Genomic DNA, 42,555 nt, shown 5'->3' with positions numbered 1-42,555 from the left:
TGGAGTCCTTGTGAAGATCCAGTCCAACGTACACCGTGCTATCGTTTCGCATGCTGGCCTCCGTGGAGGAAATCGCCGGGGCGCGGACCAGTCCACGCCCGTGCGGCTCTGACAGCAATGCTAACCCGCGTTCAGTTTCCCCACGGTGGGCCAGCCCCTGCCTCACGCAAAGTCATACTGCCTTCCGGTTCAGCCTGAGACCGTGGGACGTCGAGGAGTTGTTACTCGAGCGTGGTGTCGTGTTCACATACGAATCGATCCGTTGCTGGTGCAATAAGTTCGGCGCTGGATTCGCTCAGTGCGCCATAGCGGCGCGGCCAAGCCAGGCAGCACATGGCATTCGGACGAGATATTCGTGACGCTGCACGGCGAGCCGTATCTGTTGTAGCGAGCGGTCGACGAGCGTGCTGCTGAACTCGACGTGCTGGCGCAAATGCGGCGTGACAAGGCCGCGGTAAAGCGCTTCTTCCTGAGGGTGCTGCGTTCAAATCCGGTGCCGCGCAAGATCGTTACCGACCAGCTGCGCAGCTATCCGGCGGCGAAGGCTGACATTCCCGAGCTCGCTCATGTGAAGCACGTTTTCGTCAAAGCGGCTGCACGCGTGAACAATCGTGCCGAGAACAGCCACCAGCCGACCCGCAGGCGCGAACGCCAGATGTGCGGCTTTCGCAATGCGCGTCGCACGCAGGCGTTTCTTTCATGCTTTGGACCAATCCGGCAGCACTTCGCGTTGCCCAGACATCAGATGAGCGCGGCATGTCATCGTGCCGTGCTCAAAGAACGCTTGGTCACATGGCATGATTGGACTGTTACTGGCGCAGTCGAGAAAGGTATCTGAATAGGATTACTACTCTTTAGCTTCGTAGGTAGTCTACGCCCGCCAACTTGACAAAGCCGTTCGGAGTGCCGGGTGAGTGGCTGCGAGAGGTGATCGCTTACCTTGAGGACAGCGTCGAGAAGGTCGGCCCGACCGAATCGCAAGGCAGTATCAACGCCCGCAAGCTGCTCTATTGCGCGCCGCCGCCAGCCGTCGACGGGGAGTCACAGGCCACGTTTGTGGCGCATGCAATGATCCGGTGGTTTCGCGAGAACAATGCCACGCTCGGCGCGGACGACCAGATCACGATCGACGCAGCGCTCGAGCGTTTTCTCGGTGCGCCGGCTCGCCCCGGGCAGCTACACCCTTCGGGCACCGTGAGTTTCGCGCCATCGCCTAGCGCGGCGACTATTGGGGCACCACCCAACGACGGGACAACCCATGACCGCTAGTCTGGGGATTTCCGGCGGCGCGCAAGATTGGCGCGAGTACCTCCCCAACAAAACTTCGAGATGACCTATTTCGTAGTGGCAAGAGACGTAGCATCGGCGGAGACGCGAGCCAGTAAAAGGGCTGGACGTCCCCTCCCCATACCACGGCCTCACGGTGTCGGCTACGGTCGGCGTCGCGGCGCGGGTTGGTCAGCTGGGCGGGATGTGCGAGGACAGCGAGGCGGTCATCGCATCGTAAATCTTGAGGCTGTCTTGGATATTCGCCCGGAATTGGCTGGTCATCATTTTATCGACGGTGACGTAACCCTTCTTACCGCTAAGCCGAATTACGAGCTTGGTGTCCGGATGAATTTTGCGCAGGCCCTCGATATCCGCCGGGGTAGCGATAAAGTTGTAGCGTTCGGTGACTCCGCCAGGTAGCTGGTCATGGTCTACCCGTGCATCCTTAAAATCCCGCTCGAATATCACGTCGCCGTCGGCCATAACGGCGACGTGTTGCATGAATAGCCAGCCATCGGGACCGAAGTAGTACGGTTTCAAAAACAAAATCGGCGTACCCCCGTCTTTCAGAGAAAGATAGGTCTCCAGTGAGGTTGTGGCCTCCAGTTGGATGCCGGGCGTATAAAACCGCAGTTTCCGAAAAGCATCTCGCTTTCCGAACGCCACGAGATGGGTCGCCCCTTTCTCCGAGCCGGGAAGTCCGAAGACACAGAAGAAGTTGGTGACGCCGTCGTGCTCGTCCTTCCGGTCGCTCTCCTTGTACACGGTGCTGAGCGCGCTTGTCCAGTCAGCCATCGTGGGTGGCGGCGCGACCGCGGCGATGGCAATGACTGGCGCCGCCAGCGCCGACGCGGGTGCTGTGGGTTTCGAGCAGGCACCGAGCGCAAGTGCTGTGAGTGCGGCTGCAAACATCAACTTCATCAACCAATCCCCTGTTTTCTATGACCTGGTGGACGTAAGCGCCCCGTTCGTTAGCCGCGATAGAGTATCGCAGGGTTAGTTGCGTGACGAGCGTCGGGTGCTCGGTGCAACACGTAACTGGCCATGTACGTCCAGGACGGCAACACCGTAAGCGACAGACGAAACCGCCCGGGCCTTGACAACAGGGCGTTGTGCGGCCTTGCGCAACCAGCGAAGGGATAACGTCTCACAGGACCGCCGTGGCATCGAGCGGGCGGCATGGGATATGATGGCGTCGTTTCATCGGAAGAATGCGACTCCTATCTGTGACTCTGCCATACCCGCGTCGCCCAGGCCTCTGCCTAGACTAGCAAGCCGGCGCGATTTCCGAGTCCGTCCCAAAAAATCGGAGCAATCGTGCCAGGAGACACGGCGTATATCATAGTGCACGGGTCGGGCCAAGATGGCACCTCCCACCGGGAAAATACTGTCAAGCTTGCAAAGCATTTGCGAGCGATCGGCGAACATGTTTATGAAATCGGTGGCCCCGGAAGCACCGAGCGTGCGCTCAAGCAATACATCGAAGCCGTGGAGGGGCGGATTATCCGCCCCATCGACGAGGTCGGCATTCCGCTAGACCATGCGTTCGAGCTCGGGTTCGGCATGGGCGCTGGAGGGCGACTCGACAATATCGTCAAAGAGGGTGAGCAAGCGATCTACGAATTCCTGAGGAAGGGAATTCGCAAGTTCAAGATCGTAGGCTTCAGTCGTGGGGCCGTTGCGTCGGTGCTGCTCGCGCAGCGACTCCCTATATTTCGCGATATCGTCGATATTCAATCGATCGATCTTTCGCTTGGGCTTCTCGATCCCGTTCCGGGCCCCATATTGGTTCCACAGCATTTGGTGATTCCAGAATACGTCAAGCACACGGTGCTGCTCATCGCCAGGGATGAAGGGCGACCCGGGTTTAGGCACCTGAGTTTGCAGCGCGAGAACCCGCGAACCCGGCTCACGGTGGATATGATCCGCGGCGTGCATGGAGATGTCGGCGGGAGCACACAATCGGGTACGACCGACCTCAGCTTGGACTACTTGGTGCGCAATCTCGAGGTCCCACATCGGCTCTTGTCTTTGCAGGAGCGATTGGACAAGATAGTCGAGACGATGATGAATTCCGATCGGTCGGTCAACCTCGGCATCGCACAACAATACACTCGGCGGGACTACGGATGGGGCGTGCCTACGTCGACGCCTGGCGACATCGTCTTTCCGTCGTACACGCATACGCAACTGTTCAATCAGCATTTTGCTGACGCGGACCTGTTCTTTCCTTTCTCAGCGGAAATACAAGCGCGGTTGAAAGAGGAGCAGTTGAAAGAAGCAGCCCGGTTGAAAGAGGCACGGTTGAAAGAGGCACGGTTAAAACAAGCTCAGTTGAGAGCAGCTCAGTGGGAGTGGCAACAGCAACAGCAACGAGAGGCGCGCGCCGCCGCGATGGAGCGAATGCGTCAAGAAGCTGCGGTTACGCAAAGGCGCATGCGCGAATGGTTGGAGCGTCGCGCACAGCAAGCGGAAGCCGAGCGGCGTCGGATTCGGGTCGTTCGCCCATCCCCGTTTGCGGTGACGGCCAGCGGGCAGATCCTGCACCCGCCTCCCAGCATTCAACTCCTTGACGCCGGCGACGTGGTGAAATTGTTCCGGTATGGCAAGAAGCTCATATTCCGGAAATAATATCTCGAATTTCGAGGCATCGAGTGGCCGCGGCTACGTCAACACGATGTCGCACTGTCGCGAGGTACGTCTCAGACCATACTAACCCGCATCACTGGGTGCTCCACAAGCCCAAGTATGGCGCGGAGTCTACCTTTTCGATGTCTCATCTCGTATCATCCCGAGTCTTGTAAGCGCGCCAAATTTGGGTAGCTATACGTCCTCGGCCGAACGAACGTCCCGTTCGGCACAGTCAAGACCGGCCAGACGTTCGTCCTCGAGAGAGGCAGAGCGCGTGAACTTGCCGCCAGGGTAGACGCAACGACCGCCCTCACGCCTTACCGGCTCGGGTTCGGAATGTTCGCAGAGGAAGCCGTCTCGGTGCGTCGGGCATGGTTCGGACGGCTAGCGGAGCGTGCCACGTACGCTGCGCTGACACTGCGGGCGGCGCGGTAGTCATTGACCCTTGCAGACTCTGCACTGGACTATTCTTCAAGGTGCTGTGCCCTTCCAAGGTGACGAGCGTTGGATGTGACAGGTTCATCGAATGCCGATGTCATAGCAACATCTAATCGACGTCGCGATTGCCGTGCTTTTCGAGTTTAGCCGCCTATAACCGAAGCACGGTTGGGGCTTCCTCGCGCAACTCTTCTTCGGGCGCCAGCGCGTACGATGTACGATCGCAGCCAAGCTGTGAAGCGCCAGATCATTCCCCGTTTGGAAACCGCGCCAGCCTTCATATCCAACGCGGCGATGACGACGTTGCAAGTCTGCGCTTCAGTCGAGTGACCGAACGCGTCAGATATCTCGTCGCAGCAAGTAACCGCCGCCTGATACTTGCCCTGCTCCAACAACAGGTCCGCTTTGCTCCCAAGGGCCAGTGCAGCGATGCGGAGCAGCAGTTCGTCAGGATCTAGAGCATGTCTCCGATAAATCTCGTCGAAGCAGGCTATCGCCTCATCGAGTCTCCCCAGGTCGACCGATATAGCAGCCTTGCCTTGAAGCGCGATCGAAGCCATTCGACGCACCGTAATCTGCTGTGCGTTCTCAAACCGGCGATCTAACTCGCCATATACATCAAGTGCCTCCTCAAACCTGCCTTGCTTGCTAAGAGCCGAAGCCATCTCCCAAAGCGCCTTGGCTACGCACTCACGAATCGTGGGTTCGGGCGCTTTACCGAACCGGTGACAAATCTCCCTCCAGCAAGCAACAGCCTCATCGTGCTTGTCCTGAGCGAATAAAACGGTTGCTTTTTCCAAAAGCGCGGCCGCGACCAGCGGACGGATTTCCGGCTGAGAAGTCTGAGCGTGTCTGCGTTCAATTTCGTCATAGCAACCTAGCGCCAATTCGCGTTGCCCCTGCCCATTCAGTAAGACACCTTTGTCGCCGAGCGCGGTTATAACCTGAACTTGGATCTCCACCTCAGGGGCCTCCGCATACCGGCGATCGACTTCATCGTAGCAAGCAACGGCTTCTCGAAATTTGCTCTGCTGCTTGAGCATGAACGCCTTGTTTCGGATCGCCATTGCAACTTGCTCACGAATCGCTGCTTCAGGCGCCTCGGCGAAGTTCTCGAACATCTCGTCGTAGCAACTTACGGCTTGGTCGTGCTCGTGTTGCTCTCCGAGCAAAGTCGCGGCTCCACGGAATGCGAAGGCGGTTTCAAATCGAAACAGCGAATTTGTCTCAACGAAGAAACTTTGCAATACGGCATTAAAGATCACTATTGCACCGCCTGGATTATCCCTATTGTAGAACCATAGCGCGAGTCGATTAAGGCCTGCTGCGTCCTTGAGATCAAGTAGACACAAGCCGAGATTCAGGGGATCATCCTCGCGACTATTCCGTTCCCCATAATAAAACGCTGCTTCCGGGCCAGCGATAAAGGCGTCTTCAGTTCGAATCGGGTCCGCGTGGCCCGAAGAAAGAATAAAACCAGAGTTTGCTAACTCGTTCAATTGATCCCTGAGTATCGCTGGTTCCCCCGTTGGTCGCTGAAAAACCGTAGCTAGTACGCCCCTAAGACGCAATTGCGTGAGTGGTGTGACTTCGAATTCAGACAAAAGCTGCAGTGCCCGGAAGCAATCTTGGGTTGATGCAGGAAGAGCGGCGAAACGTTCTCGCATAAGAACAAACGCCCCGCGCATGCAGATTGCACCGAGTGTTGGAAATGGATACCTTCCAGATTCGCCTATCGCAACCTTTAGACGCTCTTTGTCAGCGTCGCTTACCGGCCGAAGTACCAATTTAAGCGCCAAAAATTCATAAACTTTTTGCAGTGGGCTCGTTGTGGTGACCCTTAGGTTGGTCAGCTCGCGCCCTTCCCGACATGACGCGACAATCGCGCAAAGAGACGTCACAGAGTTTATCGTGTGATAAAAATCTAATATATTAATCCTTGCATTCTCATAGTCATTGAGATCGTCTAATACAAGCAAGACCTTCTTTTTCTTAAGACTTCGCAAAGAATCTTCAGTAATATCAGCGTGCGGATTCGGTCGAATAATTATGAATTCGCGCAACCGCTTGGCGATTTGAAATAGAGTGCGCGTTTTGCCATCTGTCGGCTGACCGATCAGCAGGAAGCTGACACCATCTTCGAGCTTTGCTGCTAGTTCGAGTTCGCTATAGATTTGTTCCGGTGGTTCGCGAAATCGATCTTGGTAACTAACCGCTTGGCGCTGAATGTAGATGTTTGGGAAATATGGGCGATGTTGTGTGCGTGGATTAAGGACCCGCTTCCCTGTTCCAATGACGCAAAACTTGAAGTCTTCCGGCTTGAGTTCTTCGGAAGTCTTAAACAACACGAATTCTTGTTCGATGCGGTATGAAAGCGAATGATTGCGTGCGACCCAACTCAGCATCCCGAGCATCAATACGGCCACGATGGTGCCACTAAGCACGTGCGTATTTTTGAACAAGTCCGGAGCCTCGTTCGCCAACATGCTAACGCCGCCGGCGAGAACCGCGCCGACGAGTACGTTCAATATCGGCCACATGCGCCTAAGGGGATACCGAATAGACATCGACCGCTCCCGAGGGTAACTGCAAGGCGACCGAAACCACTCTAGCGCCTTGCGAATTTTGAGCACGCTGTTCGGCGAGAGCTTGTGCACGTTTCTTCTGGCCCATTAGGTTCTAACTGTACAAGCTATCGTTCAAGAGAAGGGTTGGCGAACCTCGCTGCTGTCCTGGCCGTTGCCGGTAAGCAGCGCGATGGCGGCTCGCCTGGGCCGTTGACGACGGTGAGCGTGCAACGCAAGACTGGCATCGCCCGCAGTACGCTTCGTGCACTCCGGAAGCCACGCGGTGATGCCGACGCTAACCCGGACCTCGGGACCATCAGCCGTATGGCCGAGGCATTGGGGGTTCCACCTGCCTTCCTGCTCATGCGGCCTCAGGATTGGGCCGAAATGGCGCTCGCGATTGGCGACAGTAGGGACTACCTGACCGCGGCCACCAAGTTACTGCAGGAGGACCGGTTGGCCGAGAAAAACCCGATCGAGAAGGTATTGCGCGAATGCAAGGTCCATCCCGACGCACGGCCCAAAGGTGTGGGTGCTTCACCTGAAGTTAGCCGCGTGAACGCCAGGGATGAATGGCGGCGGCGCAGCTGTCTCAAGCTCGACGCCTTGATGCTCCGTCATGCAAAGGCCTTCCCGGCCCGCGCTGTGCTCACGGCAATAGCCAGCGCAATGGTGAGTCGCGCAACCCCCCATAACCGAACCTTCTAAGATACAAATGGATCTGAATGACAAACAACATCGCGCAGCACAGGTAGAAGCATCGGTCGTTGCCTGCGCACCGTTAATGCGGGTACCACCGTGCTCAGCCAGAACGGCTTCAAACTTTGCCTTCCAGCCACGCTCTGCCTGCTGGCCGTCGGGACGCAGCGCCTCGGGATTATTACGTTTCCTCATCACCACTCCATCATATGAATTCCCAGCATTTGGCATGACGCCATTTGCCGTGCGGGCGCACCGCGCGGGCCTATCGTTCGCGCGCCCACCACGACACGGGTCATGGCGACGGACGTCAGGCAAACGTAAGCACCGTTGGTACCAGTTAACGCCGGATTTGCCGCCCCAGGTCTCGCCTCTGGTCTGGCTTCGCTCTACACGCACCAGCTTGTAGAGCATGGAGAGCCGGTCGCTCCCGCATTTCACATCGTGCAACGGGCTGGAGTGTCTTAAAAACGGACGATTCGATGTGCGATCCCAGTCCTTCTGCTAATCACACATCGCCCCAGCCTTACGGTTGTGGGGTTACCTGCCACTTGAGAAGGCGTAGGCCCTTTAACGGGGAGCCAAGCCGAGCGCGTCCGCGGCCGTGATGGCCGAGGTTCAGTTGGGTGGCGCTGCACCCGGTTGATTGTCCTGCCGCAGCAGGGTAGAGGCCGTGCGATCACCATGGCTGGTGGTCGCCGCGTCGTCGACGCTTTCGGCCTCGGTTGACTCGACGAAATCTCGACTCTGGCAAGCAGGTAAGACGCGATTCTGTTGGGAATTTCGCACTCTCATCCGCTTTCGGTAAGGGTTCTGCCCTACCTCTGTCTTGATTTGTCCTTTAATTGGAACAGCTTCAAAAAAAACGCCGGGCGGCGTTTTTGGACTGAAAAGTTCATGAGTGCCTGGGCAATGGCTTGCCACAGGAGGGAGATCCTGGATGGATCTCGGGGGTGGACCTGAGCGAATTCAGGATCCACTAATGCCGCGACGCGGCGCTGTAAATCTGTTCACACGAGCTGCCTAAATGGCTCAACACGTGCGATGGGCTGAGTAAATCACACGTCTCCGGCGTTTGCAACACCGAAAAGATGCCCGCGCAGCATTACTTTCGGTCGCACGGGGCCCAGCGCAACAGGGAACATAGCAGATTCCGGACATCAGCCTTGGCAGACCCCTGGCAGATCCTTTGCATTAGCCTTGGCAGCCCTGGCAGATCCTTTGCATTAGCCTTGGCAGATCCTTTGCAATAGCCTTGACAGTTCCTTGGCATTAGCCTTGGCAGCCTCGACAGTTCCTTGGCATTAGCCTTGGCAGCCTCGACGATAGTCGTGGTACCTCCAATTGTTAAAACACCGCTCTGCTATGAACGTCAACGAGTATCTGAATCAATTGCCGGCACGACGCGATAGCAAGTTGGCTCCCTACAAAGAGGAACTCCGCGTCCTTTATTTCGGCAAAGCCTCGGCCGCCGCGACCCAAATATTCCTTCGCGACAGGCACGGTCTTATTGTTTCGAGACAGGCAATCTGGGAATTCTGCAAGCGACACTTTTCGAGAGATACGAACACTCCCGGTAGTGGAAGCGGACAGTCATCACCGGAAATCAATTCACCTCCGGATCCGTCGCACGAACAGACTGGAGTGCCGGCACATGCCGGATCGCAAAGTGTCGAAAGCCGAGTCATTCTTCGGAATGACGAATCAAAAGCACCCGCATTTCAGCCAGCCACACACGTGCATCTTCCTAACATTGAGCACTCGAACCCTCGCGCCGGAGACGCTAGCAAACTCATGGCATTCTGGTCCGAGTCGGAAACGCCGCGGCGCTCCAAAACAGAATCGCAAAAACTAGACGAACGATCCGAAGCGCTTAAAGCCGAAGATCGGAAGCAACGACGCGAACAACCTCGCTAGCGCCCAATGGACGCGCGGGAATCAACTAATCATGAGGAAGAAAAAATGTCAGAACCTATTCAGGTCGCCCCAACGCCGGCCGGAAGTACCCAGACGCCGACATCGCCCCCTAAGACCTCTCCTACTGTGCCCTCCCTTCCTCGCAATCCGATTCGCATTCTCCTTCTCGCACAGGTAGGAACGATCGGCAAGAGCACGATTGCTGCGGTTGTGCTGCATCCCCATCTCAAAGGCTCCTTCTATTCGATTGAGTCGTTCAACCAGGACGCCGCGCGGTATGGAGTTCAGGTGGAGCGCTTTCTGGCCGAGCAGGATGATCTAAAAGACTTCCAAAAAGACCTTACAAACGATCCTCGCAACGCTGTCATCGACATCGGACAGTCGGCTCTGGACGTATTCCTCAAGCGGATGGCCGTCGACCGAATGGTGGAAGATTTCGATTACGTCGTCTCGGTGGCCGATACTACAGATCGAGGGCAAGATGAAGCCATCAACGTATGGGAAAAGTTAATGGCTCTCGGTTTTGAGCCCGAACAATACCGTCTCGTTCTAAACCGCTCTCAGCCGAAGAAGTTAATTACGGCACAGTACTCACGGCTTTTCGCGTACAAAGAGGTGCACAAGGAATTCTGGGTGAACGGCGCTTGCATCCTGCCAGAGCTGAACGTCTTCAATGAAATGGCGTCCCAGGGGGTTTCTTGGAACGACGCTCTCAGTCCGGGCGTCGACTTTCTGACGCAGTCGCGCGAGCTACGCCACAACGGCCGTGAAAAGGAGGCGAGGAAAGCCGCTGAACGAGCCTTGCTGCAGAAGTGGGCCAGAGGGGCAGCTGTCTTCACTGAAGCAGCTTTCTATGCGCTTGATATTCCCGTCTAAAACACCATGAACGGACCGTTGCGGTCGGCGCACGATCAGCCTCTTACAGTGGAAGGCGCGAAACTGTATCTCGTGCTGGAAGAGGTGGATCGTATTGTCGTTACCCTCCAGACGCTTAACGATGCCGCCGTTCAAAGGGAGACGGACCGGCAAAACGCCGCCGTCGCAGAACAGCGGACCCACTGGATTGAAGAACAGGCTTTGGCCCACTCCATTGCACAGGCAGTGATCGTCAACATACACGCCGAGATGGATCTCGATAAAGAGCGTGAGATGAACGCTGCTGTGTTATCCGCGCACGCGGCGGAGTTGATGTCAGCCACCACCTGCATCATCAAAGACACTGCCGCGATCATCGCCGACGCGGTCACTGGGATGCCGCCTCTGCCCCCAATGCCACCTGAAGACGCACAGTTCATGGAAAAGGCGAGGATGCACGCGATCAGATACCTGGCTGAAGCGAAGCGGTTTATGGTCGCCGCGACCCATCCTCTCGTCTGGTTCACCTGCTGCGTCGTATTGTACGCTGCGGCACACTCGCTCAAACTCGGATAGTCCTAATGCCGGGTCCCTTAGAGGGGACCCGCGCAACTTGCGCAACATCTTCGCTTGCCCACGCGGGCAACACTCGACCCAGATTCTCGCTCTTCAGTCCTTCAAGTTGTCGCTCAGTGCGAAAAACTTCCATTGATTTATATGGCGTTTTTCGTGCGCTAGCATCCCATTTAGGTAGACAGCAGCAGGGCATACCAGTTGGCCGGCAGTTGATCCCAGCCCGGATGAACGTCACCGAAATCTCCCACATAAAAAACCCCCTAAATTCCCGTCGCATTTGTCCGATAGGTGTGAGTGCAAGGATTCGGACCGCTTCTCATCTCACGCAGCAACGGCTTCCGAATGCCAGTTTGTAATTAACAGTTTTCGATTCTGGGGTGCCGAGATGGAATGGACACCGCCCTCCCTTCGGGGAAGTGGGCTTGATGGAGGGCCTCCAGAACCGAACGGCATCAATGTGCCAAAGTGGAGTTGCGACACAACCACTTGAGGAACGGAGGCCCTAAATGAATGCTACGACATATGGACTGGATGTTGCAAAGCGGGTGTTCCAGATGTACTGGGTCGACGCGCTAACTGGCGAGATAGCCAACCGCCGGTTCGGACGCGACGATTTAATCCCGGATGGTCACTTCAAATTCCCCCACTTATGGTCGCGCAAACTCCTCCACCTAGAAGCAGGACAAAGATAGTTTTTTAGCTCGCTTTCGTTTTGCGCGCAAGGGTTTCCGCAGCTTCCTTCAGGCGGTAGCTGCGGCCGTCGAATTCAAGCGAATGGCAGTGATGCATGAGTCGGTCCAGGATCGTGCTGCTCATGGTGTTGTCGCCGAGGTAGGCGCCCCAGTCTTGAACGACGCGGTTGGACGTGACCATGACGCTGCGGCGCAGTTTGTATCGTTGATGAACAAGGGTTTGCAGCAAAGCGCCGGCGGCGTCCGGAATCGAGCGCGACAGAAACAGATCATCCAGAACCAGGCGCGGCCTGACCGCCAGCGTGCGCGCCAATGCCACCCGCTGCTGCTGGCCGCCCGACAACTCGCGGGGATAACGCACGGCGAAGGCGTCCATGCGCACCATCTCGAGCATGGCGCCAGCTTCGCGAAGGGCATCGCGCCGCGTTGCGCCATTGGCCTCGAGCCCGTAGGCCACGTTGGCCGCAACCGACATGTGCGGAAACAGTGCGTAGTTTTGAAACACAATGCCGACCCCGCGCTGCCGGGGCGCAAGCCCGTCGACACAATCGCCGCCAATCAGCACCCGACCGGCGCTTTGCACCTGCAGCCCGGCAAGAATGCGCAGCAGCGTGCTCTTGCCGCAGCCTGACGGTCCGAGGAGCGCAACGAGTTCGCGGCCATCGATCTTCAGGTCAAGGTCCTTGATGACGGACACATCGCCGAAACGATGTTCGATCCGCTCGAAACACACGTCTACGCTTTCGTACTGATTCATGCCGTGGCCCTGGCCCAGAGTTGCTTTGCCGCGCGGTTGCCGGCTTCTATGACTTGCTGCGCATCGCAGAGCGTGGGACGGCCGTCATCCACGACGATACGGCCGTCCACGATCACCATCTCGACATCGCGGCCCACGCCGGTATGCACGAGCGTGCCGAGCGGATTCGGGTGCGGCGTCAGATGTGCGCGACGGAAGTCGAACACCGCCAGGTCCGCCAGCCAGCCTTCAGCCACGCGTCCCAGACGATCGCCGAGTCCCATTGCGGCGGCGCCGTTGCTGGTCGCCATTGCAAGTGCGTCGGCGGGTTGCCAGTCGCCGGCGACTTCGCCGAGCTGGATGCGCGCAATGGCCAGCGCCCAGCGCATGACTTCGGTCATGTCCGCATGCATGTTGTCCGTGCCAAGCGCGATCCTCGCGCCAGCGGCCCGCAGAGCCGGCGTGGGCGCCATGGTGCCGCCGGTCGCGTTGCCCTTGGGTATATGGGCGACCGTGATACCCGCCCTGCCGACGCGGGCGATATCGGCGGGATCGAGGAACAGGCAATGCGCCGCGACGAGGCGCGAGTCCAGCAGCCCGACGGAATCGAGCAGTTGCGCGGGCGTCTTGCCCGAGCGGCGCAAGACCTGCGCGACTTCCGTACGGCTTTGCGCAAGATGTGCGGTGACGCCGAGGTCGCGCTCATGCGCCACCTTCGCGATCAGCTTGAGAAACGCGTCCGAACAGGTATCCGGCGCATGGACCGCCAGTTGCACGCCTGTGCGTCCGTCGGCGGCACCGTGCCAGCGGTCCGCGAGGCGCAATGCGTCGTCGAGGGTGCGCTCTCCGATCGACGTGTGGTGCTCCCAGCGGCCATCGGCGACGCCCGAGAAGTCGACATCGTGCAGGCGGCCGCAGGCGTACACGCGCAAGCCCAGCTCGGCCATCGCGCCGAGCGTAAGGTCTGCGTGGACATAGCTGTCGTTGATCAGGGTCGAGCCGAACAGCATGGCTTCCATCGCACCGAGGCGCGCGAGCGCAATCGCTTCGTCGGGACGTACGTCGTGGCCGTGAGGAATACCGGGCGTGTAGGCGGGAGCGAAACCGAGGTCTTCGGCAACGCCTCTCACCATGCTGAGGATCGCGTGCGTGTGGACGTTGACATAACCCGGGACGATGACCCGTCCATCAAGGCGCCGGGTCTCGCGCGCCGTAGCTCCAGCGGGCAGATCGGCCGCCCGTCCGACGAACGCGAGCCGGTTGCCCGAGATCGCGATGGTGGCATCGTGGACGATTGGCCGCGCCGGGTCGGCCGTCAGGACGGTCGCACCGGTGATGAGTAGATCGTAAGCAACAGGGTGCATGGGTTCAGGCCTGCAAATGCTGGAGAAAGCGGCGCGTGCGCTGCTCGCGCGGCGCGCCAAAGATCTGGTCCGGCGAACCCGTTTCCACGATGTTGCCGCCGTCCATGAACACAACGCGGTGCGCGACCTGCCGCGCGAACGACATCTCGTGCGTGACAACCAGCATCGTCATGCGAGCGCTGGCGAGGTCGCGCATGACATCGAGCACCTCGCGCACGAGTTCAGGGTCGAGCGCGGATGTGGGTTCGTCGAAGAGCAGCACCTCCGGCTGCATGGCAAGCGCGCGTGCGATCGCCACACGTTGCTGCTGCCCGCCCGATAACTGGCTCGGGCGCTTGTCCGCGTGAGCCGCCAGATGCACCTGCTCAAGCGCAGCGGCGGCGCGTTGCCGGGCTGCATCGCGTGACAGTCCGAGCACCCGATATGGTCCGCAAGACACATTGTCGAGCGCGCTCAGATGCGCGAACAGGTTAAACCTCTGGAACACGAAGCCGAACCGGCGGCGTTGCCGCGCGAGCGTTGGCTCGGACACAGCCGGCTCGCCCGCATTGCTGCCGATCCGTTCGCCGCCTAGATGGATCGTGCCGCCGTCCGGTGTTTCGAGGAAATTGAGGCAGCGCAAAAATGTGGTCTTGCCCGACCCTGACGGCCCGATCAGGACCGCGGTCTCGCCGCGCCGGATGTCGAGAGATACGGCGTCGAGAATCGTCTTGCCGGCGAATTTCTTGTGCAGCCGGTCCACCGCCAGCAACACGGTCGGGTCCACGGAAGCAGGCGCATCAGGATGAGATAAAGGCATGGGGTCTTGAACCAGGTCAGTACTGCGGCAAGCGCCGCTCGAGATAACGCGACAGCCACGCAAGCGCCGAGATCAGCGCGTAGTAGTAGAGCGCGATCAGCAGGAATATCTCAAAGGGCGAAAAGTACGTCGCGATAATCTCCTGGCCCGCATGCGTCAACTCATACACGGAGATCGCGGATAGCATGGCCGATCCCTTGACCAGCGAAATCAACTCGTTGGTGAGCGGCGGCAAGATACGTCGCCAGGCTTGCGGAAACAAGACATGCAGCACGATCTGCCGATGGCGCATGCCGATCGACTTCGCCGCTTCGGTCTGGCCGGCATCGATCGACTGCAGACCGCCACGCATGATTTCGCAAATGAAGCCACCCGCATTCAGTGTCAGTGCGGTGACGCCGGCCCAGTACTCGTTGAAGTTCACGCCGATCACGGGCAACGCGAAGTACACGAGGAAGATCTGGATCAACAGCGGCGTGCCGCGGATGAAATCGACATACGCCCGCACGAAGAATCGCACCGGCGCATGACGGCTCATTGCGCCGAAGCCGAGCACGGCGCCCAGCGCGATGCCCAGCACGATAGCGGCCGCGCAAATCCTGAGCGTCGCCAGCAGGCCGACTGCCAGCAACGGCATCGACATGCCGATCAGAGTCCAGTCCATGTGCGCCCCGTGTCAGGAGAGAGCCGGCACGGCGTCGGGCAGCGCCATCGACAGGCCGAACCACTTCTCCTGCAGCGCGTCGAGCGTGCCGTCATGCCTGAACATGCGCAGTTGCTGGTCGAGATAGGCGATCAGCGCCGTGTCGTCGGGGCGTGCGGCGAGGCCCGCCCAGTTGTCGGCGCCGATTCCCTTGACGATTGCGAACTTGCCGGGTGAGGTCTTCATCGCGAGGCCCAGCGTTGGAAGCGTGTTGAGCACGCCATCCACGCGCCCCTGGGAGAGCGCCATGTAAGCGGCCGGATGATCGTCGAAGTCCTTGACCTGGGCGAAGCCCGTGCCTCCCGCGGCCTTCAGGGCTGCATCGAGCTTGGGCTCGAGCGTCTGGCCGGGCGAGCCGGTCTTGAGCCCGAGGATCTTGCCATTCATCCGGGGCATGCCGGTGATGCTGGACTGATCGGCAGCGCGTATCAGCATGGCCTGCGACGCTTCCACGTAGGGGATCGAGAATGCAACTTTCTTTTCCCGCTCCGCCGTATAGCTCAGGCCACTCATCACCAGATCGAACTTCTTCGCGTAGAGCGCGGGTATGACGCCGGCCCACACGGTATCGACAAATTCGGGCTTGACGCCGAGCGTCTTGCAGAAAGCGTTGGCAAGATCAACGTCATAGCCGGTCAGCACGCCGCCTTCACGAAACGTGAAAGGCGGATACGTGGCTTCGCAGCCGATCCTGAGTACGCCGGCTTTCTTGATGTCGTCGAGCGATAAGCCCGCCGCCGATGCGAGGCGCGGCAAGCCGGCTGACAACAGAAGCGAAGCGGCCGTCAGCCGGCCAACAAACTGGCGGCGCGTCATATGTGAAGTCATGCTTGAACTCATGGCGGATCTCTTGAACTGGTGGAATGAGGTGGACTGGGGTTTAAACGGGCGAAACCGCAAGCTCACGCCCGATACGCAGAGGGCAGCGAGAACCGCTGAAGCACCTTGTGCACACCGATACGCGGCGCAAGCGGATTACGCGGCTTCGCCAGTTGTGGCCGAAGCGCCTCGAGGAACTGCCCTCGCTCCCGCTTCCAGAGCGACGATCCTTCTGCCGGCGATCCCAATGTCCGCTTCGAAGCAGTCGGCGGCGGTGGCGATATCGGCGTGACGGCGGATGACCAGATCGAAGTACACGTCCATCACGAGAGATCCTGGAACAAACGGCCCCACCCTTTGATGCGGGTGGTATCGACACCGGCGAGTCTCAGGGACTTCCACACTACTGTCGAGATCGTGTCGTAGACCGGAATGCCGGTCTCGGCCTCGAGTTCTGCTGCGAGCGGTGCGCCTGCCAGGTTCGTACAGAAGATCGTGATCGCGTCGGGTTTCGTTGCGGCGACCTCGCGCACCATCGCGCGAATCTGCTCGGCGCCGACCTCGGAAAACGAGAAGTTGTCCTGCAGCTTCAAATGCTGTTCGCCGACGCATTCGAAGCCCGCCTTTGCATACGTGGCAGTCACGCGTTCCTGGACATCATCGCGATACGGTGTGACCAGTCCGAATCGGCGCACGCCGGTGCGCTCGAAAATCTCATTGAGCGCAAGCACGGACGTGCATGAAACGATACCGGTGCGTTCAGTGATCCGTTTGCAAAGGCGCTCGTCGGCGTCGAACCCGAGCCAGCCAGAAGACGTTCCGTTCCAGCCGATAACATCGAGCCTCGCATCGGCCAGCAATTCGGCCGCGGCGAGGATCTCGCGGTCGTCAAACTGTGCCAGCGCAGAATCCGACAGCGCGATTTCCGTCACGCGAAAGCGCCCGAAGTGAGCGCTGGCCTCTGGAACACCGGCGAGCATTGCCGCGGTAACGGGTTCGAGCGTTGTGTTGGAAGACGGTGTGAGCATTCCAAGCAAAGTGCGTCGTTTCATGTGCGAGCGTCAGGGGAGTCGGGAAGAGTAACGGACCCCTAATGCAATGACCGTGCCAACATTACTCTGTTAAATTGTATGCAATTATGAATAGCTTAGTACGCAATGAAAGCGGACCTTTCGACGGCCCTGAGCCTGGCACCGTCGCGCTAATCTTTGGCTTGCCATATTCACTTATGCGGTGCAATACAGCACCAGGGCAGCGCGCCGTGCGATCGCAAGGGGCACAAACTTTCAGCCTCCTTCCATCCTATTTCCGCCGGCATCGAGACTTTCCATCTCGGCGCTCTGTCGATAAACTGCGAACAAGGACGAAAACAAACCGTTTTGAAGTTGTATACGATAACAACGAGACCGTCTTTTTATTTTTGCCAGGACGAACCTTGACTGAATCTGCTGTCAAGCCAGACAAGGCTTATACGAATGACGAGATCTATGCGCGGCTGCAAAAGGCCGTGCAGGAGCATCGGCTCACGCCCGGAACGCGGCTGGTAGAGGAGCGCCTGGGCGAACTCGCAGGTGTGAGCCGCACCAAGATCCGTGAGGTGCTGAGCCGTCTTGCGCATGAAGGTCTCGTCACGCTGGTGCCGAACCGTGGTGCGTTCATTGCGAGTCCAAGCGTCGCGCAGGCCCGCGACGTTTTCGTAACCCGTCGCATGATCGAGCCCAATATGGCGAGCATGTTGAGTTCCAGGGCGACACCGGCGCAGATCCGTACGCTACGGCGGCACTCGAAGCAAGAGCAGGAAGCGCGTGCTAAAGACGACCGGCCCACCATCATCCGGCTATCGGGAGAACTCCACGTTCTCATCGCGCAAATGGTCGGCAACGAGATCCTGCTGCGCCTGATGCGCGAACTGACGTCGCTGACCTGCCTGATCATTACCTTGTACGACAAGCCCAATACGCCCGCTTGCCCGCACACGGAACACGCCGACCTGATCGATGCGATCGAGGCGAAGGACGGAGCGCGCGCCGCCAGGTGCATGGCGGACCACCTGATGCATATCGAGCACACTCTGAACTTTGACGTCGCAGACGCTGACCCGCCTGAGATCGAATCGTTATTTGATTGAGCTCCTAATTATCGTTATTTTGGCGATTTCTTAAAGGTGATGGACTTTCCCTTAGCACCTGGGCCATGCCGCCAGCGAGCGTCTTTCGCGGTGTTTGAGTCTTCATCGGCCAGCCAAAGCATATTTGGCTGCCTCGAATGCCACATCTCCCACCTTAATGCGACGAAATGCGTACGCGCAGCTTAGGTGACTATTCGTTCGATCAGTTCCGGGATGAAGGAGCATAGAACGGCTGACGCGGCAGCGTCTGCGCAAGATAATCGCGGTAGAACGCCTTGACGTGTGGAAACACGGCCTTGCCCAGCTCACGCCTCGCCTGCTCCTGTGGGTTGCGTGGCTTCGCCAGCACCTCCTCGATCTCCTTCAGAACGGCGTCGCGGTCCACATGCGCGAAGCGGCCATCCTGGTACACCACATCGCCCGCGATCATCACGGCATCGACCGCATTTGTCTTCCCACGCTGCATGAGCGCATCGAGCATCGGAACGTCGTCGTCCTGGTACGGATACGTCGCGGTCTTCCAGTTCATCAGCACTACGTCTGCCAATCTCCCGGCCTCAAGCCGCCCGATCTGCTTGCCGAACGGCGTCGTGCGGGCGCCATCTTCAGTCGCCATCTTCAGGATCTGCGGGCAGGTCGGCACATCGTCGTCCATGCCAGGCGTGCGATGCACACGCAGTGCAAGACGCATCTCCTGCAGCATGTCGCGGTCTTCGTTGATCCCGGCTTCGTCGAGTCCCATACCGACCGTCACGCCGTATTTCGCAAACGCATTCAGCGGTGCGACACCGCTGCGCAAGCGCAGATTCGAACTGCAATTGTGGCAAATACATGTGCCCGTATGCGCGACCATTTCGATGTCTTCTTCCGTCAGCCACACGCCGTGGCCGAGCGTCAGCGAGGGCCCGAGCAGACCGAGATCGTTCAGGTGCGCAACGGCGGTCTTGCCGGTCCGGCGCCGCGCATACTCCTTCTGGTACGCGGTCTCCAGCAGATGCATGTGCATCGGGACGCCATGCTTGCCGGCATGTTCCTTGATCGCGAGCAGGGCCTCATCGCCACACCAGTGCAGGTTCGCCGGCGCGAGCTGGATCTTCGTGAGCGACTGCCCTTCGTTGCCCTTCGTCAGCATGTCAAACAACTGGAGGTGCTCGGCCAACGGAATCTGCTGCGCCTTCAGGTGGGCCGCGAGTTTCGGCCCGATGTCCGCGGGCAGGCGTTTCACGAAGTCGTCATTGGCCTCATAAACAAGCAGGTTCTGCTCGCGCACAGCGAAGCTGTAGGACGCACGCATGCCGATGTCGCGGTAGGCCTGCAGCACCCGCGAGGCCGCCCCATGAACAGCCGACAACGGCCCCGGACGCCAGCCGTGAATGTGCTGAACCGTGGTGATGCCGGACGCGATCATCTCGAATGCCGAATAGAGCGTGTCGAGATACAGGTCGATCTCACGCGCGCCCATGCGGCTGGCGAACCAGAGTTCAAGCGCATGATCAGGCGAGCCGAGTTGCAGCGGCGTCAAGCCGACATGATGGTGACTATTCACAAAACCCGGCATTAGTACGGTATCCGGCGAGCCGAGGCGCGGCGCGTCAGGATACTTCGCCAGCATTTCCTGCGCATCGCCAATCTCGACGATCACACCGTCGCGTTGATACAGCGCGCCGTCGCGGATAACGTCGGCGCTGTGCCGATCGGCCGCGCCCTTCACAACCCAGCCAGCGACAATCAGTGTTTCGGACATGGTTTCCTACCTGATAGGAGAAGGAGTTCAGAACGATGGGGTGCCGTACAGATCCACTCGACGATGCTTGAAATACGCGAGCTTTGCGCGCGTCGCCGCGATGTCTTCGTGCTCGAGCGTCGCCGTTACGAGGCCCGCACCGTCGGCGCCGCTGCGCCTGGCGAGCACGGTGCCGTCGGCGGCGATCACACAGGATTCGCCGTAGTTGTCGATTCGTACGCCATCGAGGAATTCGTCGCCGCTCTTGTTCGCGCACACGACGGCTAAGCCATTCTCGCGCGCATGCGTGCGCAGCTCGCCGATGAAGAAATCCATGTCGTCGCCACCGCTGCCCGCGACGGGTACGATCACGAGGTCCGCACCGGCTGCCCGCAATGCACGCCAGCACTCGGGAAAACGCCGGTCGTAGCAAACGAGCACGCCAACGCGCCAGACGCCGACCTGCACGACATGGAGTGCGTCGCCGGGCGTGAAATGCGCGGCTTCGTTAAATCCGGGAGGCGGATCGTCGCCAACGGGCAGATGCAGCTTGCGCGCCACGGGCCCCGCACGCAGCGGCTTACCCTCCGCGTCAAAGCCAAGCACGGCGTTGTGATAGAGGCCAGTGGCCGGATCAAATTCGTAGACCGGCACGAACAGTGCTGCGCCACATTGCTTTGCGAGCGCGGCGCAGCGAGCCCCAAGCGGCCCGCTGGCCGATTCCGCCCACGCGCAATATCGTCCGGCGGGAGCACTCGCGAAATACGGCACCATCGAGAGTTCAGGCAATGCGATGAGCTGCGCCCCGGCAGCAGCCGCGGCGCGCACGGCGTCGAATGCAACGGCCTCGTTCGAGGCGAGATCGCTGGTGCATGGCGGTAACTGCAGTGCTGTCACGGTCAACCTGCTCGATGCACTCATCGGACGCGCTCCTGCTCCGCGAACGCACGGTCGACTTCGTCGCGCATCAGGTCGGTCAGGTGATCGGTCAGATCGTGGAACGCCTTGTTGCGGGTATCGCGCGGACGCGGCAGGTCAACCGGAATGATGGTCTTGATGCGTCCAGGACGTGCGGTGAACACCACGATGCGATCCGCAAGCGAGACTGCTTCGTCGATATCGTGCGTGACGAATACCATCGAAACATTGCTTTGCTGCCAGACCTGAGTCAGGAATTCCTGCATCTTCGAGCGGGTCTGGACATCGAGCGCGGCGAACGGCTCGTCGAGCAGCAGGACCTCGGGCTTCAGCGCGAGCGCCCGCCCGACCGCGACGCGCTGGCGCATGCCGCCGGAAAGCTGGTCAGGACGCTTATCGATGGCTTCCGACAAACCGACGCGCTCGAGAATCTCCTGGGCCACCCGGCGCCGGGCTTCTTTCGGCATGTGCTGCATCTTCAGGCCGAAGGTGACGTTCTCGCCGACGCTCAACCACGGAAACAGCGACGTGTCCTGGAACACGAGCCCGCGATCGGTACCGGGCGCGGTCACTTCGGCGCCACCGCACACGATGCGCCCTTCGGAAACCTGCTCAAGACCTGCCATCAGATACAGCAGCGTGCTCTTGCCGCAACCGCTTGGGCCGAGGAACACCACGAACTCGCGGCGCGCAATGTCGAGGTCGATGTCGCGCAACGCGACGAACGGCGCGCCATCCGTCTGCCAGGTCTTCCCTACCCCCGTGCAGGTGGCGAGTGGCGGCTGCATAACCGGTTGTTCAGTCAGGCTCATTTCATTCCTCCCAGGCCGTTATCCGGAACCCAGAACAGCACCTTGCGCTGGATCAGCCGCAATGCGACATCGAAAGCGAAACCGGTGACACCGATCAGAGTCATCGTGAAGAACGAGAGACTCGAGTTGAACGTATTGCGCGCGAGCATCACGACTTGCCCGAGGCCGCTGCCGACTCCCGTCGCTTCCGCCACCAGCACGACCATCCATGCGCCGAACAGGTTCATCCGCAGCACCATGAAAAGCGATGGCAGGATCGCGGGCAGGATCACATGACGGAACGTCTGAGCGCGCGTGGCGCCCATCACGGCGGCAACATGCAGATGGGTACGGCTTACGTTGTCGATCTGACTGATCGTGGAGACCGTCATCACAAAGAACAGCGAGATAAACACCATAAACACGGCCGGCGCATTACCGATCCCGAACAGAAAGATCGCGACCGGCAGCCATGCGATCGGTGAAATCGGCGCAAGCAGCGTGATGGTCGGCAAGGTCAGGTTGCCGAGCAGCCGGAAGTAGCGGATCGCCACGCCCATCGCCACGCTGCATACGAAGCCGAGCACAAGGCCACTCATGACCCGCAACGTCGTCGCCACGACGGTCATCACGAGCGACCTCAGCGCGGTCGTGCTGGAGGTCTCGCCGATCACATCGGTCGGGACGAAATATTGCGCCTGCGAGGCGAAGTTGCGCAGGAAAATGTGCGGCGGCGGCAACAGCAGCGGATCGGCCCACCCTGCGGCCCAGGCGAGCTCCCACACGGAGATGAAGCAGGCCAGCGAGGCGATACCCCAGCCGAGCGGCACGAGCCGCCTGGCGAGACCGCGGCGCGGCTTGCCGGCGATGCCCGGTGTCGTCGCCGCGCCGCGTTGCGCCAGGTAGGCGCTCAGGTTGGCCTTCATGCGGATTTCAACTGGAGTTGGCCGTAGAGCGCAGCGTTTTCGCTGATCACCTCGTTGAGCGGCCCCCAGTCGAAGATGTCTGCGCCCGGCAAGCGCTTGATATAACGCAGGTCCTTCAGGTTCTGGGCGCGATGCAGGATGAAATCCTGGTTGCGACGCTGGTCGATCATCGCCGGCTGCTTGGCGGCGGCATCCAGCGTGGCGTCATAGCTCGTCTTGAAGTACTTGCCAACTGTGTCCTTGACGGCCGACGCCCGGTCTTGCTCTTCCTGGTGCTGCGCGACCATCATCGCCTTGATCAACGCCTTGACCGCGTCGCGATTCTCGTGAAGAAGCTTGCTGCGCACCGCCAGCACACAGTCCGTGTAGTTCGCGCCATACACATCGACGCCGTTCGAAAGCTGCACCGCGCCCGGCCGCGCCTTCAATGCCTGCGTAGCGTATGGCTCGATGTGGCACATCGCGTCGACGTTCCCTCCGATGAACGCCTGCGCCAGTTCCGGCGAGGTGCCGAAATAGCGCACCTTGACGTCGGCGAAGCTCATGCTGGCTTTCTTCAAGTAATCGAGAGGCAGCATTTCGAGCGTATCGGCCTGGAATGTACCGATGGTCTTGCCGCGCAATTGCGCCGCCGACGTGATACCTGGCTGCGCGACGATCACGCAACCCTGCACGCCCGATCCTGCCACGATCTTGATCGGTGCCCCTGCGTCGTAGAGTGTCATGAAGTTTGTGTACGGCACCACCGACACGTCCACTACCCCCGCGCCGAACAATGCCGCGATGTCCGCGTTGGACGGGGTGACCACGAAGTCGAGCGTCACGCCTTGCGCGAGATTGCGCTCCTTGACCAGAAAAAACGGGCAATTGCACAGGCCCGTACCATGCGTCGCCTTGAGTGTCAGCGGACCCGCTGCCATTGCCTGCGGAAGATAAGCGCCGCCGAGCGCCGCCCCCCCCGCCATGCAGGCGCTGCGCACCAGAAAGTCACGTCGTGCGCTGCCAACCTCGGTCAGTTGAAGTCGGTCCTGATCCTGCTGAACGAATTTCTTGAACATCGAAGGTTCCTTATTGAGGTTGAACAACGGATGAGGGCGAGCACGTTTCTGCGAGCGTTTGTGCCAGCAAGTCGAAGCTGAAGATGTCTTCGAGCGCGGCAGTGACATGCATTCGCCCCAGCGCTTCGAGCGATGCAGCGCGCGCGAGGATGCAGCGGCTAAGCGGGCGAATATCAATGACCGGGGGTTGCGCGTCGACGCCTGCCAGCAGTTCGTCGAGCGTGAATTCGGGGTAACGGTGCGCACTTGCGCGCAGTGCTTCGCGCGGATTGTTCCTGATCGCTTGCTGTGCATCGAGCATCGCGCGAAGGGTGGCGGCGACGATCTCGGGATGCGCGTCGAGAAAGCTTTTACGGACGACGAGCAGCGTGTCGGGATACTCGCCTCCCCACGCATGCAAGCCATCACACAGAACGTCATATCCCTGAAGCCGAAGTCGCGAGATCCACGGTTCGATCAAGGTCAATGCGGCAATCCGGCCATCGAAGAAATCGGCGAGGGCGTCGCCAAGCGACTGGTACAGCACACGCTCTGTCTGCCGGGGTTCGATCCCATGGGCCTCCAGGGCATCGTGCAGCAGGACTTCCATCGGATCGTCGGCGAAGGTGCCGACGCACTGGCCACGCAGATCATTCATTGACAGGCCCGGCTGCCCCATCAGCGCCATGCCGAGCTTGCCGCTGCCGCCTACGATACGCAGCGGATCCGGCCGTGCATGATCCACGAGCGCCTGCGTGAAACCCGTCGTGCCAAGCTCGGCCTCGCCGCTCCTTAGCAAGGCAGCGGTGGAGCTGAACTCAGCCAGGTGCGGCGCTTCGACCTGTAGGCCATGCCGCTCGAACAGACCGGTATCGACCGCAACGAACAACGCAAGATTCGAAAGGGCGCTGCCGTGCGCCAGGAGCAGTTTTCGCATCGAAGACGTGGTGAGAATGGGAAGGATTTCTCGGCCCGGACCGGTGTGCCCGACACGAGTGCGCAAAGGAAATTTAGCGAAGACTGTGCCAGCGAGCATCGCTTCCACGGCATATTCGATGCATCGCTTTGTTTACAAGGATCAGCAGATATTGTTTTTTATTTCTCGCAGTTTTTGTATGCAATCTAACTCACACTTGAATTCGATATGACGCACCAAGACGTTCCATTGGATGAAAGTTCATGCACTGTTTTCTAACATTCGGCACCTCGGAGTCGCGCTCATTTGTGGTTCTTTACTGTGCGTGATTAGCGGATTACGAGTGCAGCGTGCGTGCGTCCTGGTGATAAAAAGACAATCAGATAGCTAAATTGTGTGCAATTCAGTGATAATTTGCAGTGCAATAAGTGGTCACGCTACCCAGCGCGTTTGCACCTTGTCGTGATTCAGTTCAAAAACCAGGACCCTTTTATGCCGACTGATAAGAAGCGGTCAAAGATCGCTGAAAGCGAGGTAGCGGGCTCGTTCGACGGCGCGCATCGCAACGTGATTTACGAGCGCCTGATGAATGCGATTTCGGAGCATCGGCTGCAACCCGGGACGAAGCTCGCCGAAGACCGGCTCTCCAGCATTTTTAGTGTCAGCCGGACCACCGTGCGGGCCGTGCTGCAACAACTGTCGCATGAGCTCGTCGTCACCATCGTGCCGAACCGCGGCGCGTTTGTCGCGAGCCCGACGGTGGAAGAAGCACGCGAGCTGTTTGAGGCGCGGCGTCAGATCGAATTGCCGATTATTGAAAAGGTGTGCCGTTGCGCGACGAAGAAAGATCTCGCACGACTGCGAGCGCACGTCGCACAAGAGAATGAGGCGCGCAAGCGCGATGACCGGCGTACCGCCGTGCGGCTCTCAGGGGAATTTCACGTGATGCTTGCGCAGGTGTCGGGCAACCGTTTCATCGAACGCACGATGCGCGGCCTGCAGATGCTCACATGCCTGACCATCCTGCTTTACAACGCGCCGACAGCCCAGGCGTGTCCGCACGACGAACATTCGCGTCTGATCGATGCCCTCGAAGCGGGCAATGTGAAGCTGGCGCAAAAACTGATGGTCGAGCATCTGGAACATATCGAAGCGACGCTCCGGCTGCATGAGCCTGCGGAAGAAGACGACAATCTGGAGGCGATCCTTTTCGATCGCTAAGCAGTGATCGTGTCGAGTACCCGGCGCAGGAAGCGGTCGCATTCCGCGAGTTGTGATAACTCGACGGACTCGTCAGCCTTGTGTGCATCGTCAATGCTGCCAGGCCCGCAGATGACAGTCGGAATGCCCGCCTGTGCGAACAGCCCCGCCTCGGTGCCGTAAGTGACCTTGCGGGTCTCGAAGTCGTTGCAAAGGGTCCGCACGAGTCGCGTGACGGCAGCCTGTTCCGCGCTGTCGAGCGCCAGGGTCGTGCCGATTTTTTCAAACGAAATCGACGCTGCGTCTGCCACAGCGCGCATCTCCGGCTCGAGTTCGTCGCGGGCGTAACGGACGATCTCTTCGAAAAAGTGTTCCGGATCGTCCGTCGGCAGGTTGCGATATTCGAAGAGGAACTCACACCAATCCGGGATTGTGTTAATCGCAATGCCGCCTGAGATCATGCCGGTTTGCGCCGTCGCAAAGGGAACATCAAAGGCGCGGTCGAACGGGCCGTTGCGGCGTAGCAAGTCGGCGGCATCGCGAATGCGGCAGATCAACCGCGCCGCGTATTCGATTGCATTGACGCCGCTAGGCGTGCGCGACGAATGCGCGGCGATGCCATTCACGCAGCATCGGTAAGCATTATTGCCTTTGTGCGCGACGACCGGCCGCATGCCAGTAGGCTCGCCGACGATGCACCCGGACGGGCGGATGCCCCGTTTCGCGAGTTCCGCCAACAGTAAGGGGGCGCCGAGACAGCCGACTTCCTCGTCGAAAGAAAATGCGAGATGCAGCGGTTCACGCAGCAGACGCCGCGGGAGGTCGGGCAGCAACCCGAGCGTTACGGCGATGAACCCCTTCATGTCGCACGAACCTCGACCGTAGAGCCGATCGTCGCGGACGAAGGGGTCGAAGGGGTCACTCGACCAGCGCTGACCGGTAACCGGCACAACATCGGTATGCCCCGACAGCACAACCCCGCCATCTGTCTCGCCGTGCATGGCCGGCAACGTGGCGAACAAATTCGCCTTTTGCCGGTACCGGTCATAGACGAGCAGCGCTTTGACGTCATGGGCTCGAAGGAGATCCCGGATTGTTTCGATCAGGCCAAGATTCGAGCGGCTACTTGTTGTGTCGTGCCGAATGAGCTCTTCAGCGAGCGCGAGATAAGCCGTGCGTTCGCTGGCGTCGGCTGCTGGTTTCTCAGGCATGCACTGTGACATCCGCCCCTCCTTGTAAGACTGGCCGATTTTAGTCAGAAGAGATTCTTAGCCGAACACGGTTTTATGTGACCGCCCTGGCGGCGTGAGCATGCCGGCCAGTCCGCCTACAGTCCGAGCGCCGCGAGCCAGCGGAATCCCTTGTTGCGGGTTTGTTGCTCATGCCGTGACCGATGCAACGCTACCGGCCGCTCACAAGGCAGAAAGCGCCCGCGCCCCGCGGCGTTGGCGACGAACCCGGTGGCACGCTCCCACACCACGTCGCCGCGCGAAATCGTGATGCCCGGCCACGCGCGAACATTGCGTCCTTCGTACGGCGTGTAATCGACGTTGTGATGCAAATCGGCGTTGCGGATCGGCTGCGGATCGAAGGTGTCCCAGACCACCAAATCGGCGTCCGCGCCGATCGCAATCGTGCCCTTGCGCGGATATAGTCCATATAACTTCGCCGGCCCCGTCGAAGTCATCTCGACGAACTGGTTCACATCGATCCTGCCACCCAGTACGCCTTCCGAAAACAGCAGCGCGAGCCGTGTCTCCAGGCCGGGAATGCCGTTCGGCACCTTGTCGAACGATGCGTTTTCACCATGCACTTTCTTCCCGTCGGGACCATCGAAGCGGAACGGCGCGTGATCGGACGAAAACACGCTGAACACACCGTGATCGAGCGCGCGCCACACGGAATCCTGATTGGCGGCGTCGCGTGGCGGCGGGCTGCAAATGCACTTCGCCCCTTCGAAGCCGTCGAGATCGAGATCGTCCTCCGTCAGGAAAAGATATTGCGGGCAGGTCTCCGCGTAGATCGGCGCGCCACGCCACTGAGCCTGCTGGATCTGCTCGATCGCCTCGCGACCCGACACATGCACGATCAACACGGGTGTATCCAACAGTTCGGATAACGATATAGCTCGATGCGTCGCCTCCCGTTCAACGACCGGCAACCGCGACAGCGCGTGATACTGCGGCGCCGTGAATCCCCGTTCCAGCATCCGCTCGGTTAGCCATGCGATACAGTCGGCGTTCTCCGCGTGGATCATCGTCATCGCCTTCTCGCGCCGCGCAACGGCCAGCAGATCGAGAATCTGCCGGTCGTCGAGCTTGAGCGCGTCGTACGTCATGTAGATCTTGAACGACGTGTAGCCGCGCGCGATCAGCGCTGGCAGTTCGTGTTCGAGCACATGCGGCGTGGGATCGGTGACGATCAGATGGAATGCGTAATCGATCAACGCACGCCCTTCCGCTCGCCGATGGTAATCATCGACAGCGTCCTGCAACGTGCCGCCGCGCTGCTGGCACGCAAACGGAATCACCGTCGTCGTGCCACCGCAAGCCGCCGAGCGAGTGCCGCTTTCGAAGTCGTCGGCCATCACGGAGTCATCGCCGGTCGGCTGGTCGAGGTGGCAATGAGCATCGATACCACCCGGCAAAACCCAACGCCCCGCTGCATCGATCTCGCGCGCGCCGCCCGCGAGTCGCACACCGAGCGCAACGATCACGCCATTGGAGACGCCGATGTCAGCTTGATAAACATCCGCGCCCGTCGCAATACGCGCATTGCGCACGACCAGGTCGAAGGCTGGTCCGCCGCCGTTCATGCGACCTCCCGGAACAGCCGTCCCCAGCTGCGCACCCGCGACGGGTCCGCACCCGCCAGCCGCAGCGCTTTCCAGACCACCGTCGCAATGGTGTCGTAGACGGGAATGCCAAGCTCCTGCTCCAGTTCCCCGACCAGCGGCGCGCCCCGCAGGTTGGTGCAGAAGATCGTGATCGCATCGGGCTTTGCCTCGGCGACCTCACGAGCCATGCGACGTATCTCGTCGGCACCAACTTCGGAAAACGAAAAATTATCCTGCTTGCCCAGATGCCGTTCCGAGACGCATTCGAAACCGCTGGCTGCGTAGTTCGCGATGATCCGGCTCTGCACGTCGTCGAGATACGGCGTGACCAGACCAAATCGGCGCACACCGGTCATCGTGAAGATTTCGTTCAGCGCGAGCACGGAGGTGCAAGCCGCGATGCCGGTGCGAGCAGTGATACGCTCGCACAAACGCTCGTCGGCATCGAAGCCGAGCCAACCGGACGACGTACCGTTCCAGCCGATCACGTCGAGCTTCGCGTGCGACAGCAATTCGGCCGCGGCGAGGATTTCGCTATCGCCGAATTGGGAGAGCGCCTGCTGCGACAGCGCGATCTCCGTCACGCGAAAGCGACCGAAATGCGCGCTCGCCTCGGGCAGGTCGTCGAGCATTGCAGCGGTAACGGGTTCGAGCGTCGTGTTCGACGACGGCGTGAGCATGCCAAGCAAGATGCGTTGAGTCATGTTGTGAGATTCAAATAGTAAGTAAACGCGCAAAGGCGATGTCAGGCCGCTTGCCGCGCGAGCCGGTTGGCAGTTGTAGCCTCCTCGCGGATCAGCGCGAGCACATGGCGTTTGAGATCGTTGAAGCGCGGCGACGTGATGTCGCGCGGACGCAGCAGGTCGACGGGAATCAGCTCTCGAATGCGACCGGGCCGATGTGTCATCACAGCCACTTGCGTGCCGAGCAGCAACGCCTCGTCGACGCTATGCGTGACGAACACGATCGTCGAGCGCGACTTCTGCCAGATCGTCACGAGTTCTTCCTGTATCTCCGATTTTGTCTGCGCGTCGAGCGCGGCGAACGGCTCGTCCATCAGGATCACGCCGGGATCGAGCAGCAGCGCCCGCGCGATGCCCACACGCTGACTCATCCCGCCAGACAGTTCCGCCGGATAGTGATCCTCGAACCCCGTCAGTCCGACGAGATCGATATACGGCTGCGCCAACGCGCGCCGTTCCTTCTTCGAGCGCCCTTGCAGCTTGTGGTAGAACGCGACGTTCTCCCACACCGGCAGCCACGGCATCAACGTGGCCTGCTGGAACACCATGCCGCGATCGGAGCCGGGTGCATCGACTGCACGCCCACCAATGCGCACCGTGCCGCTGGTCGGTTTCTCGAAGCCAGCAATCATGTTGAGCAACGTCGATTTGCCGCAGCCGGACGGCCCGAGCAGACACAGCAGTTCCTGCTTTTCCAGGCTGAGTGAAACGTGGTCGAGCGTCACGAGACTGGTGCCGCGTTTCGCGTCGGTGAATACCTTGGTGATGTCGTCAAATTCGACGTAGGACATGATGGTTTCCTCGGGCGAACTGCGTTCAGTGACGGCCGGCGTTTGCACCGCGGCGCTGCCAGTGCAGGACGACGGCCATCAGGCGTTTCATCGCGAGATCGGACAGATAACCCAGCAAGCCGATGCTCACCATTGCCGCGATGACCAGGTCGTATCGCAGGAAGTAATACGAATCCCATAGCACGTAGCCAAGGCCGCTCTTCACCGCGACCATTTCCGCGGTGACGGTCAGCATCCATGCAGAGCCGATCGCAATGCGCAAACCGGCGAAGATACTCGGCAGCGCCGCGGGGAAAATGATGAAGCGCAGCAGTTGCAACTGCGTCGAACCCATCATCGCTGCGGCGCGGATCAGATTGCGGTCCGCGGCCTTTACGCCGTGGATGGTGTTCATCAGGATCGGAAAAAACGCGCCGAGGAACACGAGGAAAATTGCCGGTTTGTTGGCGATGCCGAACCAGATGATTGCGAGCGGAATCCACGAAACAGGCGGGATCGGCCGCAGCATCTGCAGCGTCGGTTCGACCGCCTGCTCGACCCATCGCCACCAGCCGATCGCGACACCCAGCAGGATCCCGGACACCGCGGCTATCGCGTAACCAGACAGCACACGCGCGAGGCTCGCCGCTGCATCGAAGAACCAGCGGCCGCTGTCGGACTGCGACGAGCCATCGATAGCGAACAGCCAGTCTGCCCAGGTGCCAACGACCCGCGACGGTGCGGGCAAGAGCGATGCGGGAATGATGCCTGAGCGCGCGAACGCTTCCCAGAACACGGCGAGCGCGACGGGTACAAAAAACTTGATGAAACTCGCGCGCGCCTGCGCGCCGGACTTCGCGAGAGTGAGAGTGAAAGCCATGCGGGAACTCCTGTTGGCGGGCGCCAAACCGATCACATCGTCAGCCGCTGATTACCCATGCCGCTCAGTACCCGAGTGCAGTCTTCGGCTTGCCGGTCGCTTCGCTCAGGAACGTGTAGTTCATATTTTTATCGATGGCGGGTGTGACATCGGTCGACACGTAGTGAAGATCCCTCATCATCTTTGCAATAGCGATGGTCTGCGTGCGGTACATCCGATAGTCGGGGTACGCATTCTTCAACGATTCGACAGCGACCGTCTTGTCGAGCGCGGTGTATTTGTTGATCGAATCGAGCCAGCCGGTTTTATCGGTTTGCAGGCTGTCGACCATCTTCACAACCGCGGCTACAGTCGCCTTCACTGCTTCCGGGTGGTCCTTGATCACGTCGGAACGCGTGACGATCAGGTTGCTGAGCTTGCCGGCCGCCTGGTCATACGGGAAGTTGAACAGTTTGCCCGCGCCTGACAGCCGTATCTGCGACGCGAACGGCTCGACCGAGCAGACCAGATCGATCTCGCCGCGCTGCAATGCGCTGACATGATCGGCCGGATTCGGAATGTTGATGAACTGCACATCCTTGTTCGGATCGATGCCATGCATCTGCAATTCTCCACGCATATGCAGGTCCTGCGCATTGCCGCGCGAAGCCGCAATCTTCAGTGGCGAGCCCTTCTCCTTCGCGGCATCGACAAGCTTTTTCAATCCCACCCAGTCGTCCTGCTTCAGGTTAAGACTATTGCGCACGAGGATTTCCGAGCCGCCGTTCACCTGGCCGGATACAGCCACCACATCGAGCCCGCGATCGAGCGCGGTGACGAAGTGCAGATAGGTAACCTGCGCAATATCGACGCTGTGCGACACCAGCGCCGTCAGCACGTCGTTGCCGGAGGTAAAGTTAATTGCCTCGATTTTTACGTCTTGCGTGAACTGAGGGACAAGCGCCATCGACAGACACTGCGCGCACTTCGCGAAGCCGAGTTTCACCTCCGGTTTCGCGCCACTGTCCTGGGCATGAACCGGCGACGTGAGAGCGAGCCCGGCGAACGCGGCGGCGAGCAATGCGTGACGAAACATTGGTATTTCTCCTCGAAGAACAGGCGCAAGATGGCGCGACAATTCGGGAGAGCAACATTTATGCCAACAAATATTGAAACGATTGTATGCAAATTATAGATGTTATGTATTCGCTTTACCGGCACGGTTAAGCGGCGACTAAAGTCGTTCGAACCCGCGATCACGAGTGACCACACCTACTTTCAATGCCCACCGGGGGGCTACGCATGACGTCCCGCGGTGGTGCGGCCGCATCCTTTTCGCCGGCGACGCGCACCTCTTTGGCCCATTGCGCACATTTATCGCTCGCTCCAGGCGTCGCGAATTTATGTACACAAAGTATTGGGTGATTGTTCTATCATTGATCCAACTTTCATCTGCGAGAATCACATTGAACCGTGCCAACCCCACGCCCGCCACCAAGGACACCGAATCCAGGACACCTTATTCGAACGAGGAGATCTACGGGCGCATCCAGAAGGCGGTACTCGAGCATCGTCTCGCGCCGGGCACAAAGCTGATAGAAGAAAGGCTTGCGGAGGTGTCGGGCGTGAGCCGCACCAAGATCCGGGAGGTGCTCAACAAACTCGCGCATGAGGGGCTGGTTACGCTGGTGCCAAATCGTGGCGCGTTCATTGCCAGTCCGAGCGTCGAACAGGCGCGCGACGTATTCGTCACGCGCCGCATGATCGAGCCGGAAATGGCGCGGCTCCTGAGCCAAAGCGCGACGCCCCCGCAAGTGCGTGCGTTGCGCAAGCACGTCAAGCTGGAAAGCGATGCACGCAAGCGCGATGACAGGCCGGCGATCATCCGCTTGTCGGGTGAATTTCACGTGCTGATTGCCGATATGGTCGGCAACGAAATCCTGCTGCGCATGATGCGCGAACTCGCACCACTCACGTGCCTCGTCATCACGCTCTACGACAAGCCGAACGCGCCAGCCTGTCCGCACCACGAGCACAGCGACCTGATCGACGCGATCGCGGCACACGACGGCGCACGTGCCGCGGAATGCATGCTCGAGCATCTGCAACACATCGAGGCGACACTGAACTTCGAGGTGGTGAAGGAAGCTTCACCGGATATCGAGGCGATCTTTTCGTGACCTGCTTCGGGAAGCTTTCGACAAGAGCAACGAACCGAGGGACCTGGAACCGCGCCATCCGCTTCTCGCACCAAGCGACAAACTGTGCGTAGTCAAACGCAACCGACTCACCCTTCAGTTTGAGGAATATCGTCAGGTCTTCGTCCGAAAACTCATTGACCACTCCGATGAGCGCGCATTCTTCAACATCGGGATGAGAGTTAACGACGTTCTCGACCTCCCATGCCGAGACGTTCTCGCCTCGTCGTCGCAAGCTATCCTTTTTACGACCGAGAAAGAAGAAATAACCATCCTCGTCCTCGCGCCCTAGGTCACCGGTGTAGAGCCAGCCTTCCCGAATTGTCTCGGCGGTCTTTTCCTCGTTCCGAAAGTACCCGATGGTTAGCGTTCCCGGCTCACGCTCGGAAACCCGTATCTCGCCAATTTGGCCACGCTCAAGCCGGCGGCCACTTTCGTCGACTATTTCAACATCAAAATAGTCGACAGCCTTGCCGATAGAGCCAAGTTTGCCATCGACGTTAATCACGCTGAAGCTTGACGTTTCCGTCATCCCATATCCTTCCCTGACCGGCACTCCGAATCGCTCCTGGAACTCAGTCCAGACTTCTGCACGATACATCCGGTCCGTCATCTGGACACCCTTCGCCGGCCCTGTAGTACCAGATGTATAAAGAATTGCGCGTTGGTCTGAGTCGCCAGCGACATACGATGGCTCTTCAACGTCACTATGCGCAGCGAGCGTTTCGAATACCCTGGAGTCCATTGACCAGTCCGGACATCCTCCCCGCCATACCGCCTGAAGCTCAAGCGCCGCCGTCAGAATCGGCTCAAGGACCGCCGCGAACACGCCATCCGCGACAATAAGCTTCGGCGCCGAGTGGCTCAGGACGTGTTCGAGACCCGCTCCCTTGAGGTGCGTATTCACTGGCACCTGAACTGCACCCAGTTTTGCGAGGGCAAAGACAGTCACGGCATGGTCGATATGGTGGGCGAGCACCACTGCCACACGGTCGCCGGCCGCGACACCGCTAACGGCCAACACCGAGGCGACGGCGCGAACCGGCATCAGATCAACGAACTGGTCCGTTCGGTGTATATGGCCTACTTCCTTCAGCGCATGGGCTTTGGTGATATGCCGTTCGAGTGTTACGAACATGCAGAGGCGGCGTTCGAGAACGCCCTCGCCGTCGCAGCGAAAAGCGCCCGGTGGATGATCAACGAGCAGGACGCACCCGTGATCGAACGCTTGCTTGCGCTGCATGACCAGCAACTGAGTGAAGCACCGATGCACCGAGTGGTGGAGGCTGAAAAACAACTACGTCAATTCCTCGCCGGCACAGGCGTATCGCCGCTGGTCCGCCCGAAATCGGATTAACGGGTCTCCATTCCAGTGACCGCGTTCACTTTTTAGCCATGCCGCGCACCCAAACGTGTCAGCTCTCGCGCCCACCTCTCGCTGAAGACGCGTCCCAAGCGCGGGGCGCTGGTGCGTTACGGCGATCGAATTGCGGAGGTGCTGGGTGAGGCACGGGGCGAGCTCGTCATGATCCGCTCGCTGCACGCCGATGGGGTCGAGCGACGCAGCGCGGTGAAGTGGAAAAATCTGAGGTTGCTCGACGATCAATTGTTCTAGTGTGAGCCCGCAGGTATCAAGCCGAGCTCATTGCCACCGCCTGCGACCCGCGCAGGCGGACACCGCGTTCAACGCCCTACTGGTTCACTGCGTCCTTGAACGCCTTGCCGGCGGTGAACTTGACGGTCGTCGACGCCGCAATTTGAAGCGCCTCGCCGGTCTTCGGATTGCGACCCGTACGGGCCGCACGCGCGCCCGTGCTGAAAGATCCAAACCCGATGAGTTGAACTGGGTCGCCCTTGACCACTGCGTTCGTCACGGTCGCCAAAAATGCGTCGATCGTTTCTGCTGCGGCGGATTTCGCGATACCCACTTCGCTTGCCACTGCATCGATGAGGTCCTGTTTGTTCATGGTCGCGTTCTCCAATTTAAGCGAAAGACAGCCTACTACCTGTCGGAGCCGGAGAATACCGCACCGGACAGACCTCGTTGGGTTTATCAACCAAAGCTGACCTCGAAGGGCCACAACTCCATGTGGCGCGGCCCGTTCTACAACGCTCGACTGCTGGCGCCGAGCGCGTCATCGTTAGCTGCATCGATGGCCACCCCGCTCTTCCGGAAAATCCGGTCGGCAACTGTGACGCCTCTGAACACTTCAGCTGCCTACGGTCAAGCCAAGGCACCATTCAGGACGTAGTAATTAATACGCTTTACATCCTATCTAGTACAAACGCCGTATGCAGCGGGCGTTTCACCGTTCGGCATCTGAAAAGCCTCTATTAGAGCGTGTCGAGCCCGAAAGGGTTTCGCGGCAGCGTGAAACATTCTTGCGCTTGTAGGTGCCATTCCATGCTGGTTATGACTTTTGGGCGTTCCTAATTCGATCTTGATTGTTTCACGGCCGTGACACGTTGCGAAACTCTCTCGCACGCAGTCCGGCCGGGGTGATCGAGCGAAAGTCGGTCAGCCAACCGCCTCGGCACCCGGACTGGACGAGCGGTTCAGCAAACCTCAATGAGCCCCGTCGAAAACAGCGACCGTTGGCGAGCGGCTGGAGAGCTTGTTGATCCCCGGCCGGCGTCGATCTACTGGACATTACTCCCATAATGTTCAGTCGTTTTATGCCGAATCCATTTTGGTTTAGGTTAGATTTATTTAAGGGTTCACCGTCATCTAAGGAGTGTCTCTATGGGACCCTCCCCAGAAAGCTAGACGACGGGGGCGCGCCTGTGGGTGAGCACGACACGATCCTCCGACATCTCCTCAACCATTTGCAGGACGGCACGTCCGACTCTCATTCGCTCTCTCTCAGTCTCCCATCCGCGCAGCGATCGCCCTCACCTGCTCCGAGCGCGGCGGGTGCCTTAAAACCAAGAGTGCACCTACCGAATCATGCCTATTTAGCTATGCGCCCTCAGTTTAAAGGCGATATTGTATTTGACCGTTAGTTGCATTATATTGAAATGCACATCAAGCTCGCCCTTCAAGGCTAGAGAGATAACCCGGACTTCGGACCCGTCCTTCGTAGCGTGCTCGATGCAGTACGGTTGACCCATGTAATGATTCCAGGCCTTCAAATTCGGGCTCGCGCACAACGGCGAACAGCGACGCACCTGCATCGCTTCGCTGGTAAGTACCGATTCGTCTTCAACACGACTTGACTATGCCATCAGTGGCCAGATCATCGTCTGTGTGCCAATGACGAAGCGCGCGACAGCATGGCGCAAGTAGTTCGATGTGCCGTGGTCGGAGGATACCCAGGCCACTCCTCACAAAGTGCCTGAAGGACTTGGATGACGCGCTCAGCAACTTCCTTCCAAATCCACTGAGTTCCTGCGTTTTAAGAGGAGGGCTCTGATAGCTTCCGTTATCCAGATCCCAACTAATTCGAACTCGATAAGGCTGACATCCATGTTTTCATACCCAAGATTAGCCGGCGGCGGCGCTAGAAAAGCCAGGATGTGGAGGGTGACCTGGTCAATGTCACCGTTTCGAGTATGGATGATGGGTAGTTCCTGTGGATTCAGATACTCGGTGAGCTGGATGTGTCGCCACCGGGTGGAGGCGAGATCGGAATCGACATCCCACGCTTTGCCACGTTCCGTGATGGCACCTGCCTCGATTCTCGCTATCAGCGGCGCATGGTATGCAAGACGAGGTTCGTCAACAACTGGAACGGGGTTAAAGCTGACGTCCGGCCGCTTGGCAGCCGCATCGCGAACCCTCGCCTCGACCACCTATACAAAGCCACGACCGGAAGGACAACGCAGTGGTGTGTATTGAAAACCTGAGCATGCGCAATGTGAATCAGTGTGCGGCCGGCAGCGTTCGTGCGCCGAGAAGAAATGTTCGGATCAAGTCCGGCCTGAACCGATCGACTCTGAACCAAGGCTACTTCGGATTACGCCGCCAACTCGATTACAAGATCACCTAGAGCGACGCACCTGATTGGCGTACAACCGCACAACACAAGCTGAATGTGTTCGTACCCTGGCGGTCTGGTGGAGGAAACTCAGACGACGGAGGCCGGTAGCGAGTACAGGCGACGCTCTGCCGCCACGAAACGACTCAAGCTAGAGGTGCTCGAGCACCATGGGAATCCTCTTCCTTGCCAGCGGGGAGGAGGCCGAGTTCTCTCTGTCATTGCACGCGTCGTAGCTGTCGGCAAGGAGCCTTTGGTTGCCTTTCCGAATCATCGCATTTTCTCTTGTTAGTACGAGCTGCTCTCTCATGGATAGCGTAGCAGTGGTATTGAAGGCAGACATAGCTATGTTTTTGTGTCCGTGCGTGCGCCCTGGGTTTGAGGAGATCACCCGCAGGCAGGCTTGGAATTAATCTCAGTGTGAGCCGGCCGAGCCCACTGCTACCCTCTCATTCAGACTGGGTAATGCCGCGATTGGACCCGCCTGAACGATTGCTACTCACGTGCGTGTCTAGACTCTAGACACTGCGATCAGAGCTGACGTGGCTGCCTAACCTCGTCATCGTCGCTAATTCGTGTCTAGAGTCTAGACACGCGGAATAGGAGCAAAAAAAAGCCCGCACATAGCGGGCTTTGTTGTGGTGAGCGCTTCTCAGGTCGTTTTAGGCTGAGCGTGGAACATCTGACTGATAAGCTCCCTAATCTGCGTCTCCTGCGCGTCGGTGAGCACGCCCGATTTGATTTTTACCGTGATACCGCTGACGTCCTTGGTAATGGAACCCGCGTGTTCTTTGCCTGAAAAGAACTTGTCGATGCTCCGCTCGCTCGCTGAATTGGCTGTTGTCGCTTGGCGCGTTGCCAACGCCTTAATGGCCGCCGCGATCTTCCCCTGGTCCATGTCGCCCTTCGCAACGAGGGGCCACAATTCCACCGCGGCCTTTAATCCGCTCTCCCCATGCTTCTTAATCGCCGTAACAATCGCTTGAGCTGCGGTCCCACCCAGTAGCCGCGGCTGGACGTCCAAATCCTTCCTGATAAAGTCCGGCAAATTCTCAAAGGAAAGAAACTGGTAAAGCCCACTGCGGGACATACCCAGTGCCTCGGCCATCCGTTTCCGATCCGGAAACTCCCTCTCCGTTCGCCTCAAAGATGTGGCGATTTCGTAGTCGGACAAATCATCACGGCTGACATTCTCCACTAGAGCCAACACCGCCATGTCCGCATCGGAACAATCCACAACAACCGCTTTTATCTCGTCCTTCTCAATCAATTTGTGCGCGCGCCACCTACGTTCGCCCGCCACAATCTGATAGATGTCCTCAAATCGGCGGACCACGATAGGCTGCATGAGCCCCACTTCACGGATCGACTCGGCCAGTTCCGACAGTTTCGCCTCATTGAACACCCGTCGCGGCTGCCAAGGGTTTGCCACCACAGACGACACAGCCAATTGCGAGGCGGCACCGGTCGACTCCAACTCCTGCACACGAAGCTGTGCGACTGCCAATGCACCCGCGAGACCAGGCGCTGTCTGCGTTCGAGCGCTACGCTTAACCTCATCTCCGTTGATAGACGACGTTGCCCGTATGCCGGCCGTCTTAGCCAACAATTGTTCACGCATGTTGCTCATTGTGCGCTCCTCCATTTTTCCGCATAGATTTCATCTACCCAACGACAGTAATCGACAAGCGGCTGCTTAACCCGTTGCAACGACTTAGATGCGCTATGGGTACTGCTGACGTCGAATACGGTTGAGAATGCCAGCGCGCCCGTACTCATTACTGAACTGGCGGGTACTTCAATCGAATGCAACCAACTCTCGTAGGCGCTCTGTGCCCATGCACGCACGATGGGTGCTGACGAGGTGCGCCCATAATCGACCCTCGAAAGTAGCAGCGAAATAAAGTCGTATTTCTTGTCCGTCTCATACTTCATGAAGCTCTTGGACACATCAGAAAATAGTCGCCAGAACGACAGTGAACTGATGAAGTCGAGATTCTCCGGGACCATTGGCATAACCATCGCATCTGCTGCAAGCAACGCATTCAGGTTGAGGTATGACAGAGAAGGTGACGTGTCCATCAGAATGTAGTCGTACCGCTTGCGCAGCGGCTCCAGGCCTTGTCGCAGCACCGTCCAGAACCGGAATCCGGGCCTCATCTTCTGCATCGCGGGCAAGTGAAACTCTGCCCCAATCAATTCGGTATGAGCAGGGATCACATCAAGTCCATCCCAGTACGTCGGCTGAACTCTAGCCTCCAATCCGCCCTCGATGTCCTGGTCGTAAATGTAAGGCAGAATGGTGTCGTCCGGAGTTACATCTTTTTCCGCGTAAAGACCACAAAGCTCGGAAAGCGAGGCTTGCGGATCGAGGTCGATAACTAACACCTTGCGCCCGCGCAACGTCAATCCTTGTGCCAGGCACATAGTTGTGGTCGTCTTTGCTGATCCGCCCTTCAACTGGGCCGTAATGATGATTTTCCCTTCAGGTTCGCGTGTCCCGGTAACAAGCGGAGTCTGATAGATGTCAGAGACCTTTTGGACCCACACGCGCGCTTCCTCCAACGTGAAGGTCCGGGTTCGGCCCGTACCCGCTGCAGTGCCCGAAGGCAACTCTCCATCACTCTTCGTGGCAAGGTATTGAACCTGAGAGTGAGCGATATTGCACATCTCGGCAATCTCCCCTGTTTTAAAGACAGGAGCAGCCTTTCTCGGCCGAGGAGCTAGAATCGTGTCACGTAGTTCATCTGTGAAAATCGAGACCTTTTCAGCGAACTGGCTAATCTGCTCAAGGTGAACAGTTCGGTCCACAGCAGGAAGTTGGCTTGTTTTCACCATTCTGAGGTTTTTCCATAAATTCTAATTAACCTCAGAATACAGGAACAACTTGGAAATTGCGCTATAAATCGCTGTTTACTATAGAGATATCCCGCGAAAATCGCTGTCGACGTCTCAATTACGTCTTGTAGAGTGTGTTCTACAGCGTGTAAGGCTAGTCACCTCGCATGTGGAACCATCGCAGTTCGTTAGCGTCACCCTCAATCGCACGTTGTTAGCCCGACCTTTCACCCGCTGGTCAGACTTTCAAGGTGAGGTCGATTGTGCTGTTACTACCCCTCTGTCATTTAATTTCATTCAAATGCACAACGGACCTCACCTTCAATCGACGTTCTCTCCACATTCAAATGCGTTTCCCACGCACGAATGGAACAAAGTTGATGCTATGCACAATCAACCTCACCGTGAATCGCGCGTCAGACATAACGTCACCCATCTGTTTTCCGCTTTCAGCACAATTAACCTCACCATCATCTGGCGTTAACACGTACGTCTCCTGACTACTTGTTGGTTTGTTTTTTTAAAGAATTAACCAACCGACAAACCAACAGAGAGCGCGACTTCCTTTTTATTTCAACGACTTAACTTCACGAAAGTGAGGTTTGTTGTGTCAAAGGTGAGGTTTGATGTGCACGAAGGTGAGCTTGATTGTGTGGCGAAGGTGAGGCTGATTCCACACAAAGGTGAGGTTTAATGTGTCGAAAAAAAATGCCCTTGGGAAGGTGAGGTTCGTTGTGCAGCGAGTGAAACGTGCCGCTACCGGCTTCACGGGATAAGGCGTTGGGCTCGGAAGTGCGCCCACGGTGGTGAGGTTTATTGTGCTCAGGTGAGGTTCATTGTGCATACCCAGCAGGTTTCGGCTGGAAACAGGCGCGTGCAGCTCGCCGATGGTGAGGTTGTATGTGTTGACAGCTCACCCACGCATGCTACATTCCCAGCAACGAAAATGAAGAACTGGTGAGCTTATGGCGGAGGAGAATTCCGGAGAGGGCAAGGCGAGGGCGACATCTCGACAGCTGGCGCTCGCGCTGTTCGAGGACCTGTTCGACCTAGGCACACCCATCAGCGAAGCCACCCGCGAAATCGGCTATCAGCGAAACAACTTCTTCACCCAAATCGTCAACATGGGGCTGCCGGCACGGCGATTTCTTGACGCTGCATACTTCATCGTTGCACAGGAGCAGGAAGCGCGAGACCAGTACGATGTCGAACTGAACTACTTCAAGTGGTTGATGCGTTACGACAGCCGCAATCTCAAGCATCTGCGCACAATCGCTGAAGAAGCGCAGGACGCGAAAATCCAGGTGACGGATACGCCGCTCGATCGCGACCCCAACGAAGACGACCTATGGGTCTCAGTCCAACTGATGGGGATGGTGGGGTTCCACAGAGGGCGCATCCGCTTTGACGTGCATTCGCGGTTAGTTCCGCACATCCGTGACCCCAAAAAATCCCACTGGCTGAGCCTGCGCATTTCGACGGCCTTTACGCGCAGTCTGGCACGTGCGATTTATGACCAGATCCTGCCGAGTGTTCCCGATGGTCGCACGGAATGGATACCGCTTGAAGACATGAGAAATTGGCCCGGGAAAATGGGTGCAAACGCGGCCATTTTTAAATACTTCAAACGCGACTGGCTTGAGCCGGCAGTACGTGAAATCAACGAAGTATCGGACATCGAGCTGACGTACGAAACCAGAACTGAGTCGAGCACATCGAAAAGAATCGATCGCATACGATTCCTGCTCAAGCGTAAGGACACCGCCGACGCTGCCTTGGCAAGCTTGGCCGACGCTAGTCATCTGTACAAGATTCTCAAGGATGAATTCAATTTGTCCACCAAACAGTTCACCGACATATCTGAGAACCGTGAGGTCTGGACCGATGCGCGCATCCAGCAAGCTGTCGAATACACTCGCTTCAAGATTGATCGCGGACAGGTGAAAAGGAGCCCGGCCGGCTACTTGATGAGAGCCCTGCGCGATAACTGGAAAATGTCTGAAGCTGAACGGACGATGATCAACGTTCAGGCAAAGCTGCTTACTGACGAAACCGACGCTCAGGTTGCAAAAATTGAAACCCAGAGTTCGGTCGCACGCACCATAGCGTCGCGCGAAGAAGAGGTCCGCGCACGCATGAATGAAGAGTCGCGCAAAGGACGTGAACACTTCAACTCCGCTGACGTGAAAACCCGTAAAGACCTGGTGCGCTCATGGGTAACGTCGAGCCAAGGCAAACTCATGCTCCGACGTATGAAGCTCGAGGCCTCAACTGTAACCGAGGAGGACATCCTCGCGAATGCGGACCTCGTTTGGTACTTGGGACAATTTGTATTCGGGCGCATAACTTCGTCCCGAACATCGGTGTGATGTGCCCTAACGTGTTGAGGTTTGCTAACTGTGCCAACAGCATCCATTAGTTATACTGGCGAAAACCTGCAGAATCCCTCAAAAATAAGGCAACCGGCGGACGATCGCGGCCGCTAGACTAGCTTCAGCAACATCTGCACGGCATGGATGTTCGTTATCTTCATAGCCGACTTCTGCAGGCCTTATTCCATTTCTAATTCAATAGTGTAATAATAAGCACACCTTCCATGTAGAGGTGCGCGCGATGGTTCGTCAAGCGAC

36 protein-coding genes and 3 pseudogenes are annotated in these 42,555 nt (G+C 58.6%); 13 read left to right on the top strand and 26 right to left on the bottom strand.

Features of this window, described 5'->3' with window-relative positions; all coding sequences use genetic code 11:
• Positions 1–182: 182 nt before the first annotated feature.
• Both AWB69_RS37940 and AWB69_RS37935 read left to right on the top strand, forming a co-directional pair.
• Positions 183–838 (top strand): annotated as a pseudogene (locus tag AWB69_RS37940) (IS6 family transposase); the annotation flags it as partial.
• Between the two features lie 47 nt (positions 839–885).
• Entirely contained in the window at positions 886–1,269 is a 384-nt protein-coding gene (locus AWB69_RS37935) for a hypothetical protein (RefSeq protein WP_156529119.1), read from the top strand.
• Positions 1,270–1,458: 189 nt separating this feature from the next.
• Here AWB69_RS37935 and AWB69_RS37930 read toward each other — a convergent pair whose 3' ends face one another.
• On the bottom strand, positions 1,459–2,190 hold the full coding sequence (locus AWB69_RS37930; protein ID WP_062091911.1) for a hypothetical protein: 732 nt from the start codon (positions 2,188–2,190) through the stop codon (positions 1,459–1,461).
• Between the two features lie 396 nt (positions 2,191–2,586).
• Between AWB69_RS37930 and AWB69_RS37925 the strand changes: the two genes are divergently transcribed.
• Positions 2,587–3,900, top strand: a complete 1,314-nt coding sequence (locus tag AWB69_RS37925) for a hypothetical protein (protein ID WP_062091910.1) — start codon at positions 2,587–2,589, stop codon at positions 3,898–3,900.
• A 581-nt stretch (positions 3,901–4,481) separates the two neighbouring features.
• On the opposite strand, the gene AWB69_RS37920 is transcribed toward AWB69_RS37925, so the two are convergent.
• Positions 4,482–6,866: a tetratricopeptide repeat protein gene (locus AWB69_RS37920; RefSeq protein ID WP_197500409.1), complete on the bottom strand. Its 2,385-nt coding sequence runs from the start codon at positions 6,864–6,866 to the stop codon at positions 4,482–4,484.
• Between the two features lie 183 nt (positions 6,867–7,049).
• Here AWB69_RS37920 and AWB69_RS37915 point away from each other — a divergent pair, with 183 nt between their 5' ends.
• The 4 genes and pseudogenes from AWB69_RS37915 to AWB69_RS49920 all read left to right on the top strand — a co-directional run.
• Entirely contained in the window at positions 7,050–7,613 is a 564-nt protein-coding gene (locus tag AWB69_RS37915) for a helix-turn-helix domain-containing protein (RefSeq protein WP_062091908.1), read from the top strand.
• Between the two features lie 1,953 nt (positions 7,614–9,566).
• Positions 9,567–10,397: a hypothetical protein gene (locus AWB69_RS37910; RefSeq protein WP_062091907.1), complete on the top strand. Its 831-nt coding sequence runs from the start codon at positions 9,567–9,569 to the stop codon at positions 10,395–10,397.
• Between the two features lie 48 nt (positions 10,398–10,445).
• Entirely contained in the window at positions 10,446–10,952 is a 507-nt protein-coding gene (locus AWB69_RS37905; protein ID WP_156529118.1) for a hypothetical protein, read from the top strand.
• A 506-nt stretch (positions 10,953–11,458) separates the two neighbouring features.
• Positions 11,459–11,572, top strand: a pseudogene (locus AWB69_RS49920) (IS110 family transposase); the annotation flags it as partial.
• A gap of 76 nt (positions 11,573–11,648) precedes the next feature.
• Here the strand turns inward: AWB69_RS49920 and AWB69_RS50495 are convergent.
• The 7 genes from AWB69_RS50495 to AWB69_RS37870 form a co-directional block, all read right to left on the bottom strand.
• Positions 11,649–12,401 carry an ATP-binding cassette domain-containing protein gene (locus AWB69_RS50495; protein WP_197500408.1) on the bottom strand — a complete coding sequence of 251 codons (753 nt, stop codon included), beginning with the start codon at positions 12,399–12,401 and terminating at the stop codon, positions 11,649–11,651.
• Positions 12,398–13,744 carry an amidohydrolase family protein gene (locus AWB69_RS37890; RefSeq protein ID WP_062091904.1) on the bottom strand — a complete coding sequence of 449 codons (1,347 nt, stop codon included), beginning with the start codon at positions 13,742–13,744 and terminating at the stop codon, positions 12,398–12,400. Before AWB69_RS37890 ends, AWB69_RS50495 begins: the two co-directional genes overlap by 4 nt.
• A 4-nt stretch (positions 13,745–13,748) precedes the next feature.
• Positions 13,749–14,543: an amino acid ABC transporter ATP-binding protein gene (locus AWB69_RS37885; protein ID WP_062091903.1), complete on the bottom strand. Its 795-nt coding sequence runs from the start codon at positions 14,541–14,543 to the stop codon at positions 13,749–13,751.
• A gap of 16 nt (positions 14,544–14,559) precedes the next feature.
• A complete protein-coding gene (locus tag AWB69_RS37880) occupies positions 14,560–15,207 on the bottom strand; it encodes an amino acid ABC transporter permease (protein WP_062091902.1) in 648 nt (215 codons plus the stop codon).
• Positions 15,208–15,219: 12 nt separating this feature from the next.
• Positions 15,220–16,074: a transporter substrate-binding domain-containing protein gene (locus AWB69_RS37875; RefSeq protein WP_075644063.1), complete on the bottom strand. Its 855-nt coding sequence runs from the start codon at positions 16,072–16,074 to the stop codon at positions 15,220–15,222.
• 147 nt (positions 16,075–16,221) lie between these two features.
• Positions 16,222–16,389 carry a hypothetical protein gene (locus AWB69_RS48275; protein WP_156529117.1) on the bottom strand — a complete coding sequence of 56 codons (168 nt, stop codon included), beginning with the start codon at positions 16,387–16,389 and terminating at the stop codon, positions 16,222–16,224.
• Positions 16,389–17,117, bottom strand: coding sequence for a maleate cis-trans isomerase family protein (locus AWB69_RS37870; protein WP_062091900.1), 729 nt, complete (start codon positions 17,115–17,117; stop codon positions 16,389–16,391). Before AWB69_RS37870 ends, AWB69_RS48275 begins: the two co-directional genes overlap by 1 nt.
• 383 nt (positions 17,118–17,500) lie before the next feature.
• Here AWB69_RS37870 and AWB69_RS37865 point away from each other — a divergent pair, with 383 nt between their 5' ends.
• The gene (locus tag AWB69_RS37865) at positions 17,501–18,193 is read left to right on the top strand and encodes a GntR family transcriptional regulator (protein WP_075644062.1); all 693 of its coding nucleotides are present in this window, start codon (positions 17,501–17,503) and stop codon (positions 18,191–18,193) included.
• A gap of 202 nt (positions 18,194–18,395) precedes the next feature.
• Here AWB69_RS37865 and AWB69_RS37860 read toward each other — a convergent pair whose 3' ends face one another.
• Genes AWB69_RS37860 through AWB69_RS37835 form a run of 6 tightly spaced genes read right to left on the bottom strand, consistent with a single transcriptional unit; the run spans position 18,396 to position 24,525 of the window.
• Positions 18,396–19,937: an amidohydrolase family protein gene (locus tag AWB69_RS37860; RefSeq protein ID WP_062091899.1), complete on the bottom strand. Its 1,542-nt coding sequence runs from the start codon at positions 19,935–19,937 to the stop codon at positions 18,396–18,398.
• A gap of 27 nt (positions 19,938–19,964) precedes the next feature.
• Positions 19,965–20,837, bottom strand: a complete 873-nt coding sequence (locus AWB69_RS37855) for a carbon-nitrogen hydrolase family protein (RefSeq protein WP_062091898.1) — start codon at positions 20,835–20,837, stop codon at positions 19,965–19,967.
• Positions 20,834–21,646 carry an ABC transporter ATP-binding protein gene (locus AWB69_RS37850; protein WP_197500407.1) on the bottom strand — a complete coding sequence of 271 codons (813 nt, stop codon included), beginning with the start codon at positions 21,644–21,646 and terminating at the stop codon, positions 20,834–20,836. Before AWB69_RS37850 ends, AWB69_RS37855 begins: the two co-directional genes overlap by 4 nt.
• Positions 21,643–22,551, bottom strand: coding sequence for an ABC transporter permease (locus tag AWB69_RS37845; RefSeq protein WP_156529116.1), 909 nt, complete (start codon positions 22,549–22,551; stop codon positions 21,643–21,645). Before AWB69_RS37845 ends, AWB69_RS37850 begins: the two co-directional genes overlap by 4 nt.
• Positions 22,548–23,609: an ABC transporter substrate-binding protein gene (locus tag AWB69_RS37840; protein WP_062091897.1), complete on the bottom strand. Its 1,062-nt coding sequence runs from the start codon at positions 23,607–23,609 to the stop codon at positions 22,548–22,550. Before AWB69_RS37840 ends, AWB69_RS37845 begins: the two co-directional genes overlap by 4 nt.
• Positions 23,610–23,619: 10 nt before the next feature.
• A complete protein-coding gene (locus AWB69_RS37835) occupies positions 23,620–24,525 on the bottom strand; it encodes an ABC transporter substrate-binding protein (protein WP_197500406.1) in 906 nt (301 codons plus the stop codon).
• 471 nt (positions 24,526–24,996) lie between these two features.
• Here AWB69_RS37835 and AWB69_RS37830 point away from each other — a divergent pair, with 471 nt between their 5' ends.
• Positions 24,997–25,725, top strand: coding sequence for a GntR family transcriptional regulator (locus tag AWB69_RS37830; protein ID WP_062091895.1), 729 nt, complete (start codon positions 24,997–24,999; stop codon positions 25,723–25,725).
• Here the strand turns inward: AWB69_RS37830 and argE are convergent.
• The 6 genes from argE to AWB69_RS37800 form a co-directional block, all read right to left on the bottom strand.
• The gene (argE, locus tag AWB69_RS37825; RefSeq protein ID WP_156529115.1) at positions 25,722–26,927 is read right to left on the bottom strand and encodes an acetylornithine deacetylase; all 1,206 of its coding nucleotides are present in this window, start codon (positions 26,925–26,927) and stop codon (positions 25,722–25,724) included. The genes AWB69_RS37830 and argE overlap by 4 nt on opposite strands.
• 104 nt (positions 26,928–27,031) lie before the next feature.
• Positions 27,032–28,519, bottom strand: coding sequence for a dihydropyrimidinase (hydA, locus tag AWB69_RS37820; protein ID WP_062091894.1), 1,488 nt, complete (start codon positions 28,517–28,519; stop codon positions 27,032–27,034).
• Positions 28,516–29,244: a maleate cis-trans isomerase family protein gene (locus tag AWB69_RS37815; RefSeq protein WP_062091893.1), complete on the bottom strand. Its 729-nt coding sequence runs from the start codon at positions 29,242–29,244 to the stop codon at positions 28,516–28,518. Before AWB69_RS37815 ends, hydA begins: the two co-directional genes overlap by 4 nt.
• Positions 29,245–29,285: 41 nt before the next feature.
• Positions 29,286–30,074, bottom strand: a complete 789-nt coding sequence (locus tag AWB69_RS37810; RefSeq protein WP_062091914.1) for an ABC transporter ATP-binding protein — start codon at positions 30,072–30,074, stop codon at positions 29,286–29,288.
• A gap of 25 nt (positions 30,075–30,099) precedes the next feature.
• Positions 30,100–30,933, bottom strand: a complete 834-nt coding sequence (locus AWB69_RS37805; RefSeq protein ID WP_062091892.1) for an ABC transporter permease — start codon at positions 30,931–30,933, stop codon at positions 30,100–30,102.
• A 64-nt stretch (positions 30,934–30,997) separates the two neighbouring features.
• Positions 30,998–32,008, bottom strand: coding sequence for an ABC transporter substrate-binding protein (locus tag AWB69_RS37800; protein ID WP_062091891.1), 1,011 nt, complete (start codon positions 32,006–32,008; stop codon positions 30,998–31,000).
• A 370-nt stretch (positions 32,009–32,378) separates the two neighbouring features.
• Between AWB69_RS37800 and AWB69_RS49905 the strand changes: the two genes are divergently transcribed.
• Positions 32,379–33,092 (top strand): GntR family transcriptional regulator, encoded by a 714-nt coding sequence (locus tag AWB69_RS49905; protein WP_062091913.1) that lies wholly within the window; start codon positions 32,379–32,381, stop codon positions 33,090–33,092.
• A 13-nt stretch (positions 33,093–33,105) separates the two neighbouring features.
• Here the strand turns inward: AWB69_RS49905 and AWB69_RS50970 are convergent.
• A pseudogene (locus AWB69_RS50970) lies at positions 33,106–34,158 on the bottom strand (AMP-binding protein); the annotation flags it as partial.
• Between AWB69_RS50970 and AWB69_RS49900 the strand changes: the two are divergent.
• Together AWB69_RS49900 and AWB69_RS48910 are read left to right on the top strand one after the other, a co-directional pair.
• Positions 34,066–34,467, top strand: a complete 402-nt coding sequence (locus AWB69_RS49900; protein ID WP_407923075.1) for a hypothetical protein — start codon at positions 34,066–34,068, stop codon at positions 34,465–34,467. The pseudogene AWB69_RS50970 and the gene AWB69_RS49900 sit on opposite strands and share 93 nt — an antisense overlap.
• 111 nt (positions 34,468–34,578) lie before the next feature.
• On the top strand, positions 34,579–34,725 hold the full coding sequence (locus AWB69_RS48910) for a hypothetical protein (RefSeq protein WP_197500403.1): 147 nt from the start codon (positions 34,579–34,581) through the stop codon (positions 34,723–34,725).
• A 76-nt stretch (positions 34,726–34,801) separates the two neighbouring features.
• Here AWB69_RS48910 and AWB69_RS37785 read toward each other — a convergent pair whose 3' ends face one another.
• The 4 genes from AWB69_RS37785 to AWB69_RS37765 all read right to left on the bottom strand — a co-directional run bounded on the left by AWB69_RS37785 (position 34,802) and on the right by AWB69_RS37765 (position 39,925).
• Positions 34,802–35,077 carry an HU family DNA-binding protein gene (locus AWB69_RS37785; RefSeq protein WP_062091889.1) on the bottom strand — a complete coding sequence of 92 codons (276 nt, stop codon included), beginning with the start codon at positions 35,075–35,077 and terminating at the stop codon, positions 34,802–34,804.
• Positions 35,078–36,467: 1,390 nt separating this feature from the next.
• Positions 36,468–36,902 carry a hypothetical protein gene (locus AWB69_RS37780; protein WP_062091888.1) on the bottom strand — a complete coding sequence of 145 codons (435 nt, stop codon included), beginning with the start codon at positions 36,900–36,902 and terminating at the stop codon, positions 36,468–36,470.
• 837 nt (positions 36,903–37,739) lie between these two features.
• Positions 37,740–38,717 carry a ParB/RepB/Spo0J family partition protein gene (locus AWB69_RS37770; protein ID WP_062091886.1) on the bottom strand — a complete coding sequence of 326 codons (978 nt, stop codon included), beginning with the start codon at positions 38,715–38,717 and terminating at the stop codon, positions 37,740–37,742.
• Positions 38,714–39,925 (bottom strand): ParA family protein, encoded by a 1,212-nt coding sequence (locus AWB69_RS37765; RefSeq protein WP_062091885.1) that lies wholly within the window; start codon positions 39,923–39,925, stop codon positions 38,714–38,716. Before AWB69_RS37765 ends, AWB69_RS37770 begins: the two co-directional genes overlap by 4 nt.
• Before the next feature lie 965 nt (positions 39,926–40,890).
• Here AWB69_RS37765 and AWB69_RS37760 point away from each other — a divergent pair.
• A complete protein-coding gene (locus AWB69_RS37760) occupies positions 40,891–42,294 on the top strand; it encodes a replication initiation protein (protein WP_062091884.1) in 1,404 nt (467 codons plus the stop codon).
• Positions 42,295–42,555 lie beyond the last annotated feature (261 nt).

It is taken from the genome of Caballeronia udeis, assembly GCF_001544555.2.
In the GTDB taxonomy this organism is placed as follows: Bacteria; Pseudomonadota; Gammaproteobacteria; order Burkholderiales; family Burkholderiaceae; genus Caballeronia; species Caballeronia udeis.
This window is presented reverse-complemented; position numbering and strand designations above follow the sequence as displayed.

What these genes read in the sequence shown, in the direction of transcription:
- AWB69_RS37930 (WP_062091911.1), bottom strand. Translation starts at nt 2,190, where the DNA reads ATGAAGTTGATGTTTGCAGCCGCACTCACAGCACTTGCGCTCGGTGCC.
- AWB69_RS37910 (WP_062091907.1), top strand. Translation starts at nt 9,567, where the DNA reads ATGTCAGAACCTATTCAGGTCGCCCCAACGCCGGCCGGAAGTACCCAG.
- AWB69_RS50495 (WP_197500408.1), bottom strand. Translation starts at nt 12,401, where the DNA reads ATGAATCAGTACGAAAGCGTAGACGTGTGTTTCGAGCGGATCGAACAT.
- AWB69_RS37890 (WP_062091904.1), bottom strand. Translation starts at nt 13,744, where the DNA reads ATGCACCCTGTTGCTTACGATCTACTCATCACCGGTGCGACCGTCCTG.
- AWB69_RS37885 (WP_062091903.1), bottom strand. Translation starts at nt 14,543, where the DNA reads ATGCCTTTATCTCATCCTGATGCGCCTGCTTCCGTGGACCCGACCGTG.
- AWB69_RS37880 (WP_062091902.1), bottom strand. Translation starts at nt 15,207, where the DNA reads ATGGACTGGACTCTGATCGGCATGTCGATGCCGTTGCTGGCAGTCGGC.
- AWB69_RS37875 (WP_075644063.1), bottom strand. Translation starts at nt 16,074, where the DNA reads ATGACTTCACATATGACGCGCCGCCAGTTTGTTGGCCGGCTGACGGCC.
- AWB69_RS48275 (WP_156529117.1), bottom strand. Translation starts at nt 16,389, where the DNA reads ATGGACGTGTACTTCGATCTGGTCATCCGCCGTCACGCCGATATCGCC.
- AWB69_RS37870 (WP_062091900.1), bottom strand. Translation starts at nt 17,117, where the DNA reads ATGAAACGACGCACTTTGCTTGGAATGCTCACACCGTCTTCCAACACA.
- AWB69_RS37860 (WP_062091899.1), bottom strand. Translation starts at nt 19,937, where the DNA reads ATGTCCGAAACACTGATTGTCGCTGGCTGGGTTGTGAAGGGCGCGGCC.
- AWB69_RS37855 (WP_062091898.1), bottom strand. Translation starts at nt 20,837, where the DNA reads ATGAGTGCATCGAGCAGGTTGACCGTGACAGCACTGCAGTTACCGCCA.
- AWB69_RS37850 (WP_197500407.1), bottom strand. Translation starts at nt 21,646, where the DNA reads ATGAGCCTGACTGAACAACCGGTTATGCAGCCGCCACTCGCCACCTGC.
- AWB69_RS37845 (WP_156529116.1), bottom strand. Translation starts at nt 22,551, where the DNA reads ATGAAGGCCAACCTGAGCGCCTACCTGGCGCAACGCGGCGCGGCGACG.
- AWB69_RS37840 (WP_062091897.1), bottom strand. Translation starts at nt 23,609, where the DNA reads ATGTTCAAGAAATTCGTTCAGCAGGATCAGGACCGACTTCAACTGACC.
- AWB69_RS37835 (WP_197500406.1), bottom strand. Translation starts at nt 24,525, where the DNA reads ATGCGAAAACTGCTCCTGGCGCACGGCAGCGCCCTTTCGAATCTTGCG.
- AWB69_RS37830 (WP_062091895.1), top strand. Translation starts at nt 24,997, where the DNA reads ATGCCGACTGATAAGAAGCGGTCAAAGATCGCTGAAAGCGAGGTAGCG.
- argE (WP_156529115.1), bottom strand. Translation starts at nt 26,927, where the DNA reads ATGTCACAGTGCATGCCTGAGAAACCAGCAGCCGACGCCAGCGAACGC.
- hydA (WP_062091894.1), bottom strand. Translation starts at nt 28,519, where the DNA reads ATGAACGGCGGCGGACCAGCCTTCGACCTGGTCGTGCGCAATGCGCGT.
- AWB69_RS37815 (WP_062091893.1), bottom strand. Translation starts at nt 29,244, where the DNA reads ATGACTCAACGCATCTTGCTTGGCATGCTCACGCCGTCGTCGAACACG.
- AWB69_RS37810 (WP_062091914.1), bottom strand. Translation starts at nt 30,074, where the DNA reads ATGTCCTACGTCGAATTTGACGACATCACCAAGGTATTCACCGACGCG.
- AWB69_RS37805 (WP_062091892.1), bottom strand. Translation starts at nt 30,933, where the DNA reads ATGGCTTTCACTCTCACTCTCGCGAAGTCCGGCGCGCAGGCGCGCGCG.
- AWB69_RS37800 (WP_062091891.1), bottom strand. Translation starts at nt 32,008, where the DNA reads ATGTTTCGTCACGCATTGCTCGCCGCCGCGTTCGCCGGGCTCGCTCTC.
- AWB69_RS49900 (WP_407923075.1), top strand. Translation starts at nt 34,066, where the DNA reads ATGGTCGATATGGTGGGCGAGCACCACTGCCACACGGTCGCCGGCCGC.
- AWB69_RS37785 (WP_062091889.1), bottom strand. Translation starts at nt 35,077, where the DNA reads ATGAACAAACAGGACCTCATCGATGCAGTGGCAAGCGAAGTGGGTATC.
- AWB69_RS37770 (WP_062091886.1), bottom strand. Translation starts at nt 38,717, where the DNA reads ATGAGCAACATGCGTGAACAATTGTTGGCTAAGACGGCCGGCATACGG.
- AWB69_RS37765 (WP_062091885.1), bottom strand. Translation starts at nt 39,925, where the DNA reads ATGGTGAAAACAAGCCAACTTCCTGCTGTGGACCGAACTGTTCACCTT.
- AWB69_RS37760 (WP_062091884.1), top strand. Translation starts at nt 40,891, where the DNA reads ATGGCGGAGGAGAATTCCGGAGAGGGCAAGGCGAGGGCGACATCTCGA.